Origin of the sequence: Geminicoccus sp. (assembly GCF_036263595.1) — a bacterium.
Lineage (GTDB): Bacteria > Pseudomonadota > Alphaproteobacteria > Geminicoccales > Geminicoccaceae > Geminicoccus.
In genome coordinates this window covers 1-56,942 of record NZ_DATAGQ010000045.1, presented here as the reverse complement: position 1 = coordinate 56,942, position 56,942 = coordinate 1, and the positions used below count along the sequence as shown (strand labels likewise).

Annotated in this window: 53 protein-coding genes and 1 pseudogene (1 of these 54 running past the window's edge); 37 read left to right on the top strand and 17 right to left on the bottom strand. The window is 66.9% G+C overall.

The features are described 5' to 3' along the window. Positions 1-934 carry part of the coding region annotated (locus tag VHL31_RS03780; protein WP_329659872.1) for an efflux RND transporter periplasmic adaptor subunit on the top strand (this coding region is incomplete at its 5' end). Its footprint begins 195 nt before the window's first position, so 934 of the 1,129 annotated nt are shown. A gap of 11 nt (positions 935-945) precedes the next feature. Then, entirely contained in the window at positions 946-4,113 is a 3,168-nt protein-coding gene (locus tag VHL31_RS03775; protein WP_329659871.1) for a multidrug efflux RND transporter permease subunit, read from the top strand. A gap of 2 nt (positions 4,114-4,115) precedes the next feature. On the opposite strand, the gene VHL31_RS03770 is transcribed toward VHL31_RS03775, so the two are convergent. After that, entirely contained in the window at positions 4,116-4,613 is a 498-nt protein-coding gene (locus tag VHL31_RS03770) for a heme-binding protein (protein WP_329659870.1), read from the bottom strand. 224 nt (positions 4,614-4,837) lie between these two features. On the opposite strand from VHL31_RS03770, the gene VHL31_RS03765 reads away from it, so the two are divergent. From VHL31_RS03765 to VHL31_RS03720, 10 genes are all read left to right on the top strand, one after another. After that, on the top strand, positions 4,838-5,857 hold the full coding sequence (locus tag VHL31_RS03765; protein WP_329659873.1) for an ABC transporter permease: 1,020 nt from the start codon (positions 4,838-4,840) through the stop codon (positions 5,855-5,857). A 3-nt stretch (positions 5,858-5,860) separates the two neighbouring features. Further along, the gene (locus VHL31_RS03760; RefSeq protein ID WP_329659869.1) at positions 5,861-6,712 is read left to right on the top strand and encodes an ABC transporter permease; all 852 of its coding nucleotides are present in this window, start codon (positions 5,861-5,863) and stop codon (positions 6,710-6,712) included. Continuing rightward, positions 6,709-7,677, top strand: coding sequence for an ABC transporter ATP-binding protein (locus VHL31_RS03755; RefSeq protein WP_329659868.1), 969 nt, complete (start codon positions 6,709-6,711; stop codon positions 7,675-7,677). Before VHL31_RS03760 ends, VHL31_RS03755 begins: the two co-directional genes overlap by 4 nt. Then, on the top strand, positions 7,674-8,681 hold the full coding sequence (locus VHL31_RS03750; protein WP_329659867.1) for an ABC transporter ATP-binding protein: 1,008 nt from the start codon (positions 7,674-7,676) through the stop codon (positions 8,679-8,681). Before VHL31_RS03755 ends, VHL31_RS03750 begins: the two co-directional genes overlap by 4 nt. Then, complete coding sequence (locus VHL31_RS03745; protein ID WP_329659866.1) at positions 8,662-10,125, top strand: amidase; 1,464 nt, start codon at positions 8,662-8,664, stop codon at positions 10,123-10,125. The genes VHL31_RS03750 and VHL31_RS03745 overlap by 20 nt, the downstream gene beginning before the upstream one ends. A gap of 4 nt (positions 10,126-10,129) precedes the next feature. Then, a complete protein-coding gene (locus tag VHL31_RS03740; RefSeq protein ID WP_329659865.1) occupies positions 10,130-11,533 on the top strand; it encodes an amidase family protein in 1,404 nt (467 codons plus the stop codon). Positions 11,534-11,555: 22 nt separating this feature from the next. Beyond that, on the top strand, positions 11,556-13,175 hold the full coding sequence (locus tag VHL31_RS03735; protein ID WP_329659864.1) for an ABC transporter substrate-binding protein: 1,620 nt from the start codon (positions 11,556-11,558) through the stop codon (positions 13,173-13,175). 9 nt (positions 13,176-13,184) lie between these two features. After that, entirely contained in the window at positions 13,185-14,351 is a 1,167-nt protein-coding gene (locus tag VHL31_RS03730; RefSeq protein ID WP_329659863.1) for an amidase, read from the top strand. Between the two features lie 39 nt (positions 14,352-14,390). Then, on the top strand, positions 14,391-15,125 hold the full coding sequence (locus VHL31_RS03725; RefSeq protein WP_329659862.1) for a hypothetical protein: 735 nt from the start codon (positions 14,391-14,393) through the stop codon (positions 15,123-15,125). 94 nt (positions 15,126-15,219) lie between these two features. Then, positions 15,220-15,819 carry a DUF2239 family protein gene (locus tag VHL31_RS03720; RefSeq protein ID WP_329659861.1) on the top strand — a complete coding sequence of 200 codons (600 nt, stop codon included), beginning with the start codon at positions 15,220-15,222 and terminating at the stop codon, positions 15,817-15,819. Here the strand turns inward: VHL31_RS03720 and scpA are convergent. Together scpA and VHL31_RS03710 are read right to left on the bottom strand one after the other, a co-directional pair. Next, positions 15,804-17,954 (bottom strand): methylmalonyl-CoA mutase, encoded by a 2,151-nt coding sequence (scpA, locus tag VHL31_RS03715; protein WP_329659860.1) that lies wholly within the window; start codon positions 17,952-17,954, stop codon positions 15,804-15,806. The genes VHL31_RS03720 and scpA overlap by 16 nt on opposite strands. Then, positions 17,951-19,624, bottom strand: coding sequence for a methylmalonyl-CoA mutase family protein (locus tag VHL31_RS03710; protein ID WP_329659859.1), 1,674 nt, complete (start codon positions 19,622-19,624; stop codon positions 17,951-17,953). The genes scpA and VHL31_RS03710 overlap by 4 nt, the downstream gene beginning before the upstream one ends. A 155-nt stretch (positions 19,625-19,779) precedes the next feature. On the opposite strand from VHL31_RS03710, the gene VHL31_RS03705 reads away from it, so the two are divergent. The 3 genes from VHL31_RS03705 (at position 19,780) to VHL31_RS03695 (ending at position 21,355) form a co-directional block, all read left to right on the top strand. After that, on the top strand, positions 19,780-20,199 hold the full coding sequence (locus VHL31_RS03705; protein WP_329659858.1) for a VOC family protein: 420 nt from the start codon (positions 19,780-19,782) through the stop codon (positions 20,197-20,199). A gap of 93 nt (positions 20,200-20,292) precedes the next feature. Then, complete coding sequence (locus VHL31_RS03700; RefSeq protein ID WP_329659857.1) at positions 20,293-20,538, top strand: hypothetical protein; 246 nt, start codon at positions 20,293-20,295, stop codon at positions 20,536-20,538. A gap of 10 nt (positions 20,539-20,548) precedes the next feature. After that, on the top strand, positions 20,549-21,355 hold the full coding sequence (locus tag VHL31_RS03695) for a glycosyltransferase family 2 protein (RefSeq protein ID WP_329659856.1): 807 nt from the start codon (positions 20,549-20,551) through the stop codon (positions 21,353-21,355). Here the strand turns inward: VHL31_RS03695 and VHL31_RS03690 are convergent. The 5 genes from VHL31_RS03690 to VHL31_RS03670 all read right to left on the bottom strand — a co-directional run bounded on the left by VHL31_RS03690 (position 21,340) and on the right by VHL31_RS03670 (position 26,133). Continuing rightward, positions 21,340-22,395, bottom strand: coding sequence for an alpha/beta fold hydrolase (locus VHL31_RS03690; protein WP_329659855.1), 1,056 nt, complete (start codon positions 22,393-22,395; stop codon positions 21,340-21,342). The genes VHL31_RS03695 and VHL31_RS03690 overlap by 16 nt on opposite strands. Before the next feature lie 84 nt (positions 22,396-22,479). Beyond that, a complete protein-coding gene (locus VHL31_RS03685) occupies positions 22,480-23,100 on the bottom strand; it encodes an SCO family protein (RefSeq protein ID WP_329659854.1) in 621 nt (206 codons plus the stop codon). 2 nt (positions 23,101-23,102) lie between these two features. Continuing rightward, complete coding sequence (locus tag VHL31_RS03680; RefSeq protein WP_329659853.1) at positions 23,103-23,612, bottom strand: copper chaperone PCu(A)C; 510 nt, start codon at positions 23,610-23,612, stop codon at positions 23,103-23,105. 33 nt (positions 23,613-23,645) lie between these two features. Beyond that, positions 23,646-24,053, bottom strand: coding sequence for a DUF2946 family protein (locus VHL31_RS03675; RefSeq protein ID WP_329659852.1), 408 nt, complete (start codon positions 24,051-24,053; stop codon positions 23,646-23,648). Positions 24,054-24,108: 55 nt separating this feature from the next. Next, entirely contained in the window at positions 24,109-26,133 is a 2,025-nt protein-coding gene (locus tag VHL31_RS03670) for an elongation factor G (RefSeq protein ID WP_329659851.1), read from the bottom strand. Between the two features lie 309 nt (positions 26,134-26,442). Here VHL31_RS03670 and VHL31_RS03665 point away from each other — a divergent pair, with 309 nt between their 5' ends. Beyond that, positions 26,443-27,399: a hypothetical protein gene (locus VHL31_RS03665; protein WP_329659850.1), complete on the top strand. Its 957-nt coding sequence runs from the start codon at positions 26,443-26,445 to the stop codon at positions 27,397-27,399. Here the strand turns inward: VHL31_RS03665 and VHL31_RS03660 are convergent. Further along, positions 27,309-28,574 carry a DNA recombination protein RmuC gene (locus tag VHL31_RS03660; RefSeq protein ID WP_329659849.1) on the bottom strand — a complete coding sequence of 422 codons (1,266 nt, stop codon included), beginning with the start codon at positions 28,572-28,574 and terminating at the stop codon, positions 27,309-27,311. The two genes, VHL31_RS03665 and VHL31_RS03660, sit on opposite strands and share 91 nt — an antisense overlap. A 128-nt stretch (positions 28,575-28,702) precedes the next feature. Between VHL31_RS03660 and VHL31_RS03655 the strand changes: the two genes are divergently transcribed. From VHL31_RS03655 to VHL31_RS03625, 7 genes are all read left to right on the top strand, one after another. Then, entirely contained in the window at positions 28,703-29,131 is a 429-nt protein-coding gene (locus VHL31_RS03655; RefSeq protein WP_349262352.1) for a CopG family transcriptional regulator, read from the top strand. Between the two features lie 37 nt (positions 29,132-29,168). Further along, positions 29,169-30,257 (top strand): PHB depolymerase family esterase, encoded by a 1,089-nt coding sequence (locus VHL31_RS03650; protein WP_329659847.1) that lies wholly within the window; start codon positions 29,169-29,171, stop codon positions 30,255-30,257. A gap of 157 nt (positions 30,258-30,414) precedes the next feature. Further along, a complete protein-coding gene (locus VHL31_RS03645) occupies positions 30,415-31,497 on the top strand; it encodes a spermidine/putrescine ABC transporter substrate-binding protein (RefSeq protein WP_329659846.1) in 1,083 nt (360 codons plus the stop codon). A gap of 131 nt (positions 31,498-31,628) precedes the next feature. Continuing rightward, the gene (locus VHL31_RS03640; protein ID WP_329659845.1) at positions 31,629-32,690 is read left to right on the top strand and encodes a spermidine/putrescine ABC transporter substrate-binding protein; all 1,062 of its coding nucleotides are present in this window, start codon (positions 31,629-31,631) and stop codon (positions 32,688-32,690) included. An 80-nt stretch (positions 32,691-32,770) separates the two neighbouring features. Continuing rightward, complete coding sequence (locus tag VHL31_RS03635) at positions 32,771-33,682, top strand: ABC transporter permease (protein WP_329659844.1); 912 nt, start codon at positions 32,771-32,773, stop codon at positions 33,680-33,682. Next, positions 33,675-34,499, top strand: a complete 825-nt coding sequence (locus VHL31_RS03630; protein WP_329659843.1) for an ABC transporter permease — start codon at positions 33,675-33,677, stop codon at positions 34,497-34,499. The genes VHL31_RS03635 and VHL31_RS03630 overlap by 8 nt, the downstream gene beginning before the upstream one ends. Beyond that, entirely contained in the window at positions 34,499-35,590 is a 1,092-nt protein-coding gene (locus tag VHL31_RS03625; RefSeq protein WP_329659842.1) for an ABC transporter ATP-binding protein, read from the top strand. Before VHL31_RS03630 ends, VHL31_RS03625 begins: the two co-directional genes overlap by 1 nt. Positions 35,591-35,641: 51 nt before the next feature. Here the strand turns inward: VHL31_RS03625 and VHL31_RS03620 are convergent, their stop codons facing one another. Then, positions 35,642-37,084, bottom strand: a complete 1,443-nt coding sequence (locus VHL31_RS03620) for a hypothetical protein (protein ID WP_329659841.1) — start codon at positions 37,082-37,084, stop codon at positions 35,642-35,644. Positions 37,085-37,894: 810 nt separating this feature from the next. Next, a complete protein-coding gene (locus VHL31_RS03615; RefSeq protein ID WP_329659840.1) occupies positions 37,895-38,665 on the bottom strand; it encodes an SDR family oxidoreductase in 771 nt (256 codons plus the stop codon). 149 nt (positions 38,666-38,814) lie between these two features. Here VHL31_RS03615 and VHL31_RS03610 point away from each other — a divergent pair, with 149 nt between their 5' ends. Next, positions 38,815-39,444, top strand: coding sequence for a DNA-3-methyladenine glycosylase I (locus tag VHL31_RS03610; protein ID WP_329659839.1), 630 nt, complete (start codon positions 38,815-38,817; stop codon positions 39,442-39,444). 33 nt (positions 39,445-39,477) lie between these two features. After that, complete coding sequence (locus tag VHL31_RS03605; protein WP_329659838.1) at positions 39,478-40,275, top strand: exodeoxyribonuclease III; 798 nt, start codon at positions 39,478-39,480, stop codon at positions 40,273-40,275. A gap of 3 nt (positions 40,276-40,278) precedes the next feature. On the opposite strand, the gene VHL31_RS03600 is transcribed toward VHL31_RS03605, so the two are convergent. Further along, entirely contained in the window at positions 40,279-41,292 is a 1,014-nt protein-coding gene (locus tag VHL31_RS03600) for a S1C family serine protease (RefSeq protein ID WP_329659837.1), read from the bottom strand. A gap of 94 nt (positions 41,293-41,386) precedes the next feature. After that, entirely contained in the window at positions 41,387-42,484 is a 1,098-nt protein-coding gene (gene ychF, locus VHL31_RS03595; RefSeq protein WP_329659836.1) for a redox-regulated ATPase YchF, read from the bottom strand. Positions 42,485-42,651: 167 nt separating this feature from the next. Between ychF and VHL31_RS03590 the strand changes: the two genes are divergently transcribed. Together VHL31_RS03590 and VHL31_RS03585 are read left to right on the top strand one after the other, a co-directional pair. Further along, entirely contained in the window at positions 42,652-43,533 is an 882-nt protein-coding gene (locus VHL31_RS03590) for a polyphosphate kinase 2 family protein (RefSeq protein WP_414653632.1), read from the top strand. 56 nt (positions 43,534-43,589) lie between these two features. After that, positions 43,590-44,471, top strand: coding sequence for an alpha/beta hydrolase (locus VHL31_RS03585; protein WP_329659834.1), 882 nt, complete (start codon positions 43,590-43,592; stop codon positions 44,469-44,471). Here the strand turns inward: VHL31_RS03585 and pth are convergent. The 3 genes from pth to VHL31_RS03570 form a co-directional block, all read right to left on the bottom strand. After that, on the bottom strand, positions 44,414-45,106 hold the full coding sequence (pth, locus tag VHL31_RS03580; RefSeq protein ID WP_329659833.1) for an aminoacyl-tRNA hydrolase: 693 nt from the start codon (positions 45,104-45,106) through the stop codon (positions 44,414-44,416). The genes VHL31_RS03585 and pth overlap by 58 nt on opposite strands. Before the next feature lie 31 nt (positions 45,107-45,137). After that, positions 45,138-45,719, bottom strand: coding sequence for a 50S ribosomal protein L25/general stress protein Ctc (locus VHL31_RS03575; protein ID WP_329659832.1), 582 nt, complete (start codon positions 45,717-45,719; stop codon positions 45,138-45,140). A gap of 94 nt (positions 45,720-45,813) precedes the next feature. Beyond that, entirely contained in the window at positions 45,814-46,746 is a 933-nt protein-coding gene (locus VHL31_RS03570) for a ribose-phosphate pyrophosphokinase (protein WP_329659831.1), read from the bottom strand. Between the two features lie 201 nt (positions 46,747-46,947). On the opposite strand from VHL31_RS03570, the gene VHL31_RS03565 reads away from it, so the two are divergent. After that, a complete protein-coding gene (locus VHL31_RS03565; RefSeq protein WP_329659830.1) occupies positions 46,948-47,793 on the top strand; it encodes an FkbM family methyltransferase in 846 nt (281 codons plus the stop codon). 1 nt (position 47,794) lies between these two features. On the opposite strand, the gene VHL31_RS03560 is transcribed toward VHL31_RS03565, so the two are convergent. Beyond that, a complete protein-coding gene (locus VHL31_RS03560) occupies positions 47,795-49,021 on the bottom strand; it encodes a CaiB/BaiF CoA-transferase family protein (RefSeq protein WP_329659829.1) in 1,227 nt (408 codons plus the stop codon). 214 nt (positions 49,022-49,235) lie between these two features. Between VHL31_RS03560 and VHL31_RS03555 the strand changes: the two genes are divergently transcribed. The 9 genes and pseudogenes from VHL31_RS03555 to VHL31_RS03515 form a co-directional block, all read left to right on the top strand. After that, positions 49,236-49,694, top strand: a complete 459-nt coding sequence (locus VHL31_RS03555) for an SUF system Fe-S cluster assembly regulator (protein WP_329659828.1) — start codon at positions 49,236-49,238, stop codon at positions 49,692-49,694. Positions 49,695-49,722: 28 nt separating this feature from the next. Continuing rightward, the gene (gene sufB / locus VHL31_RS03550; protein ID WP_329659827.1) at positions 49,723-51,168 is read left to right on the top strand and encodes a Fe-S cluster assembly protein SufB; all 1,446 of its coding nucleotides are present in this window, start codon (positions 49,723-49,725) and stop codon (positions 51,166-51,168) included. A gap of 60 nt (positions 51,169-51,228) precedes the next feature. After that, positions 51,229-51,999, top strand: coding sequence for a Fe-S cluster assembly ATPase SufC (gene sufC, locus VHL31_RS03545; RefSeq protein ID WP_329659826.1), 771 nt, complete (start codon positions 51,229-51,231; stop codon positions 51,997-51,999). Continuing rightward, on the top strand, positions 51,996-53,339 hold the full coding sequence (sufD, locus tag VHL31_RS03540) for a Fe-S cluster assembly protein SufD (protein ID WP_329659825.1): 1,344 nt from the start codon (positions 51,996-51,998) through the stop codon (positions 53,337-53,339). The genes sufC and sufD overlap by 4 nt, the downstream gene beginning before the upstream one ends. Then, positions 53,336-54,598 (top strand): aminotransferase class V-fold PLP-dependent enzyme, encoded by a 1,263-nt coding sequence (locus tag VHL31_RS03535; protein WP_414653631.1) that lies wholly within the window; start codon positions 53,336-53,338, stop codon positions 54,596-54,598. Before sufD ends, VHL31_RS03535 begins: the two co-directional genes overlap by 4 nt. 10 nt (positions 54,599-54,608) lie before the next feature. Then, positions 54,609-55,004, top strand: a complete 396-nt coding sequence (locus VHL31_RS03530; protein WP_329659823.1) for an SUF system Fe-S cluster assembly protein — start codon at positions 54,609-54,611, stop codon at positions 55,002-55,004. A 141-nt stretch (positions 55,005-55,145) separates the two neighbouring features. Continuing rightward, positions 55,146-55,346 (top strand): hypothetical protein, encoded by a 201-nt coding sequence (locus tag VHL31_RS03525; protein ID WP_329659822.1) that lies wholly within the window; start codon positions 55,146-55,148, stop codon positions 55,344-55,346. A gap of 55 nt (positions 55,347-55,401) precedes the next feature. After that, the gene (locus tag VHL31_RS03520; protein WP_329659821.1) at positions 55,402-56,358 is read left to right on the top strand and encodes an aspartate carbamoyltransferase catalytic subunit; all 957 of its coding nucleotides are present in this window, start codon (positions 55,402-55,404) and stop codon (positions 56,356-56,358) included. Further along, positions 56,355-56,942, top strand: a pseudogene (locus tag VHL31_RS03515) (dihydroorotase); the annotation flags it as partial. The gene VHL31_RS03520 and the pseudogene VHL31_RS03515, both read left to right, overlap by 4 nt.

Sequence of the window (56,942 nt, the reverse complement as noted above, 5' to 3'; positions counted from 1 at the left end):
GATCGCGTTCATGGACGGCCAGATGGTCAAGAAGGGCGACCTGCTGTTCGTCATCGACCAGCGGCCCTTCCAGAACGCGCTGGCGCAGGCCCAGGCCGACGTCGCCAGCGCGCAGGCGCGCCAGCAGCTTGCGGTCGCCGACCTGGAACGCTCGCGCACGCTGCTGTCCAGTTCCAACGTCGCGAAGGCAACCTTCGACCAGCGGCTGCAGGACAAGCAGGTCGCGGACGCCAACGTGCTGGCCGCCCAGGCGGCGCTCGCCCGGGCCGAGCTCGACCTGGAGTTCACCGAGGTGCGCGCACCGGTCAACGGCCGGATCTCCAACCGGCGGGTCGACATCGGCAACCTTGTCGAGGGCGAGCCCTCGGCGACGATTCTGACGACGATCGTGTCGCTCGACCCGATCTATTTCGACTTCGACATGAGCGAGACCGAGTTCCTGGCCTATGCGCGGGCGGGGATGGACGGCCGGATGGCGCCCCAGCGCGACGGCAAGGTCGAGGTGTCCCTGCGCCTTCCCGACGAGAAGAGCTGGTCGCTGAAGGGCACGCTCGACTTCATCGACAACCAGATCGACCCGGCGAGCGGCACGATGCGGGCGCGGGCGGTCGTTCCCAACCCCAATCTCTTCCTCACGCCCGGCCAGTTCGGCCGCCTGGGCATGCCCGGTTCCGAGCCCTACGAGGCGATCCTGGTTCCCGACCACGCCGTGGTCAGCGACCAGGCGCGCAAGCTCGTCATGACCGTCGCCAACGACGGCACGGTCGTGCCGAAGGTGATCAGGATCGGGCCGATGCATGACGGGCTGCGGGTCGTGCGCGACGGGCTGAATGCCAGCGACAACGTCATCGTCGACGGGTTGGTGCGGGCAAGGCCGGGCGCGAAGGTAGCACCCCAGGAAGGCAAGATCGAGCTCGCCACCACGGCAGGCTGAGGACGGATCGAATGCGCTTTACCCATGTGTTCGTCGATCGCCCGATCTTCGCGGCGGTCGTCTCGATCCTGATCACGATCATCGGCGCCATCGCCTATATCGAGCTGCCGGTCGCCCAGTATCCCGAGGTGGCACCACCGACGGTCACCGTGACCGCGTCCTATCCAGGCGCCTCGGCCGAGATCGTCGCCGACACGGTGGCAGCACCTTTGGAGCAGCAGATCAACGGCGTGGAGGACATGCTCTACATGTCCTCGCAGTCCACGGCCGACGGCAACCTCACGATCACCATCACCTTCCAGCTCGGCACCGACCTCGATCAGGCCCAGGTGCTCGTGCAGAACCGGGTGGCGATCGCGGAAGCGTCCCTGCCCGAGGAGGTGCGCCGGCTGGGCATCACGACCCAGAAGAGCTCGCCGGACATGCTGATGGTCATCCATCTGGTCTCGCCGGGCAACAAGGTCGACCTGCTCTACCTCTCGAACTACGCCGTCCTCCAGGTCCAAGACGTCCTGTCCCGCGTCAACGGCGTGGGCGATGTCCGCCTGTTCGGTGCCCGCGAATACTCGATGCGGATCTGGATCGACCCGGACCGTGCCGCCGCGCTGGAGCTGACGCCCGGCGAGATCGTGGACGCCCTGCGCGCCCAGAATGTCCAGGTAGCCTCCGGCATCCTGAACCAGCCGCCGACACAGCGGCCTGGCGCCTTCCAGCTCAACCTGGAGACCCAGGGGCGGCTGATCGAGCCCAAGGAATTCGCCAACATCGTCATCAAGACCGACGGCAGCGGACGCGTGACACGGGTGCGTGACGTGGCCAGGGTCGAGGTGGGCGCGGTCGACTACTCGACGATTGGCTACCTGGACGAGGACCAGGCGCTGCCGCTGCTGGTGTTCCAGCGACCGGGCTCGAACGCGCTGGAAACGGCCGTGGCGCTGCGCGCCACCATGCAGGAGCTTGCGGCCAACTTCCCGGAGGGCCTGGAGTACCGGATCGTCTACGACCCGACCGAGTTCATCGCGGAATCGGTCCGCGAGGTCTACAAGACCATCTTCGAGGCGGTGGCCCTGGTCGTGGTCGTCGTGATCCTGTTCCTCAAGACCTGGCGCGCCTCGATCATCCCGATCATCGCGATCCCGGTCTCGCTGATCGGCACCTTCGCCGTCATGTCGGCGATCGGGTTCTCCTTGAACAACCTGTCGCTGTTCGGCCTGGTGCTCGCCATCGGCATCGTCGTCGACGACGCCATCGTCGTGGTCGAGAACGTCGAGCGGAACCTGGCCCTGGGCATGACGCCCAGGGAGGCGGCGCACCGGACGATGGACGAGGTGGGCACGGCGCTGGTCGCCATCGCGCTCGTGCTGATCGCGGTGTTCGTGCCCACCGCCTTCATCACCGGCATCTCCGGCCAGTTCTATCGCCAGTTCGCGCTGACGATCGCGTCGGCTACCGCGATCTCCTGCATCGTCTCGCTGACGCTCAGCCCGGCGCTGGCCGCGCTCCTGCTGAAGCCTCATTCGGAGCACGGCAAGCCGAACCTCCTGACCCGGCCGATCCACGCCTTCTTTCGCGGCTTCGACCGGGTGTTCGACGCCGTGGCCGGCGGTTATGCCGGCCTGACCCGGCGCCTGGTCCGGCTGTCGGCCGTGGTCCTGGTCGTCTATGTCGGGCTGATCGGCCTCACCTGGTTCCAGCTGGAGCGCACGCCGGGCGGCTTCATCCCGGAGCAGGACCAGGGCTACCTGATCACGGTGGTCCAGCTGCCGCCCGGCTCCTCGCTGGACCGGACCGACCAGGTCGTGCGCAAGGTGGCGCAGATGGTCCGGGACACGCCCGGTGTCGAGCACACCGTCGCGTTCTCCGGCTTCGACGGCGCCACCTTCACCAACAACCCGAGCGGAGGTGCCATCTTCTCGCCGCTCAAGCCGTTCACCGAGCGGGCTGCGGAGGGGCTGGACGCCAACACCATCCTTGGCGATCTGCGCCAGCGCCTGGGCAGCGTCCAGGAAGCCATGGTCTTCAGCCTGATGCCTCCACCGGTCCGAGGGATCGGCACGGGCGGCGGCTTCAAGATGATGGTCCAGGACCGCAACGGCCGCGGGCTTCCGGCGCTGGAAGAGGCCACGCAGGCGCTTGCCGCCGCAGCGAAGGCGGAGCCGGGCCTCGTCGCCGTGTTCTCCCTGTTCAACACCCAGACGCCCAAGGTCTATGCCGACATCGACCGGGTAGCGGCCGAGATGCTGGAGGTCCCGGCCAGCCGGGTGTTCGAGGCGCTGGAGGTCTATCTCGGCTCCGCCTACGTCAACGACTACAATCTCTCCGGACGCACCTTCCGCGTGACCGCGCAGGCCGACTGGCCGTTTCGGGGAGACACGCGGGATGTCGGGCGGCTTCGAACCCGCAGCGACACCGGGGCGATGGTCCCGCTGGGCTCGATCGCGACCTTCCGCGACATTACCGGTCCCTACCGGGTCGCGCGCTACAACCTCTACCCGGCCGCGGAGCTGCAGGGCTCGACGCTGCCGGGCACGTCGAGCGCCGAATCCCTGAGCAAGATGGAGCGGCTGGCGAACGAGGTGCTGCCCAACGGGTTCGCCTATCAATGGACGGAACTGTCCCTGCAGGAAAAGCTCGCCGGCAATACGGCCGTGTTCGCCTTCGCCGCGGCGGTCGTGTTCGTATTCCTGGTGCTGGCGGCCCTGTACGAGAGCTGGCTCCTGCCGCTCGCGGTCGTGCTGATCGTGCCGATGTGCATCCTGGCGGCGATGACGGGGGTGCTGGCGGCAGGCTTTTCCAACGACATCCTGGTGCAGGTGGGCCTCGTCGTGCTGATCGGCCTGGCGGCGAAGAACGCGATTCTGATCGTGGAGTTCGCCAAGCAGGCCGAGGAGCGCGGCATGAGCCGGATGGACGCGGCCGTGGAGGCGGCACGCACGCGGCTGCGGCCGATCGTGATGACCTCGATGGCGTTCATCCTGGGCGTGGTTCCGCTCATGCTGAGCACGGGTGCAGGTGCCGAGATGCGCCGCACGCTCGGTACCACCGTGTTCTCCGGCATGCTGGGGGTGACCCTGTTCGGGCTCCTGTTCACGCCGGTGTTCTACGTGGTCTGCCGGTGGCTGGGCGGGCGACGCGGAACGGCCGCCACCAGCCCGGCGACGCCCGCACCAGCGGAATAGCGTCAGCCTTTCCTGATCGGGTGCGGATGCGATCCCCGGATGATCCCGGTGTCCTCCGCACCCATCGGCTGGAAGTCCAAGAACAGGTCGGCGCCCTCGATCGCCGCCGCACCAGCGCGGGCCACGGCGAGATCCTGGCTGCCCGTGCCGGAGCCCGCCGACACGGCACCCACCACCATGCCGCCTACCCGGATCGGCAGCCCACCGATCAGGTTGGTCCACTGGCTGCCATGGGCCAGGGCCACCTGCATCTCCACGTCGGCATGGGCGCCACCGGTGGGTTCAGCCGACAGGGCGGCCGTGCGCGCCTTGGTCGTGGTCGAGATGACGCTGAGCGCCTTGGCACCGTCCATCTTCGCAAAGGCGACCGGGTTGCCGCCGGCATCGACCACGGCGATGCACATGGGCTGGCCGATCTCCTCGGCCTTCGCGATGGCCGCCTGCAGCACCTTCAGCGCGCCGTTGAGGGTGAGACTCCGCGTATCGACGAGATCGGCCACGGGTGGATCCTCCGGGGGCTGCCATGCCGGTTGCCGGATCAACATCCATGCCGGGCCATTTTCACATAAAGAAACCGACCATTTGCCTGATCCGCACCCACCTTTCGAGGCAATTGCCTAGCAACTGATCACCGCATGCCGGCAGAAGCTCGTGATCACAGTTCTGGGCCCGATGGCATGTCGCTTGCTCTCTTGGCTGGTGAACCGAGAAGAGGACCTGGCCCCTGCCCGCTGGCTACATTCTCCGCCGCATGGCGTCCGCCGTCCCCAGCCTGATCGGCGTGATCCTGGCGACCTTTCTGTTGTCGCGGGCGCTGCCGGGCGACCCGGCCGTGTATTTCGCCGGCCCGGCCGCGAATGCTGAATCGGTCCAGCAGGTCCGCGAGAGCCTGGGCCTCGACAAGAGCCTGCCGGAGCAACTGTTGCTCTATGTGTACGACCTTGGCCGCGGCAGCCTCGGCCAGTCGCTGACCACCGGCCAGCCGGTGATGGACGACCTGATCCAGCGCCTGCCGGCGTCGATGGAGCTGACCTTCGGGGCGCTGCTCGTGGCAATCGTGATCGCGGTGCCGATGGGCGTGTTCGCCGCGGCACGGCCGAACTCGATCGTCGACCATGTCTGCCGGGGCACGGTCACGATCGCGGCAGCCTTCCCGACCTTCTTCGTCGCGCTCCTGCTGGTCTATGTCTTCTACTACCTGCTGGGCTGGGCGCCGCAGCCGCTGGGCCGGATCGACGAGATCTACTACGTGGCGCCGGATCCCGTGACCGGGTTCTATCTGGTCGACACGCTCATCGCGGGTGATGTCGAAGGCTTCCGTGGCTCGCTCGCGCAGTTGGTGCTCCCCGCGATCTCGCTGGCGCTGTTCGCCCTGGCGCCGATCGCCCGGATGACGCGGGCGGCCATGCTGACGGCGCTGGGCAGCGACTTCGTGCGCACCGCCAAGGCCAATGGGCTGTCCGGCGGCAAGGTCCTGTTCGGCTACGCCTTCCGCAACGCGCTGCTCTCGATCACCAACATCATGGGGATGATCTTCTCGTTCCTGCTGGGGTCGAACGTGCTGATCGAGCAGGTGTTCGGCTGGCCGGGCATCGGCGCCTATGCCGTCAGTGCCGTGATCGCCTCGGACTATGCGGCCGTGCAGGGCTTCATCCTGATGATGGCGGTCATCTACGTCCTCTTGAACCTCGTGGTCGATCTGCTGGCGGGGCTGATCGATCCGCGCGTGCGCTTTGAAAGCTAGGCCATGACGCTTGCCGCCTTCGCCAAGGACACCAGGCACGCGTTCACGGAGAACCCGCTGACGCTGGTGGCGTTCGTGATCTTCACCTTCCTGGTGATCTGCGCGCTGATCGGGCCGTCGGTGGTGCCCTACGACCCGCTGATGACCGATTCCAACGCGCGGATGATGCCGCCGTCCGCCGAGCACTGGTTCGGCACCGACCAGCTCGGTCGGGACATCTTCAGCCGGGTGATCGTGGCGGCCAGGCTCGACCTCGGCATGGCGGTCACGGCGGTCGCGATCTCGTTCTGCCTGGGCACGGCGCTGGGGGCCATCGCCGGCTATCGCGGCGGGTTCGTCGACCAGCTGATCGGCCGGGTGTTCGATACGATCATGGCCTTCCCGCTGTTCGTGCTGGCGATGGGGATCGTGGCGGCGCTGGGCAACAGCGTGGTCAACATCATCATCGCGACGGTGATCATCAACCTGCCCTTCTACGGCCGCTACGCCCGGGCGGAGGTGAACGTCCGTCGGGACGCGCCTTACGTCGAGGCGGCGCGGATGGGCGGCAACGGCTCCGTCCGCATCCTGACCAGGCACATCGTGCCGAACATCCTGCCGCCCATGATGGTGCAGGCCTCGCTCAACATGGGCTGGGCGATCCTGAACGCGGCGGGGCTCTCCTTCATCGGTCTGGGCGTGCGGCCGCCCGAGGCCGAGTGGGGCATCATGGTGTCGGAGGGAGCCAGCTACATCTTCTCCGGCGAGTGGTGGACCTTCTTCTTCCCGGGCATGGCGCTCGTGCTGGCGGTGTTCTGCTTCAACCTCCTGGGCGACGGGCTGCGCGACATGATCGATCCCAGGAGGAGGACATGAGGGAGCCTCTGCTCAGGGTCGAGCGGCTGTCGCTGGACTTCCGCACGCGCGACGGCCGGGTGAAGGCGCTGCAGGACGTGTCGTTCCACATCGACAAGGGCGAGATCCTGGGGATCGTGGGCGAGAGCGGGTCGGGCAAGTCGGTCAGCGCGTTCGCGATCATGGGCCTGCTGGAGAGCACGGCTGCCATCGGCGGCGGCAGTGTCCATTTCGCCGGGGCGGACCTGCTCGCGAACAATGGCGCAGCGATGAAGGCGATGCGGGGGCGGGAGATCTCGATGATCTTCCAGAGCCCGCGCACCGCGCTGAACCCGATCCGCAAGGTCGGCCGGCAGATCGAGGACGTGCTGCTGCGCCATGGGCCGGTCGCGAAGCGCGACGCGAAGAAGAAGGCGATCGAGGCGCTGGCGCGCGTGCGCATCCCCGATGCCGAGCGGCGCTACGATGCCTATCCGTTCGAGCTCTCGGGCGGGATGTGCCAGCGCGTCATGATCGCGATGGCGCTGGCCTGCGAGCCCATGCTGCTGATCGCGGACGAGCCGACCACAGGGCTGGACGTCACCACGCAGGCGGTCGTGATGGATCTCATCCGCGAGATGGTCGACGAGACCAGGATGGGGGCGCTGCTGATCACCCACGACCTGGGGCTGGCCGGTGAATACTGCGACCGGATCGTGGTCATGCATGCCGGACACACGGTGGAGGACGCGCCGACCGAGGTGCTGCTGGCAAAGGCGGCGCATCCCTATAGTGCCAAGCTGATCGCGGCGACGCCGGCGGCGGCCGACGAGATCTCGCAGCTTGCCTCCATCCCGGGCGGGCTGCCCGATCTCAGGCGCTCGGATCTGCCGTTCTGCCGTTTTCGCGACCGCTGCGAGCGGCGGGCGGAGGTGTGCGACGCCGAGCCGCTGCCGTTCGCCGAGCTTGCCGGTGACCACCTCGTCCGCTGCTGGCGACCCGCATGAGCCCGCTCCTCGACGTCAAAGGCCTGCAGAAGTTCTATCCGACCGGGGAGGGCAAGAAGCGCGGGACGCTGCATGCCGTCGATGGCGTGGACCTCGTCCTGAACAAGGGCGAGAGCGTTGGCCTCGTCGGTGAGTCCGGCTGTGGGAAGTCGACCTTGGCGCGGCTCCTGGCGCGGCTGACCGATCCCAGCGGCGGGACGATCCACTTCGACGGCAAGGACATCGGCGCCATTCCGCTCGGCAAGTTCGTGAAGGCGCCGGAGCGGGCGCGCATCCAGGTCGTGTTCCAGGATCCCACCGAGAGCCTGAACCCGCACTTCAAGGTGTTCGAGGCGATCGCGGACCCGATCCGCCTGTTGCTGAAGCCGAAGAGCCGGGCGGAGCTGGAAGAGCGGGTCAGAAAGGCGGTCGATCTCGTGGGCCTGCCGCAGGAACTGGTCGGGCGCTATCCGCACCAGCTCTCGGGCGGGCAGCGGGCGCGGGTCGGGATCGCGCGGGCGATCGCGGTGGAGCCGTCGCTCCTGATCCTGGACGAGCCGACCTCGGCGCTGGACGTGTCGGTGCAGGCGGTGATCCTGCGCCTTTTGGCCGACCTGCGCGACCGGCTCGGCATGAGCTACCTGTTCGTGTCGCACGATTTGAACGTCGTCCGCCTGCTCTGCGAGCGGGTGGTGGTCATGTATCTCGGCAAGGCGATCGAGACGGCACCGTCGGACGAGCTCTTCCGCGCGCCGAAGCATCCCTACACGCGGGCACTCCTGGCGGCGATCCCCGACCCGACCCATCGCGGCAAGCATCCGCCGCGGCTGGAAGGGAGCCCCCGCAGCCCGATCGACCCGGACCCCAAGGTCTGCCGGTTCTACGGCCGCTGCCCGATGGGCACGTCACTCTGCACCGAGCAGGCCCCCCTCCTGAAGCCCGCGGGCCGGCGCCACGAGGCCGCCTGCCACTTCGTCGACCATGTCCAAGCAAGTGAACAAGAACATGCCCTCAGCCACCGATAACGAGATCGCGCGCCTGCCGGCCACCGTGCTGGCGCAGAAGGTCCGAGCCAAGGAGCTGTCAGCTGCCGAGGTGACGGAAGCGGCGCTGCGGCGCATGGAGGCGACCGAACCCTATATCCACGCCTACTGCGTGCCCACACCGGACGTGGCGCGGGCGGCGGCGGCCGAGGTCGACCGGAAGGTTGCGGCGGGCGAGGACCCGGGCGTCCTGGCTGGTGTGCCGATCGGCATCAAGGACCTGGTAGCGACCAAGGGCATCCGCACCGTCATGGGCTCGAAGTTCTACGAGGACTTCGTGCCGGACGAGGACGACATCGTGGTCGAGCGGCTGAAGGAGGCGGGTGCCGTCATCCTCGGCAAGACCAACGTGCCGGAGTTCGGCTACAGCGGGGTCGGCCACAACCCTGTCTTCGAGACGACCCGCAATCCCTGGAACCTGATGATGACGCCGGGCGGCTCCTCGGCTGGGTCGGGGGCGTCGGTCGCCTGCGGCGTGTCGCCGTTCGCGATCGGCTCGGACGGCGGCGGATCGATCCGCATCCCCTCCGCCCACTCCGGGCTCTACGGCATGAAGGCCTCGATGGGTCGGGTGCCGCTCTATCCGGGCTGCCGCGACGAGCGCTACCCGGGCGTCTCCTCCTGGGAGTCGCTGGAACATATCGGGCCGATGAGCCGGACGGTGGGCGATTCGGCGCTGATGCTGAGCGTGATCGCGTCGGGGCCGGACATGCGCGACCGCTATTCCCTGCCTAAGCCCGACTTCGACTGGAACGAGGTGGCCAAGCCCACCTCGCTCAAGGGACTGCGCGTCGCCTACAGCCCGGACTGGGGGTATGCGCCGGTCGATCCGGAGGTGCGGCGCGTGGTCGGGGAGGCCGTGAAAGTCTTCGAGGACATGGGCTGCGTCGTGGAGGAAGCCCATCCCGGTTGGGAGGACCCCTTCCCCTATTTCTGGACGCTGGTGGCGGCCGAAAGCGACCTTTCCGGCATGCGCAAGATGATCAAGGGACGCGAGAAGGAGGTCTCGCCGCATCTCCTGGCGCTGATCACCAAGGAGTGGACGGGGGCGGAGTTCACCGACGCCAAGACCGTCCGCAAGATGGTGGTGAACAAGATGTGGCGCTTCATGCAGCGCTACGACCTGCTGCTCACCCCCACGCTCGCCGTGCCGCCCTTCCCGGTGCACATGCAGGGGCCGGAGATCATCGAGGGCAAGATGGTGACGACCGGCGACTGGCTGGCCTTCACCTACATCCTGAACCTGACCGGCCAGCCGGCGGCCTCGATCCCGGCGGGCTTCACCAAGGACAAGCTGCCGGTCGGCCTGCAGATCATCGGGCGGCACCTGGACGACCCGATGGTGCTGAAGGCATCGGCCGCGTTCGAGCAGGCCAAGCCCTGGAAGGACGCATGGCCGCCGCTCCTGGCCGAGCTGGGCCTCTGAGCCGATGAACTGGTCGCCCGAGAACGGAAGCCTGGACTTCCGCACGCTCCATGCCGCCTACCGTGCCGGCACGCTCACCCCATCGGCGGTGGTGAGTGCCGTCTACGAGCGCATCCATGCACGAGGGCCAGACCCGGCCTGGACGCTGGTCATCCCGCGCGAGAACGCAATGGCAGCCGCCGCAACGCTGGAGGCGTCCGGCGCCTCGCCGGACACGCACCCGCTGTTCGGCCTCCCCCTCGGCATCAAGGAGAACTTCAACCTCGCGGGCTACCCCACGAACAATGCCTGCCGGGCCAGCGAGTACATGGCCGCCACCACCGATCCGATCGTCCAGCGCCTGCTGGACAAAGGCGCGATCGCGATCGGGCGGAACAACATGGACCAGTTCGGGATGGGCGTGGTCGGCGTGCGCACCGACTACGGGATCCCGTCCTGCGTGTTCGACAAGGACTACATCTCGGGCGGATCGACATCCGGGGGCGGAGTCGTCGTCAGCGCCGGACTCGTGTCGTTCGCGCTAGGTGGCGATGCGGCGGGGTCGGGACGCGTCCCGGCGGCGCTGCAGAACCTGGTGGGGCTGAAGCCGACTAACGGCCTGGTGCCGCTCGGCATCTCGACGGCAGGCATGGGGGCGAGCCACACGGTCCTGACGCTGACCGTCGAGGACAATGTCCATGCGATCCGGCAGCTGATCCAGCATGTCGAGGACGATCCGCTGTCGCTGCCGGAAGCGGCGGGCTTCGACCTCAAGATCGAGCCGATGCCGGCGCGGTTCCGCTTTGCGGTACCCTCCAGGGCGAGCCGGCTGTTCTTTGGGGACGAGGCGGCTGAAGCCCTGTTCGACGCAGCCATCGAACGCCTGGAAGGCATGGGCGGCACGGCGGTCGAGTTCGACTATGCGCCGTTCCACGCGGCAGCGAAGCTCCTCTACGAGGATGCCTTCATTGCCCGGCGCTATGCCAACCTGAAGCCGGTCTGGGAAAAGTGTGGTGACCGGTTCCATCCGGCCACGCGCGAGATCCTGTCCTGGGGGACCAAGTACTCTGGTGCTGACGTGTTCGTCGCCCAGTACAACCTGGCACGCTACCGCAAGATCGCGATGAAGTTGTTCCAGGATGTGGATGTGATGGTAACGCCGACCACGCCCACGACCTTCACGATCGCGCAGCTGAACGAGAAGAACATCGAGCGCAACGCGATCATGGGAACCTACACGAACTTCGTGAACCTCATGGAGTTCTGTGCGCTCGCCGTGCCGAACGGCTTTCGGCCGGACGGCCTGCCCCAGGGACTGATGTTCATCGCCCCGTCCTTCCAGGACAACCGCATCCTTGGTTTCGGTGCCGCCTATCATCGTGCGCTTGGGCTCACGATGGGCGCCACGCCGCATCGTTTGCCTCACTGACCATACTGCCGGAGAGCTTTGCATGACCGATATGGATCGCAGAACGACGCTCGGCCTCCTGGGTGGGGGCGCGGCCCTGGCAGCGATGGGCTTCAGGGTGGCCGAGGCGGCCACGCCCAAGGACGTGCTCATCGTCGTGAACGAGATGGGCCCGAACTCGCTGGACACGATGCTGCCGGCGGCAAACGACCAGGCGCGCATGGTGGCCTGGCAGGTCTATGACCGGCTGGTCAGCCACGGCACCAAGACCATGCCGAATGGGGCGACCGGCTACGACTCCAAGGTGTTCACGCCCGAGTTGGCGGAGAGCTGGGAGATCCTGGACGAGGGCAAGACCCTGATCTTCCACCTGCGCAAGGATGCGACCTTCCACGACGGCAACCCGGTCACCGCGGAGGACGTGAAGTACTCGTTCGACCGCGCGGTGGCGGCCGGCGGCTTCCCGACAATCCAGATGGCGGCGGGCTCGCTCACCAGCCCGGACCAGTTCTCGGTGGTGGACGAGTACACGTTCAAGATCACCTTCGAGAAGGCGAACAAGCTGAGCCTGCCGGACTGCGCGGTGCCGGTGCCCTGCATCGTCAACAAGAAGCTTGTCGAGCAGCACACGACCGATGCCGATCCGTGGGGCCTGGAGTGGACCCAGCGCAACGATGCCGGCGGCGGCGGCTTCAAGGTGCAGAGCTGGAAGCCCGGCGACCAGCTGGTGCTGACCCGGTTCGACGAGTGGAAGTCGGGGCCGCTGCCGGAACTCAAGCGCGTCATCGTCCGGCAGATCGCCTCGCCCGGTACGCGGCGCGCCCTGCTCGAGAAGGGCGACGTCGACATCTCCGTGGGCCTGCCGCCCAAGGACTACTCGGAGCTGGCCAAGGCCGGCGAGGTCAAGGTGGTCGGCACGCCGGTGCAGGGCGACCTGCTGTTCATCGACATGAACGTGCAGATGAAGCCGTTCGACAACGTCAAGGTCCGCGAGGCGATCGCCTATGCGATCCCCTACCAGCAGATCATGGACGGCGCGCTCTACAACCGCGGCGTGCCGATGTTCGGTGCCGATCCGGCGATGACCAGTTTCCCGCCGACCTGGCCGACGCCGTCCAAGTTCACGACCGACCTGGAGAAGGCCAAGGCCCTGCTGGCCGAGGCGGGCATGCCCGACGGCTTCGAGACGACCTTGTCCTTCGACCTGAGCCAGGCCACCACCCGCGAGCCGATCGCGATCCTGGTCCAGGAGTCGCTGGCCAAGATCGGCGTGAAGGTCACGATCGAGAAGGTGCCGGGCGCCAACTGGTTCGCCAACATGGCGTCCAAGAAGATGCCCTTCGTGATCGCCGAGTTCTATCCGTGGCTCGATTATCCCGAGTATCACTTCTTCTGGACCTATCACGGTGGCAACAACTCGGTCTTCAACACCTGCAACTACGTGAACCCGAAGCTGGACGAGCAGATCGAGATCGCCCGCTTCGCCACCGACGACGCGACCTACAGGACGGCGCTGACCAACATGGTCGGGATCGTCATGGCCGACGTGCCGCGCATCCCGCTGGCCCAGCTGTTCGGCGATGTAGCGATGCAGAAGAACGTCGAGAACTACGTCTACTGGTTCCACCAGCACATCGACTTCCGCACGATCAAGAAGGCCTGAGACGAGGGCATGAAGGACGAACTCGGCGCGTTCGTGCCGCATGTCGATTGCGTTGTCCAAGGTGCGAGGACAGGCCCGCTTGCGGGCCTGTCGTTCGCGGCCAAGGACCTGTTCGCGGTGGCCGGCTACCGGACGGGCGGCGGCAATCCCGACTGGGAGCGCACTCATCCGCCGGCCCGCAGGCACGCCTGGGCGGTGCAGGCGCTGCTGGACGCAGGGGCGACGCTGGTCGGCAAGACGATCACGGACGAGATCTCGCTGGGGCTGATCGGACGCAATCAGTTCTACGGGACGCCGATCAATCCCAAGGCGCCCGACCGCGTGCCCGGCGGCTCGTCGAGCGGCTCGGCCGCTGCAGTGGCCGGCGGGCTGGTGGATACGGCGCTCGGCACCGATTCGGGCGGGTCGGTGCGCACGCCAGCCAGCTTCTGTGGGCTCTATGGGCTCAGGCCCACCCATGGGCGGATCCCGGTCGAGGGCATGGACACGCAGTCGCCCACGTTCGACACGTGCGGCTGGTTAGCAGCGGATGCCGAGACCTTTGTGAGGGTCGGCGAGGTCCTGCTGCAGGCCAAGGCGTCGGAGGTGCGGCCGGCCGAATTGCTGATTGCCACCGACTGCTTCGGGATCGCCGTGCCGGAGGTGCAGTCGGCGCTGGCCACCGTGGTCGAACGGTTGTCTGGGGCGTCCGGCCAGCGCCGCGAGGTCGAGCTGGGTGAAGGTGACCTGCCGGCGTGGTGGGAGAACCAGCGCAAGCTGCAGATGGGCGAGTTCGGCAAGACCTTCCGGCCCTGGGTCGAGCGGGTGGTGCCGCGGTTCTCGATCGAGGTCGGGCGCAGCCTGACGCTGGCGAGCCTGCTGACCGAGGATGAGTTGGAGGGGCCGAAGGCGTTCCGGGCGAAGGCGCGGGCGCGGCTGGAGGGGCTGCTCGGGGCGGACAAGGTGCTGTGCCTGCCGACCACGCCGATCCTGCCGCCGCTCAGGAACGAAAGCTTCACGCAGCTCACCACCGCGGTCGGGCGGATCATCGAGCTGACCTGCATTGCCGGGCTCACCGGCCTGCCGCAGGTCAACCTGCCGCTCGGCAACTACCGGGGGATCCCGGTCGGTCTGTCGCTGATCGGCTGGCGCGGATCGGACGAGGTGCTGCTGGGGCTGGCAAAGGCGCTGGCCTGACGTCTGTCTGACAGGTACGGAGGCGGGTTTACAGCCTCCGTGACCTGTTCTTTCCTCCAGCAGATGCAGATCTCGTTCGACCTTGGCGCATCCGATGACCTCAGGCAGGTCCGTGATCTGCTCGATCGGGCGTTCGGCCCCCTGCCCCTGCCTGACCAGCGCGATCCGCTCAGCCAGCTGGTCAAGTCGCTGATCAGCACGCGCACCCTGGACCGCCTCTCCGAGGCCGCGTTCGACCGGCTGCGCGAGACGTTCCCGGACTGGCCTGAACTGATGGAGGCGTTGCCGGAGGCGATCGAGCCGGTCATCAGCGAAGTGACGTTTCCCGAGGCCAAAGCCAGGAACCTGCCGGTCGTCCTGCGCCAGATCCATCGGGATCTCGGATCATTCGACCTGGATTTTCTTCGCGGCTGGCCGGTCGAGCGGGCCCTGGCATGGCTCGAGCGGCTGCCAGGGGTCGGGCTGGAGGTGGCGTCGGCGACGCTGAACACGAGCACGCTGCAGCTTCCGGTCTTCGTCGTCGATACGCATGTGCATCGCGTGCTCGGGCGCTACGGCGTGTTCGGGCTCACCAGCAGCAGCCGGGCAGCTTATCGGGCCGTGTCGGACGCGACCCCGGGCTGGACCGCTGCGGAGCTGAGCGAGTTCCACGACCTGCTGAAGCGGCTGGGGCAGACGCTTTGCCGGGCCAACGAGATGCGCTGCCCCCAGTGTCCTCTGCGCATGCAGTGCAGCACCGGCGCGAAACTCCGGCATCGTCCGACCCGCTCCTGACCTCATCAGGCCAGGGACGCGTTTTACCCGGGCACAATTGACGGTGCATTTCTATCCGGGTATATTTGCTCCAGCATCGTGTGGGGGAAAGGTCATGACCGGGTTGACCGGCAGATATTCCGCCTTCGCCGGCTCCAAGCGCCTTGCGTCGGGTTCGCTGGCAGAGGCGGCGCTGGCGGCGAAGGATGTGATCGATCACGACGACCGGGTGGCGGTGTTCGTCTTCGAGGATGCCAGCGGACGGATCGTCGATCTCGACATGCGCGGCAGCAGCGACGATGTCCTGGCCCGGCTGGAGAACAAGAAGGATGCTGCGCCGCGCGGGCCTGGCCGCCCGAAGCTCGGCGTGGTGGCGCGCGAAGTCACCCTCTTGCCCCGCCATTGGGACTGGCTGGCCAGCCAGCCGGGCGGCGCCTCGGTCGCTCTGCGCAAGCTGGTGGATGCGGCTCGCGCTGCCAATGCCGATGCGGATCGGATGCGGCTCGCCAGGGAAGCCACCGACCGTTTCATGGTGACGCTGGCCGGGGACCTTCCAGGCTACGAGGCGGCCGCCCGCGCCATCTATGCGGGCGACGAGGCCCGGTTCGGGCAGGCGATCCAGGACTGGCCGCAGGACATCCGCGAGCATGCCGTGCGTCTTGCGGCCGATGCATTCCCCGGACCGGACGCGCCTGACGCTCAGCTCCCGGTGTAATCCAGCTGCGCGTTGAGCCTGTCCAGGAGCTTGCCGGCGGCATCCGCGATGACCGTGCCGGGCGGGAAGATGGCGGCAGCACCAGCGGCGTAGAGGGCGTTGTAGTCCTGCGGCGGGATCACGCCGCCGACCACGACCAGGATGTCGTCCCGCCCGCGGGCGGCCAGCTCTGTCTTGAGCTCCGGGACCAGCGTCAGGTGGCCGGCCGCGAGGCTGGAGACGCCCACAATGTGGACGTCATTGTCCACGGCCTGCTGGGCGGCCTCCGAGGGCATCTGGAAGAGCGGGCCGATGTCGACGTCGAAGCCCAGGTCGGCGAAGCTCGATGCGATCACCTTCTGGCCGCGGTCGTGGCCGTCCTGACCCATCTTGCAGATCAGGATGCGCGGTTGCCTTCCCTCGTTCTCCGCGAATTTCTCCACCGCCGCGCGCACGTCGGCCACCTTCGGCACCGAACCGGTCTCCTTGCCATACACGCCGGTGATCGACCGGATCTCGGCGACGTGGCGGCCCCAAACCTTCTCCAGCGCTGCCGTCATCTCGCCGACGGTTGCGCCGGCCCGCGCGGCGTCGATCGAACCGGCCAGGAGATTGCCCTGACCGCTCGACGCCATGTCGGAAAGGGAAGCGAGGGCGGATTCGACCCTGGCGGAGTCGCGCTCCGTCTTGAGCCGGCGCAGCTTGTCGAGTTGCGCTGCGCGCACCGCGCTGTTGTCGACCTTGAGCACGTCGATCTGCTCGTCCCCGTCCACCTGGTACTTGTTCACGCCGACCACGGTTTGCTGGCCGGAATCGATCCGCGCCTGGGTGCGGGCGGCCGCCTCCTCAATGCGCAGCTTGGGGATGCCCTGCTCGATCGCCCTGGCCATGCCGCCGCTGGCCTCGACCTCCTCGATATGGATCCAGGCACGCTCCGCCAGGTCCCGGGTCAGTCGCTCCATGAAGTACGAGCCGCCCCAGGGGTCGGCCGGGCGGGTCGTGCCGCTCTCCTGCTGCAGCACGATCTGGGTGTTGCGGGCGATCCTGGCCGAGAAGTCGGTGGGCAGGGCCAGCGCTTCGTCGAGCGAGTTGGTGTGCAGCGACTGGGTATGGCCCTGGGTCGCGGCCATTGCCTCGATCATCGTGCGGGTGACGTTGTTGAAGACGTCCTGCGCGGTGAGCGACCATCCGCTGGTCTGGCAGTGGGTGCGCAGGCTGAGCGAGCGCGGGTCCTGCGGGTCGAACGGCTTCATGAGCTTGGCCCACAGTGCTCGCGCCGCGCGCAGCTTGGCGATCTCCATGTAGGTGTTCATGCCGACCGCCCAGAAGAACGACAGCCGTGGCGCGAAAGCGTCCACATCGAGGCCGGCGGCACGTCCTGCCCGCACGTATTCGACGCCGTCGGCAAGGGTGTAGGCCAGTTCCAAGTCGGCGGTCGCTCCGGCCTCCTGCATGTGGTAGCCGGAAATGCTGATCGAGTTGAACTTCGGCATGTGCGCCGCGGTGAACGCGAAGATGTCCGAGATCACCCGCATGCTCTGCCTCGGCGGGAAGATGTAGGTGTTGCGGACCATGAACTCCTTGAGGATGTCGTTCTGGATGGTGCCGGTGAGCTTTTCCGGCGGGACGCCCTGCTCCTCGGCGGCCACGACGAACAGCGCCAGGATCGGCAGGACGGCGCCGTTCATGGTCATCGACACGCTCATCTCGTCCAGCGGGATGCCCGCGAACAGCTGGCGCATGTCGAGGATCGAATCGATCGCCACGCCGGCCATGCCGACATCGCCCATCACACGCGGATGGTCGCTGTCGTAGCCGCGATGGGTGGCGAGGTCGAAGGCGATGGAGAGGCCCTTCTGCCCGGCCGCGAGGTTGCGGCGGTAGAAGGCGTTGCTGGCCTCGGCGGTGGAGAAGCCGGCATACTGGCGGATCGTCCAGGGCGACTGGACGTACATGGTGGGATAGGGGCCGCGCAGGAACGGCGGGAGGCCGGGCAGGCTGTCCAGCGTATCGATGCCGGCGCGGTCGGCGCTGGTGTAGACCGAGCGCAGGGCGATGCCTTCCGGCGTCTCGACGGCGGACGGGTGCGCCGACGTGCCGGCCTCGGCCCTGCGCTGTCCCAGGTCGATCGTGGCGAAGTTGGGCAGGCGGCTCATGTCAGGCGCTCCACGATGTCGGACAGGTAGCCGGCCATGTCCTGGCCCTGGACCACGAACCTGGACACGCCTGCCTCTCGCAGCGCTCCCTCGAGCGGACTAGGCTTGCCGAGAAGGTGCACATCCTCCGCCCCCACATGCCGAAGGCCTTCGGCAAGGCTCACGGCCCGGTCGGCGTAGTCCTCGTCCGCCCCAGCGATGACCGCCAGCCTGGCACCGGTCTGCGGAAAGGCGTTGACCGCGTCGGCGATGACGCAATGCAGGCCGGCAATCGCGAACAGGTTTGTGGCAAATCCCAGCCGGGCGGCGTGGCGCGCCGCCGGCCCCACCAGCAACACGAAGACAGGTACTGCACCCTTGGCCAGCGATCGGTCGCGCAGCGCCTCGAACGGCTCGGCGTCGCGCCACCGCGGCAATCGTCGTCTAGCCGTATCGGATCGGGGCGGGATCTTCGTCTCGCCGGGATCCGGAAACTGGCTCACGCCGATGATCGGGCAGGCACGCGTGCCGACGAGGCGGCTGCGGGCCTCCTGGCGCGCCTGCAGGATCTCCGCCACCAGGCCCACCTCGCAGGCCTCCCGGAATCCGCCCGCCATCTCGATCCGCTGGACGATTGCCCAGGCCACACCGGCCAGCTGCTCGGTGAGCTGCTCGACATACCAGCTGCCGCCCAGCGGATCGGTCACGAGCCCGAGGCCGCTCTCCTCCTGCAGCACGTTCTGGATGTTGCGGGCCAAGCGGGCGGCAAAGGCGTCGGGCAGTCCGCACGCATGGTCGTGTGGCAGGACGGTAATCGCATCGGCCCCGCCCATCGCCGCCGCGGCACAGGCGATGGTGTTGCGCAGCAGGTTGGTCCAGCGATCGTAGCGGGTCAGCATCCGCGCCGAGCTGACGGCATGGACCAGGGGTGGCCTCTCCACCCCCGCCACCTCGACCACGCGCGACCACAGCCGGCGCAGCGCGCGCAGCTTGGCGATGCCGGCGAAGAAGTCGACGCCGGTGCTGGCCTGGAGCAGCATGGCCCCCAGCGCTGCTTCCGCCGACGTCCCGCCATCTTCCATCTGGCGGGCCAGGTCGATGACCGCGGCGATGGTCAGGCCGATCTCCTCGGCGTCGCTCGCCCCCCCATCGTCGAAGACGGTGCCGTTGACGGCGATACGCGCGGTCGGCGTGAAGCCTTGCACGGCCGGTGCCGCTTCCCTGCCCGCCGCCCATGCCTCGATCGGGTCGAGGAGGGCAATCACGCCGGCTGGAACGTCGCCGGCCGGTTCGCGGAGATAGACCGGCGCCAGGTCGAGCATGACCCCATCGAGGGCCAAGGCCAGGTCGGCCGGGCGCAGCGCGGTGCCATCGAGCAGGATGGAGGTGGCGCCGCCGGCCAGGTCCGCCAGGATCGCCCGGTTGGCGGCGACGGGATCGGGCAGGCGGCACAAGGAGCGGATGTCCCATTGCGGCCGTGAAGCCGCACCTCCCCGGATGAACGGAAAACGTCCGGGCAGGCCAGCGTCCGGCAGCTCGTCCGCGCGAAGGTACAAGGGCGGAATGCGGATGCCATCCTCGGTGCGGCCGACCAGCCGCTCCTCGAAGGCGGCGCCCCGCAGCCCCTTCTCCACCAGGGAGCGCCACAGGGACGGATCGGGTGCAGGGAAATCGTCAGAGAAGCTCAGCACGATCGGTCGCTCCCCGCCTAGCCGCACGGCCCGTCCTTGTGGCCGTGGCCCGACGATAGGCGCAATCCGGTCACGCTGTCATGGTAGCGAGGTCTCCTGGAACCTGGCCGGCAACGGTACCACATCTCTGTCCGAACGGAACGAGGGAGACGAGCTTGCGCTATCTGCACACGATGGTCCGCGTGACCGACCTGGAAAAGTCTCTCCATTTCTACCGCGACCTGATGGGGCTGAAGGAGGTCCGTCGCCACGAGAACGAGAAGGGCCGCTACACGCTGGTCTTCCTGGCAGCACCCGAGACCCCGGAAAGCCCGATCGAGCTGACCTACAACTGGGACCCGGAGGAGTACACGGGCGGGCGTAACTTCGGCCATCTCGCCTATGAGGTCGACGACATCTACGCCTACTGCAAGCACCTGCAGGACAATGGCGTCACCATCAACCGGCCGCCGCGCGATGGCCGCATGGCCTTCGTGAAGTCGCCCGACGGGATCTCGATCGAGATCCTGCAGAAGGGCGGGGCCAAGGAGCCGGCGGAGCCCTGGAAATCGGCCGAGAACGTCGGCACCTGGTGAGCAAGACGGCATGGTGGGACAGTTTGCAGCCTTGCTGCACTGCAGCATCATCTCTAGCACAGCGATTCTCGTGAAGAATCATGGGGATCGAACATGGCGGCCCGATATCGCAGCGCTTATCGACGCTACCTGTTCTGGCGAAGGATGCGACTGATCCTGACACTGACCGGCGGGGTCATCGGAATCGTCACCTGCTACTTCATGTACATGAACCTGGTCCGCAACGGGCTCACGCTCGGCCCAAAGGAAATGCTCCCGATGCTGCTGGTCCTGGCAGCTTCGTTCACATTGCCTTGGCTGGTCGGGTCGGCGTTCGTGAAGAAGCCCTCGGAACTGTGAGAGTGTCGCGTTGCCCGTCGTTTCCGTGATCACCGCCTGCCGCAATGCCGCCCCGACCATCGAGGCGGCGCTTCGGTCGGTTGCGACACAGCGTGGGCGCGCGATCGAGCACATCGTGATCGACGGCGCATCGACCGACGGCACGCTGGAAATCCTGGCGCGCTGGGAGCCGAGGCTGGCGGTCCTGGTGAGCGAGCCGGATGGCGGCATCTCGGATGCCTTCAACAAGGGCGTGGCCCGGGCGAGCGGCGTTTACGTGATGTTCGTCAATGCCGACGACCGGTTGAGCCCGGGCCAGATCGCGCGGGCGGCAGCCGTCCTGGATTCGACCGGGGCGGATGGCGTGTTCGGCGACCTGGTCTGCGAGGACGGAGCGGGCCGGCCTCTCCATCGGATCGCGGGCGACCCGGGCTATGCGGAAAAGATCGCCCGGCGGTTTCCTGCGATGAACCATCCGACCCTGATGGTGCGGCGGGACCTGTTCGACAGGATCGGCGGATTCGACACCGCGCTGCGCGTGGCGATGGATTACGACTGGTGCCTGCGTGCCCATCTGGCCGGCGCCAGGTTCGTGTACGATCCCACGATCGAAGGCCATTATCGCCTGGGCGGGGCGTCAGACCGGCGCTGGCTCCTGGCAGCGCGGGAACTGCGGGACATTTCCCTGCGCCACGGATTGCCGGCCAGCGCAGCGTGGCCGCTCTGGGCCGGACGGCTGGCCCGGGCGGGCGCCCAGCGACTGCTGGCTACCGCCCTGCCCCACGACCTCCACGCCTTCCTGCGCCGCCTGGCGAACCGGTCTCATCGGCCGGCCTGAGCAAGCGTTTCCGGCAGGATCCGGTAGCTGCGGTCGGACGGCGACCAGCGCCGGCCCGCGATCGAATCGGCCGCCATGCCCGCGATGACCGCACGGGCGTCGCGGACCACCTCCTCGCGCGATCGCCAGTACTGATGGTTGCCGTCGCAGAGCCCGGTCCAGGCGACCTCGCTGCAGTCGACGCAGACGATCCGGTCGCCCAGCCGGCCACGATCGCGCGGCCCGGCACTGCCGAGGCGATCCGGATTTCCCTTGGTCAGGTCCGAGACGACCAGGGCCCGGTCGCAGTTCGCGTAGTACACGTGGATGGCGCTCGCCAGCCGGTCGAGCGGGGCCAGCTTGTACTCGACGTTGAGCGCGTCGTCGTCCTCGTCCGCCGCCATCAGGAACACGTTGGCGAAGATCCGGGGCAGACGCTCGCAGTCCAGGATCGTGCGCAGGCCCTGCACGGCATGGCGCAGCGCCCAGTTGCCCATGCTGTGGGCGACCAGGTGGACGCGCTGCCCGCAATCGTTGCGGCCGCTGCGCACCTTGGCGAGGAAGTCGAGGAGCGCTGCCAGCGCGCGGGCCATGGCCAGCCCCGACGAAGCCGCGTCGGCGCGATCCATCCCGTAGCGGCCGCGGGGAACCGCCACGCCGTCGGATGGCCAGGAGAACACGAAGACCGGCATGGGCCGGCCACCGCTGCTCCAGCGCTGCGCGAGTTCGGCCGCCCGTGCCAGCGAGACCTCGAAGTCGGTGGCGAAACCGTGCAGCAGCACGAGAAGGTCGGCCTGTTCGGCCTGCATGCGCGCCTTCAGCCTGGCGAACACCTGCTCGCTGCCGAACAGGGGCGTCGGAACGTCCCCATCCAGTCGCTCGGGCGCCAGCCGGACGACCCCGGGGCGGTAGCATCCCTCCCCGTCCGGGATCATCTCGGCGCAGCCGACCCGGAACACGTGCGGTCCATCGGCATTGAACCGCCCACCGAAACGGGCGGAGCCGCCGGACGAGCCGAGCAGGTCGCGATTGGTGGCGAAGCAGACGTCGATGGCAGTCATGACTCCTCCGGTGGCAGCCGGGCATGACTAGCATGATATCCTAATGATAGGAAGATAATCTTTATGTTACCGGGAAGCCTACCGTCATCCCTGTTCCAGCGCTTCCTTGACGACGGCCAGCATCGTGGCGGGATCGGCTTCGTAACTGAATACGGCGAGGTTCTCGCCCTCGGGGCCCATCAGGTAGCTGTAGGTGCTGTGGTCCATCAGGTAGTCGGCACTGTCTTCGCGCTCCGCCTTGGCATAGTAGACCCGCCAGGCCTTGGCGGCACCGGCGACCTGCTCGTCGGAACCGGACAGGCCCACGATCCGCGGGTCGAACAGGGCCACGTACTCGGCCAGGTCCGCCGGCTTGTCCCGGGCGGGATCCACCGACACGAACCAGGCCTGGACCCGCTCGGCATCCGGGCCGAGCTGCTCCAGCACCTCCGAGAACTTCTGCAGTTCGGTCGGGCAGAAATCGGGGCAGAACCGGTACCCGAAGAACATCAGCGTCAGCTTGCCCTGCAGGTCCTTCTCCGTGACGGTCCGCCCGTCATGCGCGACCAGGGTAAAGGGCCCGCCCACCGGGGCCTCGCGGATGACGCCCGGAATGGGCGGCCGCTCCGGGGCCGGCCGGTCCAGCCAGCCGATCTGCCATCCGACGATCCCGACCACGACCAGTGCCAGCACGCCGGCAAAGGCTGCGCTCATCCATGGCTTCATGGTCAGCTGCCTCCGCCGTGATGGTCGTGCGACGCCGCAGGGGCAGCGGGCTTGGCACCGGCCTTCTCGACGTCGAGCTCCACCTCGACCGTGCCGGCCTTCTCGAAGGTCAGGCTGAGCGGCACCCGGCTCCCCTCGGCCAGCGTCTGGCTGGGTCCCACCAGCATGATGTGCAGCCCGCCGGGTGCGAGGTCGACCGTGCCACCGGGCGGGATCTCGAGCCCTTCGGGCAAGGCGCGCATCTTCATGATCCCGTTGTCCATGCTCATGCTGTGCAGTTCGGCGGCCCGCGCCACCGGGCTGGCGACGGCGACGAGCCGGTCCGGCGCCGTGCCGTGGTTGGTGACGGTGAGGTAGGCAGCCGCAGACGGCTGGCCCTTCATCGTCGCCCGCGTCCAGGGATGGCCGATTTCCAGTTCACCCAATTTGTATTCATGCGCCGCAGCACCTAGCGCTGTGCCGACGCCGAGCAGGCTGCCCAGCAGCAGGGTGCGCATCCATGCGTTCGCCATATCGTCAGATCCTCGTTCTTCCGGTCGATCGTGTCAGCTTCGATGGACGGGAAGGAAGGGAGGTGCGCGGGCGGCAAAGGAGCGGACGGACCGGCCAGCCGCCATGGAGGCACGCAAGCCGGGGCGCTCCGGGCGCGCGGCTAGGCATCGATCCGGCAGGGTCAGGACGGCAACGGCACCCGTGCCAAGACTGTCGGCACCGGGCAGGCGGCATAGCACGCAGTGATCGGCGGCGTGCGCGGCCTGCCGTCCGTCCGGCTGCCCCCGTTCGCGGCCGGCTGCCTCGCCACAGAACACGGCCGGCAGGACAGTGCCGTCGGCGCCGGCCAGCCCTGCCCGCGCCGGCAACATGCCGGCCGGGATCAGCAGCTGGAGCAGCAGGGCGGCGCACAGGAGACGTGCGACGAGGCCCGGCAGGACATGGTGGGCGCGCTGTTTCACGGCTTCATCATGACATGCCGGACGGCAAATGCCGAGCCTGTGCGATGGCGGGAGGCTAGGGGGCGGCGCTGGTCGCCTGCGCGGCGATGTCCCTGATCAGCCGCTCGGGCACCTCGTCCAGATGGTCCACGCGCCAGGTGAAGAACCCGACGCCCTGGGTCATCGAGCGCAGCTGCAGAACCAGGTCGTGGCTTTCTGCCTGCGGCAGGTTGGCGCTGATCTCGTCCCAGCCCGGCCAGTCGGCCTTGGCCTCGTAGCCGAGGACCTGCCCGCGCTTGCCGGAGATCAGGGCCAGCGCCTTGGACGTGTAGTCCGACGGCACGGACATGCTGATCGTGAGGATAGGCTCCAGCAGCACGGGCTGGCAGTTCGGCAGCCCCTCCTTCAGCGCCTGCCCGGTCGCCAGCTTGAATGCCAGTTCCGAACTGTCGACCGAGTGGAACTGGCCGTCATGCAGCGTGACCGCGACGTCCACCACCGGGAAGCCCAGCGGCCCCTTCACCAGCGCCTCGCGCGCGCCGTCCTCTACCGCAGGAATGAACTGCTTGGGCACCGCACCACCCACGATCTTGTTGGCGAACGCGAAGCCCTGCCCGCGCGGACGGGGCTGGATCTCGATCTTCACGTCGGCGAACTGGCCGTGGCCGCCCGTTTGTTTCTTATGGCGGCCATGGGCCTGGGCGCCCTTGCGGATCGTTTCCCGATAGGGGGTGCGTGGCAGATGGGTTTCCAGCTCCAGCCGGTACTTCTGCCGCAGCCGGTCGAGGGCCACGCGCAGATGCATCTCGCCCTGGCCCCACAGGACCGTCTGCCGGGTCTCCGGGTCCATATCCAGCCGGACCGCCGGATCCTCGTCGGACAGCTTCTGGAACGCTGCCGAGAGCTTCACCTCGTCGTTGCGGTCCTTGGCGTGCAGCGCGAAGGCGTACATGGGCTGGGGCGGGGTCATCGCGATCAGGTGCTGGGCGTCGCCGTCCGATGCGCCCAGGATGTCGCCGGTATGGACGCTGTCCATCCGCCCGAGGCCGACAATGGCGCCGGAGGGCACCTCGGCGACCGGCTCGGTCTTCGCACCGGTGACCTCGAACAGGCCAGACACCCGCGCGTTGTCGATCTGCGCGCCGTCGCGCAGCGGCCCGCGCCAGACCCTGGCCAGGCTAAGCTTGCCGGCATGAGGCACGTGATAGGTCTTCAGGACCTGCACGAGCGGCGGGCCCTCGGCGGCGATGCCCAGCCGCGACGTGGTGGTCCGCGGCGAGGGAGCCTCCTCGACGATGGCGCGCAGCAGGCGGCGGACGCCCATGTCGCGCTCGGCCACCCCCAGAAGAACCGGGACGACCCGGTCCGAGGACAGGCCCTGGGCCAAGTCGCGCAGCACCGTGGAGGGGTCGATCGGCTTGTCGTCGAGCAACTGCTCCAGCAGTTCGTCGTCGAGGTCGGCCAGCGCCTCGAGCATCTCCTGGCGCGCCTGCGCCTCGCGCTCGCGATATTCCTCGGGCATCGACATCTCGTCGGCGGCCGCCCCGGCATTGAAGTGCCAAGCGGTCTCGTCCACCAGGTCCACATAGCCGACCAAGTCCTCGCCCCGGCCGATCGCATATAGGTGCGGGATGACGGGGCGCTGGCTGACCGTGCGCAGGCCGGTCAGCAGGTCGCGCCACCTGACTTCCGACCGGTCCATCTTGTTGACGTAGACGAGATGCGGGAGATGGATCTCGTCCAGAAGATGCAGCAGCGGCGCCACCGCCACCATCCGCTCCACGATCGGCTCCACGACCACGACCGCCGCGTCCACGCCGGCCAGGATCGCACGCGTATCGTGGATGAACTCGACTGAGCCGGGGCAGTCGATCACCGTGAGCTTGGTGCCGTTGGCCGTGAATGTCGCGCAGGTCGGCTCCGTGCTCATCCGGCGCGCCCGCGCCTCGGGCGTATGGTCGGCCACGGTAGTGCCGTCGGCCACACGGCCCTTGCGCGGGAGAGCGCCCGAGACAAACAGCATGCTCTCAAGCAGCGTGGACTTGCCGACACCGTTCGGACCGACGAGCGCAAGGTTGCGCGTGCTGCGTTCCGTACTCATTCGTTTTGGCCTCCCGCCTTGCCGACATGCGCCATCAAGCGCGGTCGGTCCCCTTTGTGCGAGAGGCCCCCGACCGGCACGCGCGATCGGTGACGCGGCATGTTCAGAGCATCGACAGCGCTTGGCAACCCTGGCCGTGGATCGGATGTTGTCGACGGATCGGGTGATACCGGCCGGCGCACCCGAATGTCCGTGTCTTCTACCGATCGATGACGGCGGTGGGTGGACATGGCGCCGGAACTGGCCGATCATCCTCGGCCGCGACGGCCTTGGTGACCATCCGTCGCGCCGGTTGGTCTGGGGGCAGCCATGGACTGCGTCAGCCTCGAACGGTACCTCGAGGCCTATCTTGAAGGGCGGCTGCGCCGGGCGCAGTGGCTCGTCTTGCGCCGGCACGTGATGACCTGTCCGCACTGTCGTGCTCGGGTCGAGCAGCTGCGGCAGTTCGAGATGGACCTGCACCAGCGCTTCCGCTCGATGTCCCGGACCCAGCGCCTATGGACGGGGCTCGAACTCGACCTGGTCGGCCTGCCGAGCGTGGCCGCGTCCGGCGACACCATGCCGCCCAAGCCGCCGCGGCCCTCCATGTCATCCCTGTCCAGCGCGCTCCTGCTCCCGCCACCAAAAGCCGGCCGACCCAGTACCGTGGCGCGTCCAGAAGCGCCGGCACGGGAACAACGCTGGCCGATCGTGGCGCTGATGTGCCTGGTCCTGGCCAGCGTCGGCACCGGGTCCTGGCTCCTGATCCGGCCATCCTTCGAGGGGGCCGAGGGACTGGGCGCCAGGCTCGAAGACCTCAAAGGATCCCGCGGGCCGGAAGCCGCAGATCCGCCGCGACCGTCCGAGCCGCAGGCCATGCCGATTCCTGCTGTGCTGACAGAGCCGTCCCAGGACGACCCGTTCCTCTCGACTCCGGTGCTCGTCCCGGCGGCGGACGTGCCGGCCTGGCTACAGGCGCAGATGGGGCGGCCCATTGACCTGGCCCTGCCCAAGGAAGTGACCATTCAGGGCGGCGGCGAGTTGAACCTGGGTGCCAGCAAGCGCACGGCCGTGCTCGCCATGAGCCCGCATGACGGGCAGCTGATGATCCTCCCCACGGTCGACGGGATGAACTCCGCATCCGCCGATGTGCTCGACTTCGCGCAGCGCAACGGCTTGGCGCATGTGATCCGGCGTCAGGATGGCGTGACGCTGGACGTGCTGGCCGCCGTGCCGCCATCAAGGCTGGAGGAACTGTTCCTCGCATCCACGTCTGTGCCTGGCTGACCAGCCGGCAGCCGGGCGGCCGCGGCCTCGGCCCCGTGGTCGGAGACCTGGCGCAGGAGCCGTTCGAGCTGCGGCACCCGGCTGCCGCGTAGCTCGTGCCAGTCCTTCAGCGCGTCCTCGAGCCGGCGCCCGAGGCGATCCAGCCGGTGCAGGTGGGCCCGCCAGCCCTCGTCCAGCCCATGGAGTGCATCCAGCAGGTCCTTGAGCCCGTCGGCGAGCCGCCTTTCCTCCGCGGCATGGCGGATCACCGCCAGCACCGCGAACAGGCTGGCCGGCCCGACCAGGCAGACCTGCCGCCGGATCGCCTCGTCCACCAGCAGCGGCTCGGCGGTGACCAGCCCGGCGAACACCTGCTCGTTCGGGACGAACAGGAGCGCCAGCGGCAGCGCACCCAATTCGGGGCGCGTCCACTCATGCCGCGCCACCTCGGCGATGCGGCCGCGCACGTCGCGTACGAAGGCGGCGCGTGCCCTGCCCCGCGTTTCCTCGTCGCCCGCCTCCACCAGCTTCGCCCAGTTCTCGAACGGGAACTTGACGTCCATGTGCAGCACCCGGCCGTCGCCCAGGAGCACGGTGATGTCCGGCCGTGAACCGTCCGGCAGCTGACGCTGGCGCACCCAGTGCAGGTTCTCGACCAGGCCCATGGCGCGCAGCAGGTCCTCGGCCATGCGCTCGCCCCACTGGCCACGCACCCTGGCATGGACCAGCGCGTCGCGCAGCGAAGCCGTCGTCTCGGCCAGCTTCTCGGCCCGGGCGAACGCCTGCTCCACCCGCCCGCCCAGGCTGGAAAAGCTCTCGGCGCGCTCGCGCTCGATGCGCCGGATCAGTTCGCCCAGCCGCTCGACCTGCCCGAGCACATTCTGGATGCGCGCCTCGAACTCCGCTCGCTCGGCCTGCGCCCGGTGCCCCTGCAGGGTGCGCTCCACCGTGAACGCGGTCTGCACCGCGCGCGCCAGCTCGTCGGCCGCCCGCTTCTCGCCTTCCCGCGACAGCTCGGCAAAGGCGAGCTTGACCTGGTCCAGGAGCGCCTCGGTCTCGTCGGCCCGTCGGGCGTCGAGGTCCTGAAGCGCCCGTGCCGTGCGTGCCGCCCCATGGCTGCCATCGGCACGGCCGACGAGGAAGCCGAGCCCTAGTCCCGCGGCAAAGGCCACGGCCACGCCGATCCAGATCTCCAACCTCTACTCTCCGCTGGCGCCGCCGGTTGCGTAGCTGGCGCTTCCTGAACGGAGCGAGCGGAATCGTGCGGGTGCCCTTGAATACGGACAGCGGCAACCAATTTACCATCCAGCGGGATGGTATGTGGATGGAGAAGATGGCAGGCAAAGCGCAGGAGCAGCGGTCCAAGCAGGGCGACAGCGAGAAGATCACGATCAACCTCGGTCACGTGGACCTGGGTCAGGTCGACCTGATGGTGCAGGAGGGCTTCTATTCCAACCGCACCGACTTCATCCGTACCGCCATCCGCAACCAGCTCCAGCGCCACAGCGAGGTGCTGCAAAAGTCGGTCACCCGCCAGGGGCTGGATCTGGGCCTTCGCCACTATACCCGCGCCGAACTGCAGGCGGCTGTCGACGCTGGTACCAAGCTGCACATCCATGTCCTGGGCCTGGCCAGCATCGCGCCCGATGTCGGCCCGGAACTCGCCAGCGCCGCCATCGCTTCGGTGGTGGTGCTCGGCACTCTTTCGGCCAGCCCGGAGGTCAAGGCTGCCCTCGCCGACCGGATCCATTGAACAGCCTGCCCGCACTTTGACGAAAGAACCATATCCGATGTCCGCCAAGATCCTGCCTAACATCTCCGATGCGCTTCGCCTGATCCGGTCCGGCCGGCTGAACGAAGCCACCGCGCTGCTGCGCCAGGGTGGCGGACCTGCCCCGTCCGTCCAGGTGAACGTACCGCCTGCGCAGGTTTTCGACCTGCAGAGCCTGAAGCAGCATCTCCCCTCGGGCCTGCAGGGACTGTTCAAGGGGCGCATGCCGGCTGAGCCGGCCGTCGCGGTCCCGGATGGCGCCACCTTCGTCGAGCGCAGCTTCGCGAACCCGTTCGGCAGCCGCACCTACAAGCTGTATGTGCCGGCCAGCGCCCGTGGCGGCTCGCTCCCGCTGGTCGTGATGCTGCATGGCTGCACCCAGAACCCGGATGACTTCGCCGCGGGGACGCGGATGAACGCGCTGGCCGAAGAACGGGGCTTCCTCGTGGCCTATCCGGCGCAGCCCAAGTCGGCAAACCCGAACGGGTGCTGGAACTGGTTCGAGCGGGCGCACCTCGCAGCCGAGCAGGGCGAGCCTTCCCTGATCGTGGGCATCGTGCGCCAGATCATGCGGGACCAGCCGGTCGATCCGGACCGCGTCTATATCGGCGGGCTCTCGGCGGGTGGCGCAGCGGCGCTCAATCTCGCCAGCCTTCATCCCGAGCTGTTCGCCGCGGTCGGCGTGCATTCAGGCCTCGCCTACGGCGCCGCCCAGGACATGCCGTCGGCCTTCGCGGCCATGCGGCAGGGTGCGGCCAGCTTCCCGCCCCGGACGGGGCGCGTCGTGCCGACCATCGTGTTCCACGGCTCGCAGGACGGTACCGTGCATCCCCGCAACGCGGTGCAGATCATCGAACAAGCCTCTGCCGGGCAGCACTACGCCCGGGTCGGCGAGAAGGACCAGGTCGACGGCGGGCACGACTACAGCCGTGCATCCTATGCCGATCCGCGCGGCCGGGTGATGCTGGAACAGTGGACCGTGCATGGTGCCGGTCACGCCTGGTTCGGTGGAAGTTCGACAGGTTCCTATACCGATCCGCGCGGCCCGGATGCCTCGCGCGAAATGATCCGGTTCTTCCTGGACCATCATCGCACCGCCCAAGGCTGAACGATCAGCTCGCCGCCGCACCGGGGCAGGCCTGAAGACAGCCTGCCCTGGCTGGAGCCGGCCCCCTTGTTGCAATGCGGAAGGGAATTGTTGACAGGCAGGAAGGCGGTGGCGACCGTCTCGGCACGATACAGGCCCCAAGAAGGAGACCGTCTGCGTGGCACGACGCCCCTCACCCCTTCCGATGCCCTTCCTGTCGCGCCGTCACCTCCTCGGGGCGACCATCACCATGGCGGCTGTCGCACCGTTCGGTCGCTTGGCCTCGGCTCAGGAAGAACCGGAGGTCAATGTTTACAACTGGGACACCTATATCGGCTCCACGACCCTCGCGGACTTCACGGACTCGACGGGCATCAAGGTCCGCTACGACTTGTTCGCCAGCGCCGACGAGCTGTTCGGCAAGCTGCGTGAGGGAAATCCGGGCTACGACGTGATCGTGCCGTCCAACAACATCGTCGAGCGCATGGCGGTCGCCGACATGCTGATCCCGCTCGACCACGCGAAGATCCCCAACCTGAAGAACATTGCGACCGCGTTCGCCGACACGCCCTACAATCCGGGCCTGAAATGGGCCGCGCCATATTTCTGGGGCACCCAGGGCATCGGCTACCGGACCAGCATCTTTTCGGCCGTGCCGAGCTCATGGCGCGACATGACGGAGAACGAGGCGGTCAAGGGCCGTTTCTCGCTGCTGGCGGATGTCGATTCGCTGCGCATGGCATTGAAGGTGATCGGAGCCTCGCTCGACACGAAGAACCCGGCTGAGATCGACGCTGCGGCCGACTACCTGATCAAGATCAAGCAGGGCATCAAGACCTTCGCGCCCGACACCGGACAGGACCTGCTCATGGCAGGAGAAGTGGATGCCTGCCTGGAATGGTCAGGCGATATCAAGCAGGTGGCGACCGAGGACCCGGAACTGGCCTACGTCATTCCGGTCGAGGGCAGCCTGCTCTGGACGGACAATCTCTGCATTCCGAAGGGCGCGCCGCACCCGGACAATGCGCATGCCTTCATCAATTACATCCTGACGGCCGAGGTGCACGGCGCGATCGCCACCGAGGTCGGCTATGGCTGCCCGAACGAGGCGGCAATGGCCTTCATCCCGGAAACCGACCGGGAGGATGCCGGCATCTATCCGCCGGAGGAGACCTTGGCCCGCTGCGAGTACGCCACCTACAAGGGCGAGGAGGTCGAAACCCTCTACGAGAAGGCGATGACACGGGTGCTGGCGGCCTGAGCAACGCCGGCGGTTCCCGATGCAACGGCCCCCTTTCGGAGCCGTTCACATTTGAGCCGTCATCAAACGAGCGCTATCGTCCGGTCTCAAGAGGCCGTGACGGGCTTTGCCGAACCTTGAGGGAGATCGTGATGCGCCCACTCCGCCGCCGTACCATGCTGGCCGGCACCTTTGCGGCAGCGGGCGTCCTGCCGCTATCGCGACTGGCTCATGCGCAGGAAGAAAAGCGCCTGAACGTCTACAACTGGGACACCTATATCGGCTCGAACACGATCGCCGAGTTCACCGACGCGACCGGGATCGAGGTCCGCTACGATCTCTACGCCTCCTCGGACGAGCTGTTCGGCAAGCTGCGCGAGGGCAATCCCGGCTATGACGTGATCTTCTCGTCGAGCAACTATGTCGAGCGGATGATCGCGGCCGATATGCTGGTGCAACTGGACCACGCGCAGATCCCCAACCTCAAGAACATCGCGCCGGCCTTTGCCAACCAGAGCTATGATCCGGGCCTCAAGTACGGCGCACCCTATACCTACAGCCTGCTGGTGATCGGCTACCGCAAGTCGGCCGTGACCACGGCGCCAGTGTCCTGGGATGCGGTGTTCGGCGAGGGCGCCCCGCAGGGTCGCGTGTCGTTGCCGAACGATACGGACATCGTGCGCTGCGCCCTGAAATATCTGGGCAAGTCGCTGAACACGGAGGATCCGGCCGACATCAAGGCCGCCGAGGAACTGCTCATCGCGGTCAAGAAGCGGGGCACGGTGAAGATCTTCGCACCCGACACGGGCCAGGACCTGCTCCTGTCCGGCGAGGTGGACCTGGCGGTCGACTGGATGGGGGACATGCGCCAGGTGATGGCCGAGGACGACGATCTGGCCTTCGCGGTGCCGAAGGAAGGCACTGTGCTCGGCATCGACTGCATGTGCATTCCCAAGGGCGCCCCACATCCGGGCAACGCCCATGCCTTCATCAATTTCATCCTGACGCCCGAGGTCCATGCGGCCATCGCGGAGGAGATCCAGTACGCGATCCCGAACGCCGCCGCCGTCGAGCTGCTGCCGGAGGAGGAGCGGACCGATCCGCAGGTCTATCCGCCGCAGGACGTGCTGGCCCAGTCGGAAGTGCCGGCCTACAAGGGAGAAGCTGTAGAAAAGCTGTTCGAGGACGCCCTGACCCGCATCCTGGCTGCTTGACGGCCAGCGGCGTCTCTCTTCAATTCCACCCGATCATCATCGGTGGCTCCGGCCTACTGCTGCAACGGTGAGGAAACGGCTTGGAGAACTGGCGACAGCAGCCCTGGGTGTTCCTCACCTTCATCGCACCCGGGGCGCTCTGGCTCCTGCTGTTCTTCCTCATTCCTCTGGGCTGGATCTGGCTGTTCGCGGTGGGCGAGCGGCAGGGTCCCGTCGACATCGTCGTCACCTGGACGATGTCGAACTACGCCGAGGCGCTGCAGCCCATCTACCTGCAGCTATTCTTCAAGACGCTCTGGATCGCTATTCTCTCGACCGTCGTCTGCCTGGTCGTCGCCTTTCCCGTGGCCCTGTCGATCTGCTTCGCGCCCGAGCGCTACAAGAACATCCTGCTGCTGCTCGTGATCCTGCCGTTCTGGACGAACATGCTGATCCGCACCTATGCGATGATCGCCATGCTCCGGCAGAACGGCTTCCTGAACGACGGCATCCGGGGCGTGTGGACGGCCATCAAGTTCCTGCTGACGCCGGTCGGGCTAGGCGGCTTGATGGGAGACCAGTTCCAGCCGCTGAACCTGCTCTACAACAATGCCGCCGTGATCCTGGGCACCGTGTATGTCTACCTGCCATTCATGGTGCTGCCGCTCTACGCCAACCTGGAGAAGCTCGACCGCTCGCTGATCGAGGCCTCGCTCGACCTCGGCGCCAGTCAGGTCAGGACCTTTTTCGAGGTCATCGTGAAGCTGGCCAAGCCCGGCATCATCTCCGGCGTGATCCTGGTGTTCATCCCGGCACTCGGCACCTTCCTGATCTCTGACCTGCTGGGCGGACCGGACAGCCAGCTGATCGGCAACGTCATCGAGCGCCAGTTCCGCGCTGCGAACAACCTGCCGCTGGGGGCCGCCCTGTCCTTCATGCTGCTCTACCTGACCTTCATCGCCCTGGCGCTGCGCGCCTGGTTCGCCGCGCGGGGAGAGCGGTCCGATGCGTAGGCCGATCGGACCGCTCGAGTTCACCCGCCGCACCTGGGTGCGGCTCTGGCTGCTCGTGGTGTTCGTGTTCTTGTATGCGCCGATCGTGGTGCTGGTGGCGTTCTCGTTCAACCAGTCACGCCGCAACATCGTCTGGACCGGCTTCACGACCGACTGGTACGGGCGCGCCCTGAACAACGCCTCCTTGATCGAGGCGTTCGTGAACTCGATCGTGATCGCGCTCATCTCCACGGTCTTCTCGGTGATCATCGGCGGCCTGCTGGCGCTGGGCCTCTACCGGTTCCGGTTTCCGGGCAAGCCGGTCCTGGACGGCGCGTCGGCGCTCCCGATCGTCATCCCCGAGATCTGCATGGGCGTGGCTCTCCTGGTCTTCTATGCCCGCGTCGGCTGGCCGACCGGCCTGCCCTGGCCACTCAACCTGAGCTCGGTCATCATCGGCCACATCGTGTTCAGCTTCCCGTTCGTGGCGGTGGTCGTGCGGGCGCGGATGGAGGGCTTCGACCGCTCCTTGGAGGAGGCCTCGAAGGATCTGGGCGCCAGCGAGTGGCAGACCTTCTGGAACGTCACCCTGCCCTACATGAAGACCGGCCTGATCGCCGGCGCGCTGCTGGCCATGACGCTGTCGCTGGACGACTTCGTGATCACCTTCTTCACGAGCGGGCCGGACACGATCACCTTCCCGGTGAAGATCTACTCGATGGTCCGCCAGAGCGTGACGCCCGAGGTCAACGCCGCCTCGACCATCCTCATCCTGTTCACCGTGGCGCTCACCATCATCGCGTTGCGGCTGCAGAAACCCTCGGAAGGCATCGGCTGATGGCGAAGAACGGCGTGCCGATCGTCCGGTTCGAGAACATCCACAAGAGCTTTGGATCCTTCAAGGCGGTGGACGGCGTTTCGCTGGACGTGCCGAACAACTCGTTCTTCGCGCTGCTGGGGCCGTCGGGATGCGGCAAGACCACGCTGCTGCGGATGTTGGCAGGCTTCGAGCACCCGACCTCCGGGCGGATCCTGATCGACGGCGAGGACATGGCCGGCGTTCCGCCGAACCGGCGTCCGGTCAACATGGTGTTCCAGTCCTATGCCGTGTTCCCGCACATGAATGTGCGCGAGAATGTCGGCTACGGATTGAAGGTCTCGGGCGTGCCGAGGTCGGAGATCGAGCCGCGGGTCGAAGAAGCCATCGAGATGGTGAAGCTCGGGCCGTTCGCCGACCGCAAGCCGGACAAGCTGTCGGGCGGCCAGCGCCAGCGCGTGGCCCTGGCGCGTGCCCTGGTCAAGAAGCCCAAGCTGCTCCTTTTGGACGAGCCGCTCTCGGCGCTCGACAAGAAGCTGCGCGAGGACATGCAGCTGGAGTTGGTCCGCCTCCAGCAGGAGGTCGGCATCAGCTTCGTCATCGTCACGCACGACCAGGACGAGGCGCTGTCGATGGCGGACCTGATCGCGGTGATGAACAAGGGCAAGGTGCTGCAGGTGGCGCCGCCCTGGGACCTGTACGAGGAGCCGAACTGCCGTTTCGTGGCCGACTTCATCGGGGAAATGAACCTGTTCGAGAGCCGGATGATATCGGCGGAGAACGGACAGGCGCGGCTGGATGTGAAGGGCGTAGGGCTGGTCGACGTACCCTGGGACTATCCGGCGACCACGGACGTGGCGCTGGCCGTGCGGCCGGAGAAGATGCGCCTGTATCGCGAGGAGCCTGAGCTGGGCTGGGTCCGGCTGCCGGGCAAGGTCGCGCAGGTCGCCTATTTCGGCGACAACAGCCAGGTCTTCGTCGAGACCGAGCAGACAGGGCGGGTCGCGGTCCTGCGCTACAACCAGTCGCGATCCCGCGAGGAGCCGTACCGGGCCGGCACGCAGTGCTGGGTTGCGTTCGAGCCATCCGATGGCATCGTGCTCACCGACTGACGACGAAAAAAGGGGCCGCCCCTCAGGAGCAGCCCCGTCGCCCAGATCAGCTCAGCGAGGACGGCCGACCACGATCAGGCTTTGTCCCCACGCCACGAGCTCATCGCGTCCGTCCCCGTCCATGTCGAACAGGAGCGGGAACGCGGCCCACTTGTCGTAGACGCTGGAACTGCTCTTCGTTGCGACCTTGGTACCCTTCAGGTTCCAGTACCAATTCTCGGACAGTATCTGCTTGCCCGCGCCGTTGAACACGTCGCCGAACATGGAGATCACCTCGTCGGTACGGCGGTCGCCATCCAGTTCTGCGTTCTGCATCGGCATGACCCGATAGCCGATCTTGCGCACGACCTTGCCGCTCGTGTTCACCACATAGGAAGCGCTGCCGCCGCGCGGCGTCATCAGGATCGAGAGAGGCTTGGGCGCCGGGTCGAGCTGGGCGACCGCGACCTCCTGCGCGTTGGTCACCGCAGCCGTCCAGAGCCGCTTGCAGGTGACCGGATCGAACGCGCCATTGCCGGTTCGGCCGGCCGCCACCGCCGTGAGCTTTGAGCTGGCGGGATCGAGCTGGGCGATCCGGATCCCGTCGACATGATCCTCGGAATTCCAGCCCTGCAGGGTGCAGCGGACCTTCCCGCCGAAGTCCATCGAGTACTTGCCGACGAAGAAATACTCCGCGAGCCCGTCCTTGTCGGCATCCACGGCAGCCGTGTGGTGGCCGGCGTCGCAGGTGTCCTTCTGCCAGAGCTTGTTCAGGCTCGTGTCGAACGCGACGACCCTGGTCCAGTTGTCGATCCAGTTCCTGCCGCCGCACTTGCTGCTGCCGCCGGGCTGGGCATGGGCGACCAGGATGATGTGCTTGCCGTCAGCCTCCTTCCGGTACACCGAGAGCCGGCAGTAGCTCATGGCCGTGAGCGGCTGGCCTTCCAGGGCGACGCTGCGGATCTCCTTGCCGGTCGAGCTGTTCCGCACGACGAGCCGCTTGGTCGAGCCCGACTGCCAGCAATGCAGGATGTCGTCGTTGCTGTCGCCGTCCAGGTCCAGGACGGCCGCCATGTCGCGCTGAATATAGGCTTCCGGCCCCTGCTTGCGTCCCGAACTGTTCGTCACCTGCCAGATCTTCTTTCCGGCCAGGTCATAGACCCGCATGAAGCGGTGCCCGTTCCAGTGGACGAGCTCGTGCTTGCCGTTGTTGTTGCGATCCAGCGGCAAGACGTTGGCATAGGCGTTGTCGATCGCATTGCCGTCAATGTTGATCCTGGCGACGATATCGACGCCAAGGGACGTCTTCCCGCTGTTCGACGAGCCTGCCCGGGCCACCGGCACGAACTCCATGCCGCGCGGTGCATTGCGTTGCAGCTGGACCCGGTCCTCGATCTTCGTGCCAGCCGCTGCCATTGCGGGCGGCCAGATGGAGCTGAGCGACAAGGCGGCGAGCACGCACGAGCCGAAGGCCGTCAGTGTCCTGCAGCGCCACGAGTTTCCGGAGAAGCGCATAGTTGTTCCCTGATGCCGCACCGTAACCGGGTCAACCGCATGACCCGCGGCGGGCTGTCTCTCAGAACAACTCCACGCATATCTATTGAAATATCGGAACTTGAGAAATCTTCATCCAGTTCATGTCAGGGTCGAGAAGCGCCTCGTCCGCATAAACTTTCGTTTAGACAATATGCCTCATGCGACGATTGGATCTTTGTCGCATATATCAGACAATTGCACGGAAACATGCAAAAATAGACGGCTTACCGCTCTTGGACCCATCTTCGCGCATCGCTGAAGGCGTTCCTGACCGGATGGGCAGCATCGAGGGGCTTGGCGGCCGTTTCCCGCCTGCCACTAACAAGAGAATATGAAGGACCGGCCTTGCGTAGCCGTTACAAACGGCACCAGCACTCCAATCCGGCCGGGGGAACAGGACCATGGCTGCCACCCGAGCGAATCGGTGCGGAAGGCTGATTTCCTGGCCAGTTCGCACGTCATGGTGAAGCGCAGCGCCTGTGGCAGAACATGAACAGAGGCTTCCAGGGTGCTTGGCGAATCCGCCACATTCGTGAGGATTCGTTAATGTTGAAGGCCCATCAACCTGCGATAGCGGTCACTGCCGCATGAGGCGCAAGCGTAAGCCTTTGATGCACGGTCCTATTTTCGAACGGATCGAACGCTCTGTGTGTGCCTTGATGCCGCACGCTCCATGAGCACACGCACCGCGAGAGAGATGATCGCGAAGCAAACATGAAGATCAGCAAGGACCGGGAGCGGCCATGCGATGAAGCATGCCGCCGCCCCCGGTCCGGACAATGTCGGAGGTCAGGCCGAGGTGTAGCCGCCATCCAGGACGATCGATGAACCTGTGATCATGTTCGAGGCATCGGAAGCCAGGAACAGGACGGTGTCGGCCACTTCCTGCGCATCCAGGAAGCGTCCCATCGGGATCTTCGCCTTCATCGGGTCGCCCTTCTCGGGCTTGCCCCAGACCTGCACGCCCATCGGCGTCAGGACGACGGTCGGGCAGACGGCATTGATCTGGATATTGTGCTGCGACCACTCGAGCGTCATGCAGCGGCCGAGCGCATTCAGGCCGCTCTTGGACGCCGTGTAGGCCGAATGGTCGATGAGCGCCACGTCACTGGTCTGCGAGCTGATGTTGATGATCTTGCCGCGCTTTTGCGCGATCATCGCCGGCGCCAGGGCCTTGGCCAGGATGAAGGGTGCCCGCAGGTTCACCGCCATCACGAGATCCCAGTCCTCGACCGAATGCTCCAGGATGGGGAACACCCGGGCAATGCCCGCATTGTTGACGAGGATGTCGATGGTGCCCCAGGCGTCCAGGGCAGTCTTCGCCGCCTGCTGCGGGCCCTCGACCGTGGCCATGTCGGCCTCGACCGTGAGGCAGCGGCGGCCGAACTTCTCGACCTCGGCCTTGATGGAGGCCAGACCGTCCCGATCGCGTGCCACGGCGACGATGTCGGCGCCTGCATCGGCCAACACTTTGCAGATGTCGATGCCGATGCCCTTGCTCGCACCGGTCACCAATGCCTTTTTACCGGTCAGGCTGAAACGTTCCACAAACTGGGCCACGATGGTCCCTCCCCTTGATCGACCGCGGTCGGCTCGCCGTCGGCCCGGCGGAAGTTGGCGCGCATGTTCTGGCGATGCAATCGCGGAACGGCGCTGGTAGAAGAAGCCGGCGCCGCGAGCGCCGCCTCCCAACCCGAAAGCCGGATGTCTTGAGCGACGGCCTGATCCACGACCCGGACGGTACGTCCACCTGCCGCTGGCATGGCGGGCTGCCGGACTATCGCCACTATCACGACACTGAGTGGGGCCGGCCGGTCGCCGACGACATCAGGCTGTTCGAGAAGCTGTGCCTGGAGGGTTTCCAGTCCGGCCTGTCCTGGCTCACGATCCTGCGCAAGCGGGAGAATTTCCGGGTCGCCTTCGCCGGGTTCGTGCCGGAGCGACTGGTCGCCTTCGGGCCGAGCGACCTGGAGCGCCTGCTGGCCGATGCGGGCATCGTCCGCCATCGCGGCAAGATCGAATCGGTGCTTAACAACGCCCGCCGCTATCTGGAGCTGCGCGAGGCCGGCCAGTCGCTGGCGGCCCTGGTCTGGCGCCACGAGCCGGATCCGGCGACCCGTCCAGAACGGATCGGGCCGGCGACGCTGGCGGCACTGACCAAGACACCGGAGTCGGCGGCGCTGTCGAAGCTGCTCCGCCAGCGCGGCTGGAGCTTCGTCGGCCCGACCACGGTCTATGCGTTCATGCAGTCCTGCGGACTCGTGAACGACCACATGGAAGGCTGCATCTGCCGCGAGCCATGCGAGCGCCTGCGCGCAGCCTTCGTTCGGCCGGTCTGACCTCCGATTCTTCTCCCATTGGAGCCACCAGTCTTGCCCCTGCGCATCACCACGCTCAACGTCAACTCGATCCGCATCCGGCTGGACGTGCTCGCCCGCGTGGTCGACGAGATCAATCCCGACATCCTGTGCCTGCAGGAAATCAAGATCGAGACGCCGAACTTCCCCCTTGCAGCCATCGAGGCGCTCGGCTTCAAGCACCAGCACGTCTATGGCCAGAAGGCCTATCACGGCGTAGCGATCCTATCGAAGCTCCCCTTCTACTCGGTAGGGACCAGGACGTGGTGCGGCAGCGACCATGCCCGGCATTGCTTCGTGACGCTCGAGAACGGCGTCGAAGTGCACGACTTCTACATCCCGGCGGGCGGCGACATCCCCGACGCGGAGCTGAATCCGAAATTCGCCCACAAGCTGCAGATGCTGGCGGAGATGGAGGACTGGCTCCAGGGCATGCCGGACCGGTCGGCCAAGATGGTGGTCGTGGGTGACCTGAACGTGGCGCCGCTGGAAGAGGATGTCTGGAGCCACAAGCAGCTCCTGAACGTCGTCTCCCACACGCCGGTCGAGGTGGAGGCCTTCACCCGTGTCCAGCGCGCCTACGACTTCACCGACGCGCTGCGGGTGCTCGTCCCGCCACCGACCAAGCTCTATTCCTGGTGGTCGTACCGCAACCGGGACTGGGAAGTCAGCGACCGGGGCCGCCGCCTGGACCATGTCTGGCTGTCGCCCTCCATCAAGGATCGCCTGCTCGGCGGCTCGATCCACCGCACGGCCCGCAACTGGGACCAGCCGTCCGATCACGTCCCGGTCACGGTCGACCTCGACCTCTGAGCGTCAGTCACGCGCCTTCAGAAGCACCTTCCGCTCGATCACCTGCCCATTGCGCAGGATCCTGACCGGGACCTCCCGGTCGATCATCGCGCCGTCGAGCAGACGGTGGAGGCGATCGACGGACGGCAGGGCCGTGCCGTCCAGGTCGATCAGAAGGTCGCCCGACAGGAGGCCGCCGGCGTCCGCAGGGCTGCCGGTCTCGACCTGGGCCACCCGGACGCCGGTATCGCCGAACAGGCCGAGCGCGAAGACGATCCGCCTGGGCAGGGTGACGGTCTGGGCTGCCACGCCGAGATGAGCCCGCCGCACCCGGCCATGCCGCAGGATCTCCTGCAGGACGAACCGTGCCGTATCGATCCCGATGGCGAAGCACAGGCCCTGGGCGCCCATGATCGTCGCCGTGTTCACGCCGATCGCCCGGCCTTGCGAATCCACGAGCGGGCCACCCGAATTGCCAGGATTGAGGGCGGCGTCGGTCTGGATCACGTCGTCGATGGAGCGGCCCGAGCGGGAGCGCAGCGAGCGGCCAAGCGCCCCTACCACCCCTGCGGTCACGCTGTGGTCGAAGCCCAGCGGGTTGCCGATCGCGAGCGCGAGCTGGCCGACCTTCAGGCCCGAGGTCGTGCCGAGTTCGACGGCAACCAAGCCCGAACCATGCACCTGCACGACCGCAAGGTCGGTGTCAGGATCGTCGCCCACCAGGTAGGCGACGCGCCGCGAGCCATCGGGAAAGTCGACCTTCAGCTCACGTGCGCCGTGCACCACGTGGCTGTTGGTCAGCATGTAGCCGTCGGGCGTCACCAGGAAGCCCGAACCGGTGCCCTGCCCGGATGCGCCGCGTACCTGCAGGTGACCGACCGACGGTGCCACCTTGGCCGCGGCCGTCACCACGGCACGGGAATAGGCGTCGAACAGGACGCCGTCGCCGGGATCGCCCTGCGGAGCTGCTGCCGTGGCCTGCTCCTCGACATCCGCCTGCCCGGCCGTCAACGCGAGTACGGGCCGCTCGAAATCCATGACCCATGTCCTCCATCACAGGATGAAGAAGTAGGTATCATATCGCACGTGCACAATCAGGGGGATCGGGCAGCGGGATCAGGCGGTCCGCAGGTCAGACGTTGAAGCGGAAATGGCAGACGTCACCGTCCTTTACGACGTAGTCCTTGCCCTCCAGGCGCATCTTGCCGACTTCCTTCGCCTTCTGCTCGCCGCCCAGCGCCACGTAGTCGTCATAGGCGATGATCTCGGCGCAGATATAGCCGCGCTGGAAGTCGGTATGGATGACGCCCGCGGCCTCGGGCCCGGTGGCACCTTTATGGGTCGTCCAGGCCCGGGCCTCCTTCGGCCCGACCGTGAAGAAGGTCAAAAGGCCCAGCAGGTCGTGGCCGGCGCGGATGACCTTGTTCAGGCCCGGCTCGTCCAGACCCAGGCTCGCCAGGTACTCGGCCGACTCCTCGTCCGAAAGCTGTGCCAGCTCAGCCTCGATCGAGGCCGAGATCACGACCGAGCCGGCATCGTGCTTGGCTACCTCGGCGGCGACCTTGGCGCTGTAGGCGTTGCCCGTGGCGGCCGAGGCCTCCTCGACATTCAGGACATAGAGGACAGGCTTGGCTGTCATGAGCTGGAAGCCCTGCGCCAGCTTGCGCTCTTCCTCCGACATCTTGATGGAGCGGACCTGGATGCCGTCGCCGATCGGCGGGAGAAGTTTCTCGGCCAGCGCCAGCCGTTCCTTGGCTTCCTTGTCGTTGCCCTTGGCCCGCTTGACCAGCGCGTCACGCTGGCGCTCCAGGCTTTCCAGGTCGGCCAGGAGGAGCTCGGTCTCGATCAACTCCAGGTCGCGCAATGGGTCGACGCCGCCCTCGACATGGGTGACGTCCGGATCCTCGAAACAGCGCAGCACGTGGAGGATCGCGTCGACCTCGCGGATGGCGCCCAGGAACTGATTGCCCAGCCCTTCCCCCTTCGAGGCGCCCCTCACCAGGCCCGCGATGTCCTTGATCTCCAGCTGGGTCGGGATCGTCTTCTGCGACTTCGCGATCGCGGCCAGCTTCTCGATTCGGGGATCGGGGACCGGCACGCGGCCCGTGTTGGGTTCGATCGTGCAGAACGGATAGTTGGCGGCGGCCGCGGCCGCCGTCTTGGTGAGCGCGTTGAACAACGTCGACTTGCCGACGTTCGGCAGGCCCACGATACCACAATTGAAGCCCATGACGATCCAGCGATGCTTGGAGGAAGAACAGTTGGCGGGGTTCTACCCGGCAAAGCCGCCGCACGCGAGGGGAGAGCGGCGGCCCCTGGCGCAAGCGGACCTTCGCTTTTCGGCCGGTTGATCCTACACGGGAACGAAGGTGTCGCGCGGCGGGAGGCACGGCGATGATGGTGGACCTGGCGAAGTTCCTGGAGCGATACAGGATCGATTCCGGCAAGGGTTTCTCCCTCGCCAAGCACGATCCGGGCGACACCCACGAGCTGGCGCTCGAGAAGCAGGATGCCCAGGAATACCTGCGGACCGGGATCGAGCGGCTCAAGACCTATCAGGAGATGCTCTACGCGCAGAACCGCTGGTCGCTGCTGCTGATCTTCCAGGCGATGGACGCGGCAGGCAAGGACAGCGCGATCAAGCACGTGATGTCCGGCGTCAACCCGCAGGGCGTGCAGGTCTTCTCGTTCAAGCGGCCATCCACCGAGGAGATCGACCACGACTTCCTGTGGCGGACGACGAAGGCGCTGCCGGAGCGTGGACGGATCGGCGTGTTCAACCGGTCCTACTACGAGGAGGTCCTGGTCGCGCGGGTGCACAAGGAGATCCTGCAGGCCCAGCACCTGCCCTGGTCCCTGCTCACGCCGAAGATCTTCGACGAGCGGCTGGAAGATATCGCCAACTTCGAGCGTCACATGGCCCGGCAGGGCACGGTGATCGTGAAGTTCTTCCTGAACGTGTCGAAGAAGGAGCAGAAGAAGCGCTTCCTGAGCCGCCTGAACGAGCCGGACAAGCACTGGAAGTTCGAGCCGGCGGACCTGAAGGAACGGCACTACTGGAGGGACTACATGCAGGCCTACGAGGAAGCCATCAAGGCGACCGCCACGCCGCAGGCGCCCTGGTACGTCGTGCCGGCCGACAACAAGTGGTTTACGCGGCTGGTGGTCGTGGCCGCCGTCGTCGACAACCTGAGCAGGCTCGACCTGCACTATCCGGTCGTGCCCGAACAGACGCTGGCGAAGTTCGCGGAGTATCGCAAAGAGCTCGAAGAGGATTGAGCGTCGCCTTAGCAGTGTCGTCCAGGCCCATGCACTGCTGACAAGGCGGTGGCCGCATGAAGCTCCGCCAGAACGAGAAGGAAAATCCCCCCATGCCGATCCGCCGCTTCGTTCTTCCGTCCGGTGTCACGCTCAGCGCCATCGACGAGGGCCAGGGGCGGCCGCTCGTCATGATCCCGGGCTGGTCGCAGACCGCCGCCACCTTCAAGCACAACATCCCGTTCCTGGCGCAGCATCGTCGGGTCCTGGCGCTGGACATGCGCGGCCATGGCGAGAGCGACAAGCCGATGGGGGGCTACCGGGTCGCACGGCTGGCGGCGGATCTCGCGGAGGTGCTGGACCAGCTCGACCTGCAGGACGGCGTCGACCTGCTCGGCCATTCGATGGGCTCCTCGGTGATCTGGAGCTATCTCGACCTGTTCGGCCCGGCCCGGCTTCGCCGGCTCGTCATCGTCGACCAGGCGCCGATGGCGACGGCCCTGCCGGGCTGGAGCGAGGAGGATCGCCAGCGCTACGCGGCGTTCCTGCCGGATCCCAATGCCACCGCCGCGCTTTGCGCCAGGGTTCGTGATGCCACCGATCCGGCCAGCCTGCGCGAGATCCTGCACGGCATGTTCACCCCGGCCTTTCCGGCGGCCGACCTCGACTGGATCGTCCAGGAGAACCTGAAGTTCCCGCGCGGCTTTGCGGCGGACCTCCTGTTCGACCACTGCCTGAACGACTGGCGCGACATCATCGAGCAGATCCGCCTGCCGACCCTGGTCATCGGAGGGCGTGCGAGCTTCTTCCACTGGTCGTCGCAGGAATGGATCGCATCGCGCAACCCGAACGCCCGCGCCGTGATCTTTAGCGAGGCGGAGGGCGGCGCCCATTTCATGTTCTACGAGAACCCGGAACGCTTCAACCAGGAGCTCAGCAGCTTCTTGGGCACGGATTGACCAGGCGGTTCGGAACTCGCCGGTTCCTGCCTGGTAGTGGCAGCCGGCGGCTTCTCCGCCTTTGGCGATGCCGTCAGCAGGGCCACCCGGTTCATGAAGCCGGCATCGTCACCTGCGGACAGGAGCGGTGCCGCGTCGGCCAGGGCATCCAGGAGCGGATCGAGCCAGAGCCTGTCGTTCTTGCTGAAGTCGCCGAGCACGTGGCCCAGCACCTTGTCCTTGTGGCCGGGATGACCGATGCCCAAGCGTACGCGCTTGTAGTCCGGCGTCCCAAGGCAATCGCGGATGGAGCGCAGGCCGTTATGGCCGGCGACGCCACCACCCAGCTTCACCCGGACCTTGCCGGGTGCCAGGTCCAGCTCGTCGTGGAAGACTACGACGTCCTGCGGCGGGATCCGGTGGAAGCGAACGGCCTCGGCGACGGAGCGGCCGGACTCGTTCATGTAGGTCTGCGGCATGAGGAGCAGGATGCGCTCGGTGCCCAGCGTGGCTTCCGAGATCCTGCCCTGCCACTTGCGCTGCCAGTTGCCGGCATGGTGGCGGGAAGCCAGCGCCTCCAGGGCCATGAAGCCGATATTGTGGCGGTTGCGCGCGTACTGGTCGCCCGGATTGCCGAGCCCGACGAAGACTTTCATGACTGCCTCGACGGACCCGGCACCGGAACGATTACTCCTTGGCGACCGTCGGCGGCACGATCGAGCAGATCGTGAAATCGCGATCGGTGATCGTCGGCTTCACGCCCTGCGGCAGGGTGACCTGGCTGATATGGACGGAATCGCCGATGTCGCGGCCGGTCAGGTCGACCTCGAGATGGTCCGGGATCGCATCGGCCGGGGCATGCACCTCGATGGCGCGGCGAACGATGTTGAGCGTGCCGCCAGCCTTCAGGCCGGGCGAGGCCAGATCGTTCAGGAACACGACCGGCACCTCGACGATGACCGTGGCGTGCTCGCCGGCACGGTAGAAGTCGACATGCAGCGCATCGCTGGTGACGGGATGGAACTGCGCCTCGCGCGGCAGCACGCGAACCGTGCGGCCACCGCCAAAGTCGAGTTCCACGAGCTGATTGAAGAAGCTGCGCTTGCCCACGACCTTCTTCAGGTCGTTGAACACCAGGGCGCACATCTCCGGCTCGCCGCCTGGCCCATAGATCACGGCCGGCACCTTGCCTTCGCGGCGCAGCGCACGGGCAGGACCCTTGCCGTGCTTTTCGCGCGTCTCGGCCTTCAGGTTCAGAACGTCAGTCATCAAACCGCTCCACTTGCCCCTCCGGCACCTGGGCCCCATGCCCGGCCCCGGACAGGCCATTCAAGAAAAAGGACGGCTGCAGGCCGCAAGGAAACTAGTCGAACAGCGAGCTGACCGACGACTCGCTGGAGATCCGCTTCACCGCCTCGCCCATGAACTGGGCGACCGACACGACGCGGATCTTGTCGGTGACCCGGACCGCCTCGGTCGGACGGATCGAATCGGTGATCACCAGGCGTTCCAGGTTGGACGCGGCGATGCGGGCCACGGCACCGGCGCTCAGCACGCCATGGGTGCAATAGGCCTGGACACTGCGCGCCCCGGCGTCCAGCAGCGCGTTCGCGGCATTGCACAACGTGCCGCCGGAGTCCACGATATCGTCGACCAGGATGCAGCGCTTGCCGGCCACGTCGCCGATCACGTTCATCACTTCCGACGCGCCCGGCTTCTCGCGGCGCTTGTCGACGATGGCCAATTGGACGCCCATCCGCTTGGCAAAGCCGCGCGCCCGGCTGACGCCGCCTACGTCCGGCGAGACGATCATCAGGTCGTCCGTGCCGATATTGGCGATGATGTCCGGCACCATGATCGGTGTCGTGAACATGTTGTCCACGGGAATGTCGAAGAAGCCCTGGATCTGGGCCGCATGCAGTTCCAGCGTCAGGAGACGGTCGGCGCCGGCGCGCGTGATCAGGTTCGCGACCAGCTTGGCCGAGATCGGCGTTCGCGGACCCGGTTTGCGGTCCTGCCGGGCATAGCCGAAATAGGGCACCACCGCGGTGATCCGCCGGGCCGACGCGCGGCGCAGCGCGTCGATGCAGACCAGCAGCTCCATCAGGTGGTCGTTGGCGGGATAGCTGGTCGACTGGATGATGAACACATCCTCTCCACGCACGTTCTCGTGGATCTCGACCCAGACTTCCATGTCGGCGAAGCGTTGGACGCTTGCTGCCGTGAGCGGCATGCCTAGGGAGGCGGCCATCGCCTCCGCAAGCGGGCGATTGCTGTTGGCAGCGACGATCTTCATCAGGGAACCTTCGACCTGCGACGGACCACACCCCCGTCCGGCGAGCGCGCCCCCCATAGCACCATGGGCCGGATCGGTGAAGGCCGGGGGCGCATGCCGCCCATCCGCGATCGGCCGAGCGTGCTTCACGGCCTACGTCTGGATCGATAAAGCAGCCCCGGCATCGCCGCGCATCCAGCGCCGGGCAGCCAGGAGACGAGCATGCAGGGAACCGCCAGATCCGCACTGACGACACGGTTGCGGCGTGCCTGGGCGGCGTTCAACACAGACGAGCAGGCGCTGGCGGCACCGGCCGTGGCAACGACACCGGTCCAGCCAGCACCGGCCCTGTCGCCCAAGGCGATGCTCGCTCATCCGACCTCGCTCGCCTCGACGCTCACCCGTATCCGGACCAACGTGGACGAGATCGGCACGCTGGTCTGCCTGGGCTCGGGCAAGGGCGACGATTCATTCTCGTTCGTCGAGCACTGGCCGGGTGCCCGCGTGCTGTTGATCGACATGGACGAGCGCTTCCGTCCGGTCTGGGCAGGCCTTGCCAGGAAGCTGCCTGGGTTGGTCGGCGAGGTGGCGGCGCTGGCGGAGCACGACGGCGAGATCGGCATGCGCAAGACCGACCAGACCGGCGGCATCGCGGTCGAGGGCGAGATCGGTGCCGACGACCAGCGGGTGCGCTCGGTGCGGCTGGACACGCTGATCGCGCAGCACGCCCTGCCCCCGCCCTACTTCCTCAAGTTCGACACGCATGGGGCCGAGTTGCCGATCCTGGCCGGCGCCACCGAGACGCTGCGCCAGACCGCGGTGATCATGATGGAGGCCTACAACTTCAAGCTGGGCTTCACCGGCGGGCGCAACCTGACCTTCGACGAGATGTCCTTGCACCTGAAGCAGCAGGGCTTCCGCTGCGCGGACCTGTGCGACCCGCTCTGGCGGCCGGGCGACGGCGTGCTCTGGCAGCTGCACCTGTTCTTCCTGCGGAGCGAGCACCCGACCTTCGCCAGCTCCAGCTACCGTGCTCCCGGCCGTACCGGCCAGCCACCCGCCGTCTGATTCAGCCGATCACCTTGTGGTCACGCAGCCGCTCCAGCTCGTCCTCCTCCAGGCCCAGCCGCTCGCGCAGGACAAGATCGGTATGCTGTCCCAGGGTCGGCGGCCCCTGCCGGTACTGCACAGGGGTCTCGGACAGCCGCAGCGGGTTGGCGAGCAGCGGCACCGTGCCCGACCCCGCGCTCTCGTGGGGCACGTCCACCTTCATCCCGCGCGCTCGGACCTGTGGGCTCGCGAACACGTCGGGCAAGGTGTTCACCGCCCCGCACGGCACGCCCAGCGCATTGAGGCCATCCACCCACTCCCGGATCGTGCGCATCGCCATGACCGGGGGCAGCAGTGCGTCGAGGTCGTCGCGGTGGTGCACGCGGGCGAGGTTGGTCGCATAGCGCGGATCGTCCGGCAGCGCGTCCAGGCCGGCAAAGCTGCAGAAGCGACGGAACTGCGCGTCGTTGCCGACAGCCAGGATCACGTGGCCGTCCGCAGCCTGGAACACCCGGTAGGGCACGATGTTCGGATGCTGGTTGCCCAGGCGGCGCGGCGGCTTGCCGGAGAGAAGGTAGTTGGTCCCCTCGTTGATCAGCCAAGCCACCTGGCTGTCCAGCAGGGCCAGGTCGATCTGCTGCCCCTCGCCCGTGCGCTCGGCATGGCGGAGCGCTGCCAGCACGCCGACGCAGGCATACATGCCGCACATCACGTCGGCGATGCCGACGCCGACCTTCATCGGCTGACCGTCGGGCTCGCCGGTCAGGCTCATGATCCCGCCATAGCCCTGCGCCAGATAGTCGTAGCCGGCCCGCTCGCGATACGGGCCGGTCTGCCCGAAGCCGGTGATCGAGCAGTAGACCAGGGCCGGGAAGCGCTCGCGCAGCTGGGGATAGCCCAACCCGTACCTGGTGAGGCCACCGACCTTGAAGTTCTCGACGAGCACGTGGCAGTCCGCGAGCAGGCGGCGTACCAGCTCCGCCCCCTGCTCGGTCGCGATGTCGATCGCCACCGAGCGCTTGTTGCGGTTGGCGGACAGGTAGTAGGCGCTCTCGGCGGTATCCTGGCCGGCTCCGTCCTTGACGTAGGGCGGGCCCCATTTGCGGGTGTCGTCGCCCTCGCCCGGCTTTTCTACCTTGATCACCTCGGCGCCGAGATCGCCCAGGAGCTGGGTGCAGGTCGGGCCTGCCAGGATACGGCTGAGGTCGAGAACGCGCACGCCTTCGAGCGGCAGGGCAGTGGACATGATTTCAGAACAACCCCTGTGCTGACGGGCTCTTGCTGACAGAATGGCCCGGGCTGCTCAAGCCGCTCCCGGTCGATGGCCGACCGGCTGCCCATCCCGTGATTCTTCGACCGTCCGGGGCATCAGGATCGCTTGACATCGTCCGGCGCGACGCCAATTGGAATGTCGAAAACTGGACCGAACCGGTCTGGAATGATTCCGGGTTGCAAGCAGCGTGATTCGACTCAGTCGCCTCGCCGATTACGGGATCGTGCTGACCACCCAGGTGGCACGTCATCCCGAGCGACATTGGAGCGCGCCGGAACTTGCGGCGGTGACGGGCATCCCCTTGCCCACGACGAGCAAGCTCCTCAAGACCCTGGTGCGCGGCGGCGTGCTGGTCAGCCACCGCGGCGTGAAGGGTGGCTACAGCCTGGCATCCAGGACGCGCCGGGTGTCGGTGGCGAGTGTGATCGAGGCGGTGGACGGCCCGATCGCGATCACCAGCTGCCTCGACCCCAATGGAGCGGAATGCGGCCTCGACGCGTTCTGCCCCGCCCGCACCAATTGGCACGCCATCAACCACGCAATCCGCGTGGCGCTGGAAGCCGTATCGATCGAGGACATGGCGAGCGGCGTGCCTGCTGCCTTCCTCCATGATTCCGAACAGAACATCGAACACGTCACGGCCTGACCGCCGCGTTACTGGGAGACCTTGATCCATGGCGACCGCGCTCGATACGGTCCGTGAATATACCGGTGGCGAGTACAAGTACGGCTTCGTCACCGAGATCGATTCGGATGTGACGCCAAAGGGCCTGAACGAGGACGTCGTCCGGCTGATCTCGGCCAAGAAGGGCGAGCCCGAGTGGCTGACCGAATGGCGCCTGGCCGCTTTCCGCCGCTGGCAGACCATGACCGAGCCCAACTGGCAGAAGGTCGACTACGACCCGATCGACTACCAGGAGATCAGCTACTACTCGGCGCCGCGAACCAAGGAGCGGCCGAAGAGCCTGGACGAGATTGACCCGGAGATCCTGCGCACCTACGAGAAGCTCGGGATCCCCATCAAGGAGCAGGAGATCCTGGCCGGCGTAGCCGTCGACTACGTGTTCGACAGCGTGTCCGTCGCCACGACCTTCCGCAAGAAGCTGCACGAGCTGGGCATCATCTTCTGCTCGATGTCCGAGGCCGTGCAGGACCATCCTGAACTGGTGCGCAAGTACCTGGGCAGCGTGGTGCCGGCTGGCGACAATTTCTTCGCGGCGCTGAACTCGGCCGTCTTTACCGATGGCAGCTTCGTCTACATCCCCAAGGGCGTGCGCTGCCCGATGGAGCTGAGCACCTATTTTCGCATCAACGAAAAGGGCACCGGCCAGTTCGAGCGGACCCTGATCGTCGCGGACGAGGGCAGCTATGTCAGCTACCTCGAAGGCTGCACCGCGCCCATGCGCGACGAGAACCAGTTGCACGCGGCGGTCGTCGAGCTGATCACGCTCGACGATGCCGAGATCAAGTATTCCACCGTTCAGAACTGGTACCCGGGTGATGCCGAGGGCAAAGGTGGCATCTACAACTTCGTGACGAAGCGCGGTGCCTGCCGCGGCAAGAACAGCAAGATCAGCTGGACGCAGGTCGAGACCGGCTCGGCGATCACCTGGAAGTATCCGTCCTGCATCCTGCAGGGCGACAACTCCGTCGGCGAGTTCTACTCGGTCGCGGTGACCAACAACCGCCAGCAGGCGGACACCGGCACCAAGATGATCCATATCGGCAAGAACACCAGCTCGCGCATCGTCGCGAAGGGCATCTCCGCCGGCAAGTCGGACAGCACCTATCGTGGTCTCGTGAAGGTCCTGAAGTCCGCCGAGGGTGCGCGCAACTACACCCAGTGCGACTCGATGCTGATCGGCGACAAGTGCGGTGCCCACACCGTGCCCTATATCGAGGTGCGCAACCGCTCGGCCAACTGCGAGCACGAGGCGACGACGTCCAAGATTTCCGACGACCAGCTCTTCTACTGCCGCTCGCGCGGCATCTCGGAGGAGGACGCGGTGGCGCTCATCGTCAACGGCTTTTGCCGCGAGGTGATGGACGAGCTGCCGATGGAGTTCGCCGTTGAAGCTCGGAAGCTGCTCGCGATCAGCCTGGAACACAGTGTCGGCTGACGCCGGCGACGCCTCAGAACTAAGCGGGGGTGCCGCGGCACCCGATCGGATCAAGAGATCATGCTCGACATCAAAGACCTGCACGCAACGATCGAGGGCGAGAACAAGGAGATCCTGAAGGGGATTTCCCTGACCGTTCGCCCCGGCGAAGTCCACGCGATCATGGGCCCGAACGGGTCGGGCAAGAGCACGCTCGCCTATGTGCTGGCTGGCCGGGACGGCTACGAAGTCACCAGCGGCAGCGTCACGCTGGACGGCGAGGACCTCCTGGAGCAGGAGCCCGAGGAGCGCGCTGCGGCTGGCCTGTTCCTGGCCATGCAGTACCCGGTCGAGATCCCCGGCGTCTCGAACATGTACTTTCTGCGCCAGGCGATGAACTCCGTCCGCAAGGCCCGTGGCGAGGCGGAAATCACGGCCGCTGCGTTCATGAAGCTCGTGAGGGAGCGGGCCGCCTTCCTCCAGGTCGGCGACGAGCTGCTCAAGCGCGACGTCAACCGCGGCTTCTCCGGCGGCGAGAAGAAGCGCAACGAGATCCTCCAGCTGGCCATGCTGGAGCCGAAGATCGCCATCCTCGACGAGACCGACAGCGGCCTCGACATCGACGCCCTGCGCATCGTCGCGGACGGGGTCAACCGGATGCGCTCTCCCGACCGTGGCTTCCTGATCATTACCCACTACCAGCGCCTGCTCGACTACATCGTGCCGGACCATGTCCATGTGCTCGCCAAGGGCCGGATCCAGACCAGCGGCGACCGCTCGCTGGCACTGGAGCTGGAGAAGAACGGCTATGGCGGCGTGCTGGGTGCCGAGTTCGCCGAGGCCGCGGCATGAGCAGCGTCGCCCGCAACCGCACCGCCGAGCCGGTGCCTGCCTTCACGGAGGCGTTCGAGCGCCTGCGCGGGGATGCCGCCGGCAGTTCCGGCAAGGCCTTCGAGCAGCGAAGGGCCGCCTTCGAGCGGTTCCACGCGCTGGGCGTGCCGACGCCGCGGGTCGAGACCTGGAAGTACACGAACGCCGCGAGCTTCGTGAACAAGCCGTTCGCGCTGGCGCCACGGATCAGCAGCGAGGCGTCCCAGGTCATCCCGCACTTCGCCGGCGGACCGAAGGCGCGTCGGCTGATCATGGTGAACGGACGAATCGTGCCGCAACTCAGCCATGTCGGCGGCCTTCCGGCCGGCATGGTCGTGCAGCCGCTGGCACAGGTCCTGGCGGAAACGCCGGAGATCGTCGACCGCGCCAGCGTCAACGACGAGCCCGAGCATTCCTTCGAAGCGCTGAACCGGGCGCTGACCGAAGACGGTGCCTGGATCTCGCTGGATGACGGCGTGGCGCTCGATGAGCCGCTGCAGATCATCTCGTTGCTGACCAACGCCGATCACGCCTTCATGGCGCATCCCCGGCATTCCATCCGCCTGGGCAAGGATGCACGCCTCCATGTCATCATGACTACGGTGACGGTGGGGCCTGGCGAGAGCCTGCTGAACCAGGTCGAAACGATCGACGTGGCGGACGGCGCCAATCTCACCATCGACCGCACCTCCCAGCAGGGCGAGGGACGCAGCTCGATCATCCGGTCCCGCTACGTGCTGGGCAACAGGTCCAGGCTGCAGCAGAGCACGGTGGCGCTGGGCGGCAGCCTGCAGCGTCACGAGATGGAGGTCAGACTGCGCGGCACCCATAGCGAGGCGATCCTGAACGGCCTGATGATGCCGCTCGGCACGGAGCACGTGGACACGCTGATCCGCATGCACCACGAGATGCCGGACTGCGAGTCCGACCAGTTCTACAAGACCGTGGCGGACCAGCGTGGCCACGCCGTGTTCGCCGGCAAGATCTTCGTGCACAAGGACGCGCAGCGCACGAACTCGTACCAGAAGAACGCCAGCCTGCTGCTGTCGGACGATGCCGAGATCGATGCGAAGCCTGAACTCGAGATCTATGCGGACGACGTGAAGTGCAGCCACGGCGCCACCTGCGGTGACCTCGATCCGGCCAGCCTGTTCTATCTGCGCTCGCGCGGCCTGGACGAAGCGCTGGCGCGCTCGATGTTGACCTTCGCGTTTACCGGCGAAGTGTTCGAGCGGATCCAGGACAAGAGCGTGGCGCATGTCGCACGCAAGATGATCCTGGACCGCCTGCCGGGCGGCGAGCGCTTGGCCGATCTGGGATGACCGACATGGCTACCGATATCCGGGAGCGCCCGGGCGCAGCTGCGCTGGACCTGGATGCGGTGCGTGCGGCGTTTCCCGTGATGGCCGACACGATGAGCGGCCGGCCGATCGTGTTCCTGGACAGCGGTGCCAGCTCGCAAAAGCCGGAGGCGGTGATCGCGGCGCATGCCGAGTTCTATCGGCACGACTACGCGAACATCCACCGGGGCGTGTACGAGCTGAGCCAGCGCGCCAGCGACGCGTTCGATGCGGCACGCCGCAAGGTCCAGACCTTCCTGGGTGCCGCCGAGTGGCGCGAGATCGTGTTCACCCGGAACACGACCGAAGCCATCAACTTGGTCGCCTGGTCGTTCCTGGAACCGAAGCTGCAGCCCGGCGACGAGATCCTGCTGACCACGATGGAGCACCACTCCAACATCGTGCCGTGGCAGATCGTGGCGATGCGGCATGGTGCCAAGGTGGTCTCGGTGCCGATCACCGATGCCGGCGAGCTCGACATGGACGCGCTGCGTTCGATGATCGGACCGCGCACGAAGATGCTGGCCTGCTCCTGGGTATCGAATGTGCTGGGTACGGTGAACCCGGTGGCGGAGATCGTGCAGATCGCGCACGGGCATGGTGTGCCGGTACTGGTCGATGCGGCGCAGGCCGTCCAGCACGTTGCCGTGGACGTAGCGTCGCTGGACGCCGATTTCCTGGCCTTCTCGGCGCACAAGATCTACGGGCCCTCGGGCGTGGGCGTGCTCTACGGCAAGCGCGAACATCTGGAAGCCATGCCTCCCTGGCAGGGCGGCGGCGGCATCGTGGACCGGGTCGAGTTCGAGAAGACCACATTCGGCGAGATCCCCTTCCGCTTCGAGGCCGGCACGCCGGACATTGCGGGGGTGCACGCGACGGGCGTGGCGCTGGACTGGTTCGGCGGGCTCGGCATCGACGCGGTGGCGGCGCACGAGGCGGACCTGATGGCACAGGGCCTGCGGGCACTGCACCAGATCCCGGGTCTGCACGTGCTGGGCGCGCCCGCCTGTCGCACCGGGGCCATCTCCTTCACCGTCAACGGGCTCCACCCGTCCGACATTGGCGCGATGCTCGACCTGGACGGAATCGCGATCCGCAGCGGCCATCACTGCGCCCAGCCGCTGCATCGTCGATTCGGGCTGGAGGGTAGTGCCCGGGCATCATTCGGGGTCTACAACACGAACAGCGATGTCGAGGCGCTGGCGGAAAGCCTGCGCCGGATCGTTCGCAAGTATGGCTGAGGAAGCGAACATGGACGAGAACAGCGGCCTCGATCGCGCCGAAGCATTCCTGCAGGAAACGCCGGAAGATTCGGCTGCCCGGGCGCGCACGCTCGAAATCGAGCAGCTTGGCAATCAGATCGTCGAGGTTCTCAAGACCGTCTACGATCCAGAAATTCCGGTGAACATCTACGAGCTTGGCCTGATCTACAAGATCGACATCGAGGACGACAACCGCGTGATCGTGGCGATGACGCTCACGTCGCCTAGCTGCCCGGTGGCGGAGTCGCTCCCGGTTGAAGTGGAGAGCAAGATATCCGCTATTGAAGCGGTCACATCCTGCACGGTCGAGATTACCTGGGATCCGCCCTGGCACCCGTCGATGATGTCCGAGGAAGCTCAGCTGGAACTCGGCATGATCTACTGAGTTATCATGATCGTCGTATCAAGGTGACGACTGGCTACTTGTTTGCGGTCCCGGCTTGCTGACCCGGTATCAACTGCTACAGGGCCATAGACGCCCTCGGGATCGTCAGCCATAGCCGGACGAGGCGAACCGGGAACGAGCATGGCCGACATCATCGAACTGCGCAGGGGTGTAGTACCGGTACGTCTGGCGCCACCGGAGCAGGTCGTGGCCCCGCTCGAGCATCCATGGGCTCTGCCCCTGGCGATGTTCCAGCTGGGTGTGGTCGTCTGGGCCAACTGGTGGTTCGCCCCACTGGGTCTTCGCGTGGAACGCAGCGAGTCCGGCCCTTTCGGACGCTGACCCGGCCATTTCGCCCGCTTGTCGGCGGTCCGGCTGCGGCCTATGCCTCCCCGCCATGGACGAGCACACCTCTCTCCGTTTCCGCGGACCCCATCTCCTCGGCATCGAAGGGCTGGCCCCTTACGAGATCCAGGACCTGCTCGACCGGGCGGATGCCTGCGTGGAGGTCAACCGGGGCCTGGTCGACCATCGCCACCGCCTGGCCGGTCGCACCCTCCTGAACCTGTTCTTCGAGAACTCGACACGCACCCGCACCTCGTTCGAGCTGGCCGGCAAGCGGCTGGGTGCGGACGTGGTCAACATGGAGGTGGCGACGTCGTCGGTGAAGAAGGGCGAGACGCTCATCGATACTGCCATGACGCTGAACGCCATGCATCCGGACGTGCTGGTCGTGCGGCATGGCGAGAGCGGTGCGGTGGCCCTGCTGGCACGGCACGTGCGCTGCTCGGTGGTCAACGCCGGCGACGGGCTCCATGAGCACCCGACACAGGCGCTCCTCGACGCGCTCACCATCCGGCGGCGCAAGGGCCGGATCGAGGGGCTGACCGTCGCGATCTGCGGGGACGTCCTCCACTCGCGGGTGGCTCGCTCCAACATGCTGCTGCTGCTGGCGATGGGCGCGCGGGTGCGGCTGATCGCGCCGCCGACCCTGATCCCGTCCGGCATCGATGCCTATGGCGCCGAAGTCACCACGGACATGATGAAGGGGCTGGAAGGGGTCGACATCGTGATGATGCTGCGGCTTCAGCTGGAGCGCATGCAGTCGGCGCACCTGCCCTCGATCCGCGAGTATTTCCGGCTCTACGGGCTGACCCGCGACAAGCTCGCCAAGGCCGCGCCCGATGCGCTGGTTCTCCATCCGGGGCCGATGAATCGAGGCGTCGAGATCGACGGCATCGTGGCCGACGACATCGACCGCAGCGCAATCCTGGACCAGGTCGAGATGGGGGTGGCAGTGCGGATGGCGGTGCTTGACGCCCTTGCCGGACCGGACCGGGAGGACACGCGGTGAGCCGCCTCCTGATCACCAACGCGCGGATCGTCGACCCGGCTGACGGCACCGACCGGTTGGGGTCGCTCCTGATCCAGCATGGGCGGATCGCGGATCGTTCACCCTGGCTCGGCAAGGACAGTTCGGTCGATGCCGAGCGCCTGGACGCCGGCGGGGCCGTGCTGGCACCGGGTCTGGTCGACCTGCGGGTCCAGCTGGGCGAGCCGGGTGCCGAGCACAAGGAGAGCTTCGCTTCCGGTGCGCTGGCCGCCGTGGCGGGGGGTGTCACCAGCTTCGCCTGCCTGCCTGGCACGCAGCCGCCGATCGACGACCCGTCCATGGTCGAGTTCGTGGCGCGGCGTGCGCGCCGGACGCGGCTGGCCAAGGTCTACCCGTATGCGGCCGTCACCAAGGGACTGCAGGGCGAGCAATTGGCCGAGTTCGGGCTGCTCCGCGAGGCTGGCGCCGTGGGCTTCACGGATGGCAACAAGGCCATCGCCAGTGCGCGGGTGATGCGGCGTGCCCTGTCCTATGGGCGCCTCGTCGACGCGTTCCTGGTGCAGCATCCCGAGGAGCCGGAACTCGCTCGGAACGGGGTCGCGACG

What these genes read in the sequence shown, in the direction of transcription:
- VHL31_RS03750 (WP_329659867.1), top strand. Translation starts at nt 7,674, where the DNA reads ATGAGCCCGCTCCTCGACGTCAAAGGCCTGCAGAAGTTCTATCCGACC.
- VHL31_RS03620 (WP_329659841.1), bottom strand. Translation starts at nt 37,084, where the DNA reads ATGCGCTTCTCCGGAAACTCGTGGCGCTGCAGGACACTGACGGCCTTC.
- VHL31_RS03640 (WP_329659845.1), top strand. Translation starts at nt 31,629, where the DNA reads ATGCGCCCACTCCGCCGCCGTACCATGCTGGCCGGCACCTTTGCGGCA.
- VHL31_RS03755 (WP_329659868.1), top strand. Translation starts at nt 6,709, where the DNA reads ATGAGGGAGCCTCTGCTCAGGGTCGAGCGGCTGTCGCTGGACTTCCGC.
- ychF (WP_329659836.1), bottom strand. Translation starts at nt 42,484, where the DNA reads ATGGGCTTCAATTGTGGTATCGTGGGCCTGCCGAACGTCGGCAAGTCG.
- VHL31_RS03530 (WP_329659823.1), top strand. Translation starts at nt 54,609, where the DNA reads ATGGACGAGAACAGCGGCCTCGATCGCGCCGAAGCATTCCTGCAGGAA.
- sufB (WP_329659827.1), top strand. Translation starts at nt 49,723, where the DNA reads ATGGCGACCGCGCTCGATACGGTCCGTGAATATACCGGTGGCGAGTAC.
- VHL31_RS03665 (WP_329659850.1), top strand. Translation starts at nt 26,443, where the DNA reads ATGGACTGCGTCAGCCTCGAACGGTACCTCGAGGCCTATCTTGAAGGG.
- VHL31_RS03575 (WP_329659832.1), bottom strand. Translation starts at nt 45,719, where the DNA reads ATGACTGACGTTCTGAACCTGAAGGCCGAGACGCGCGAAAAGCACGGC.
- pth (WP_329659833.1), bottom strand. Translation starts at nt 45,106, where the DNA reads ATGAAAGTCTTCGTCGGGCTCGGCAATCCGGGCGACCAGTACGCGCGC.
- VHL31_RS03775 (WP_329659871.1), top strand. Translation starts at nt 946, where the DNA reads ATGCGCTTTACCCATGTGTTCGTCGATCGCCCGATCTTCGCGGCGGTC.
- VHL31_RS03650 (WP_329659847.1), top strand. Translation starts at nt 29,169, where the DNA reads ATGTCCGCCAAGATCCTGCCTAACATCTCCGATGCGCTTCGCCTGATC.
- VHL31_RS03570 (WP_329659831.1), bottom strand. Translation starts at nt 46,746, where the DNA reads ATGAAGATCGTCGCTGCCAACAGCAATCGCCCGCTTGCGGAGGCGATG.
- VHL31_RS03565 (WP_329659830.1), top strand. Translation starts at nt 46,948, where the DNA reads ATGCAGGGAACCGCCAGATCCGCACTGACGACACGGTTGCGGCGTGCC.
- sufC (WP_329659826.1), top strand. Translation starts at nt 51,229, where the DNA reads ATGCTCGACATCAAAGACCTGCACGCAACGATCGAGGGCGAGAACAAG.
- VHL31_RS03730 (WP_329659863.1), top strand. Translation starts at nt 13,185, where the DNA reads ATGAAGGACGAACTCGGCGCGTTCGTGCCGCATGTCGATTGCGTTGTC.
- VHL31_RS03680 (WP_329659853.1), bottom strand. Translation starts at nt 23,612, where the DNA reads ATGGCGAACGCATGGATGCGCACCCTGCTGCTGGGCAGCCTGCTCGGC.
- VHL31_RS03720 (WP_329659861.1), top strand. Translation starts at nt 15,220, where the DNA reads ATGACCGGGTTGACCGGCAGATATTCCGCCTTCGCCGGCTCCAAGCGC.
- VHL31_RS03600 (WP_329659837.1), bottom strand. Translation starts at nt 41,292, where the DNA reads ATGGATTTCGAGCGGCCCGTACTCGCGTTGACGGCCGGGCAGGCGGAT.
- VHL31_RS03740 (WP_329659865.1), top strand. Translation starts at nt 10,130, where the DNA reads ATGAACTGGTCGCCCGAGAACGGAAGCCTGGACTTCCGCACGCTCCAT.
- VHL31_RS03520 (WP_329659821.1), top strand. Translation starts at nt 55,402, where the DNA reads ATGGACGAGCACACCTCTCTCCGTTTCCGCGGACCCCATCTCCTCGGC.
- VHL31_RS03655 (WP_349262352.1), top strand. Translation starts at nt 28,703, where the DNA reads ATGGAGAAGATGGCAGGCAAAGCGCAGGAGCAGCGGTCCAAGCAGGGC.
- VHL31_RS03525 (WP_329659822.1), top strand. Translation starts at nt 55,146, where the DNA reads ATGGCCGACATCATCGAACTGCGCAGGGGTGTAGTACCGGTACGTCTG.
- VHL31_RS03535 (WP_414653631.1), top strand. Translation starts at nt 53,336, where the DNA reads ATGACCGACATGGCTACCGATATCCGGGAGCGCCCGGGCGCAGCTGCG.
- VHL31_RS03735 (WP_329659864.1), top strand. Translation starts at nt 11,556, where the DNA reads ATGACCGATATGGATCGCAGAACGACGCTCGGCCTCCTGGGTGGGGGC.
- VHL31_RS03745 (WP_329659866.1), top strand. Translation starts at nt 8,662, where the DNA reads ATGCCCTCAGCCACCGATAACGAGATCGCGCGCCTGCCGGCCACCGTG.
- VHL31_RS03760 (WP_329659869.1), top strand. Translation starts at nt 5,861, where the DNA reads ATGACGCTTGCCGCCTTCGCCAAGGACACCAGGCACGCGTTCACGGAG.
- VHL31_RS03700 (WP_329659857.1), top strand. Translation starts at nt 20,293, where the DNA reads ATGGCGGCCCGATATCGCAGCGCTTATCGACGCTACCTGTTCTGGCGA.
- VHL31_RS03670 (WP_329659851.1), bottom strand. Translation starts at nt 26,133, where the DNA reads ATGAGTACGGAACGCAGCACGCGCAACCTTGCGCTCGTCGGTCCGAAC.
- VHL31_RS03685 (WP_329659854.1), bottom strand. Translation starts at nt 23,100, where the DNA reads ATGAAGCCATGGATGAGCGCAGCCTTTGCCGGCGTGCTGGCACTGGTC.
- VHL31_RS03690 (WP_329659855.1), bottom strand. Translation starts at nt 22,395, where the DNA reads ATGACTGCCATCGACGTCTGCTTCGCCACCAATCGCGACCTGCTCGGC.
- scpA (WP_329659860.1), bottom strand. Translation starts at nt 17,954, where the DNA reads ATGAGCCGCCTGCCCAACTTCGCCACGATCGACCTGGGACAGCGCAGG.
- VHL31_RS03585 (WP_329659834.1), top strand. Translation starts at nt 43,590, where the DNA reads ATGAAGCTCCGCCAGAACGAGAAGGAAAATCCCCCCATGCCGATCCGC.
- VHL31_RS03590 (WP_414653632.1), top strand. Translation starts at nt 42,652, where the DNA reads ATGGTGGACCTGGCGAAGTTCCTGGAGCGATACAGGATCGATTCCGGC.
- sufD (WP_329659825.1), top strand. Translation starts at nt 51,996, where the DNA reads ATGAGCAGCGTCGCCCGCAACCGCACCGCCGAGCCGGTGCCTGCCTTC.
- VHL31_RS03560 (WP_329659829.1), bottom strand. Translation starts at nt 49,021, where the DNA reads ATGTCCACTGCCCTGCCGCTCGAAGGCGTGCGCGTTCTCGACCTCAGC.
- VHL31_RS03625 (WP_329659842.1), top strand. Translation starts at nt 34,499, where the DNA reads ATGGCGAAGAACGGCGTGCCGATCGTCCGGTTCGAGAACATCCACAAG.
- VHL31_RS03630 (WP_329659843.1), top strand. Translation starts at nt 33,675, where the DNA reads ATGCGTAGGCCGATCGGACCGCTCGAGTTCACCCGCCGCACCTGGGTG.